The organism is Variovorax sp. LARHSF232 (assembly GCF_052871435.1).
This window is the reverse complement of sequence record NZ_JBIXJS010000005.1, coordinates 280,862-336,059: the sequence shown is the minus strand read 5'-3', so window position 1 is coordinate 336,059 and position 55,198 is coordinate 280,862. Positions and strand designations below refer to the sequence as shown.

Annotated in this window: 52 protein-coding genes and 5 pseudogenes (2 of these 57 cut by a window edge); 13 read left to right on the top strand and 44 right to left on the bottom strand. The window is 66.8% G+C overall.

Annotated features, from left to right (window positions below):
* Nucleotides 1-392, top strand: partial view of a LysR family transcriptional regulator gene (locus ACIPRI_RS15795; RefSeq protein WP_446622393.1) — the end only. 505 nt of this gene lie to the left of the window's left edge; only the last 392 of its 897 coding nucleotides appear in the window; its start codon lies beyond the left edge, outside the window; the stop codon is at nt 390-392.
* Between the two features lie 59 nt (nt 393-451).
* Here the strand turns inward: ACIPRI_RS15795 and ACIPRI_RS15790 are convergent, their stop codons facing one another.
* The 12 genes from ACIPRI_RS15790 to ACIPRI_RS15735 form a co-directional block, all read right to left on the bottom strand.
* Nucleotides 452-1,345, bottom strand: a complete 894-nt coding sequence (locus ACIPRI_RS15790) for a pirin family protein (protein ID WP_446622392.1) — start codon at nt 1,343-1,345, stop codon at nt 452-454.
* An 815-nt stretch (nt 1,346-2,160) separates the two neighbouring features.
* A complete protein-coding gene (locus ACIPRI_RS15785; protein ID WP_446622391.1) occupies nt 2,161-2,967 on the bottom strand; it encodes an SDR family oxidoreductase in 807 nt (268 codons plus the stop codon).
* Nucleotides 2,968-3,007: 40 nt separating this feature from the next.
* Complete coding sequence (locus tag ACIPRI_RS15780) at nt 3,008-3,430, bottom strand: enoyl-CoA hydratase/isomerase family protein (RefSeq protein WP_446622390.1); 423 nt, start codon at nt 3,428-3,430, stop codon at nt 3,008-3,010.
* A 39-nt stretch (nt 3,431-3,469) separates the two neighbouring features.
* Nucleotides 3,470-4,666: a thiolase C-terminal domain-containing protein gene (locus ACIPRI_RS15775; RefSeq protein WP_446622389.1), complete on the bottom strand. Its 1,197-nt coding sequence runs from the start codon at nt 4,664-4,666 to the stop codon at nt 3,470-3,472.
* Between the two features lie 27 nt (nt 4,667-4,693).
* Nucleotides 4,694-6,250, bottom strand: coding sequence for a class I adenylate-forming enzyme family protein (locus tag ACIPRI_RS15770; protein ID WP_446622388.1), 1,557 nt, complete (start codon nt 6,248-6,250; stop codon nt 4,694-4,696).
* 162 nt (nt 6,251-6,412) lie between these two features.
* Nucleotides 6,413-8,086, bottom strand: coding sequence for an AMP-binding protein (locus ACIPRI_RS15765; RefSeq protein ID WP_446622387.1), 1,674 nt, complete (start codon nt 8,084-8,086; stop codon nt 6,413-6,415).
* A gap of 49 nt (nt 8,087-8,135) precedes the next feature.
* Nucleotides 8,136-8,603, bottom strand: coding sequence for a Zn-ribbon domain-containing OB-fold protein (locus ACIPRI_RS15760; protein ID WP_446622386.1), 468 nt, complete (start codon nt 8,601-8,603; stop codon nt 8,136-8,138).
* Between the two features lie 2 nt (nt 8,604-8,605).
* A complete protein-coding gene (locus ACIPRI_RS15755; protein ID WP_446622385.1) occupies nt 8,606-9,103 on the bottom strand; it encodes a Zn-ribbon domain-containing OB-fold protein in 498 nt (165 codons plus the stop codon).
* The gene (locus ACIPRI_RS15750; protein ID WP_446622384.1) at nt 9,100-10,302 is read right to left on the bottom strand and encodes a thiolase C-terminal domain-containing protein; all 1,203 of its coding nucleotides are present in this window, start codon (nt 10,300-10,302) and stop codon (nt 9,100-9,102) included. The genes ACIPRI_RS15755 and ACIPRI_RS15750 overlap by 4 nt, the downstream gene beginning before the upstream one ends.
* On the bottom strand, nt 10,299-11,468 hold the full coding sequence (locus ACIPRI_RS15745) for a thiolase family protein (RefSeq protein WP_446622383.1): 1,170 nt from the start codon (nt 11,466-11,468) through the stop codon (nt 10,299-10,301). The genes ACIPRI_RS15750 and ACIPRI_RS15745 overlap by 4 nt, the downstream gene beginning before the upstream one ends.
* Before the next feature lie 46 nt (nt 11,469-11,514).
* On the bottom strand, nt 11,515-12,756 hold the full coding sequence (locus ACIPRI_RS15740) for a lipase family protein (protein WP_446622382.1): 1,242 nt from the start codon (nt 12,754-12,756) through the stop codon (nt 11,515-11,517).
* Nucleotides 12,757-12,804: 48 nt separating this feature from the next.
* Complete coding sequence (locus ACIPRI_RS15735; protein WP_446622381.1) at nt 12,805-13,590, bottom strand: enoyl-CoA hydratase/isomerase family protein; 786 nt, start codon at nt 13,588-13,590, stop codon at nt 12,805-12,807.
* On the opposite strand from ACIPRI_RS15735, the gene ACIPRI_RS15730 reads away from it, so the two are divergent.
* Together ACIPRI_RS15730 and ACIPRI_RS15725 are read left to right on the top strand one after the other, a co-directional pair.
* Nucleotides 13,498-16,419 carry a LuxR C-terminal-related transcriptional regulator gene (locus ACIPRI_RS15730; protein ID WP_446622380.1) on the top strand — a complete coding sequence of 974 codons (2,922 nt, stop codon included), beginning with the start codon at nt 13,498-13,500 and terminating at the stop codon, nt 16,417-16,419. The two genes, ACIPRI_RS15735 and ACIPRI_RS15730, sit on opposite strands and share 93 nt — an antisense overlap.
* Before the next feature lie 108 nt (nt 16,420-16,527).
* On the top strand, nt 16,528-18,807 hold the full coding sequence (locus ACIPRI_RS15725) for an acyl-CoA dehydrogenase (protein WP_446622379.1): 2,280 nt from the start codon (nt 16,528-16,530) through the stop codon (nt 18,805-18,807).
* A 228-nt stretch (nt 18,808-19,035) separates the two neighbouring features.
* Here the strand turns inward: ACIPRI_RS15725 and ACIPRI_RS15720 are convergent.
* A pseudogene (locus ACIPRI_RS15720) lies at nt 19,036-19,220 on the bottom strand (DUF3363 domain-containing protein); the annotation flags it as partial.
* 36 nt (nt 19,221-19,256) lie between these two features.
* Nucleotides 19,257-19,793, bottom strand: a complete 537-nt coding sequence (locus tag ACIPRI_RS15715) for an ATP-binding protein (protein ID WP_446622378.1) — start codon at nt 19,791-19,793, stop codon at nt 19,257-19,259.
* Nucleotides 19,794-20,181: 388 nt separating this feature from the next.
* Here ACIPRI_RS15715 and ACIPRI_RS15710 point away from each other — a divergent pair, with 388 nt between their 5' ends.
* On the top strand, nt 20,182-20,658 hold the full coding sequence (locus tag ACIPRI_RS15710; RefSeq protein ID WP_446622377.1) for a hypothetical protein: 477 nt from the start codon (nt 20,182-20,184) through the stop codon (nt 20,656-20,658).
* 437 nt (nt 20,659-21,095) lie between these two features.
* Here ACIPRI_RS15710 and ACIPRI_RS15705 read toward each other — a convergent pair whose 3' ends face one another.
* Genes ACIPRI_RS15705 through ACIPRI_RS15695 form a run of 3 tightly spaced genes read right to left on the bottom strand, consistent with a single transcriptional unit; the run spans nt 21,096 to nt 23,762 of the window.
* Complete coding sequence (locus tag ACIPRI_RS15705; RefSeq protein ID WP_446622376.1) at nt 21,096-21,815, bottom strand: LuxR family transcriptional regulator; 720 nt, start codon at nt 21,813-21,815, stop codon at nt 21,096-21,098.
* A gap of 13 nt (nt 21,816-21,828) precedes the next feature.
* Nucleotides 21,829-23,070, bottom strand: coding sequence for a benzoate/H(+) symporter BenE family transporter (locus tag ACIPRI_RS15700; protein WP_446622375.1), 1,242 nt, complete (start codon nt 23,068-23,070; stop codon nt 21,829-21,831).
* Between the two features lie 14 nt (nt 23,071-23,084).
* Nucleotides 23,085-23,762 carry an iron-containing redox enzyme family protein gene (locus tag ACIPRI_RS15695; RefSeq protein WP_446622374.1) on the bottom strand — a complete coding sequence of 226 codons (678 nt, stop codon included), beginning with the start codon at nt 23,760-23,762 and terminating at the stop codon, nt 23,085-23,087.
* 238 nt (nt 23,763-24,000) lie between these two features.
* On the opposite strand from ACIPRI_RS15695, the gene ACIPRI_RS15690 reads away from it, so the two are divergent.
* Entirely contained in the window at nt 24,001-24,948 is a 948-nt protein-coding gene (locus ACIPRI_RS15690; protein ID WP_446622373.1) for a LysR substrate-binding domain-containing protein, read from the top strand.
* A 25-nt stretch (nt 24,949-24,973) separates the two neighbouring features.
* On the opposite strand, the gene ACIPRI_RS15685 is transcribed toward ACIPRI_RS15690, so the two are convergent.
* From ACIPRI_RS15685 to ACIPRI_RS15630, 12 genes and pseudogenes are all read right to left on the bottom strand, one after another.
* Entirely contained in the window at nt 24,974-26,539 is a 1,566-nt protein-coding gene (locus ACIPRI_RS15685) for a DUF3363 domain-containing protein (protein ID WP_446622372.1), read from the bottom strand.
* A gap of 943 nt (nt 26,540-27,482) precedes the next feature.
* A pseudogene (locus tag ACIPRI_RS15680) lies at nt 27,483-28,550 on the bottom strand (IS110 family transposase); the annotation flags it as partial.
* A 273-nt stretch (nt 28,551-28,823) separates the two neighbouring features.
* Nucleotides 28,824-29,348: a S26 family signal peptidase gene (locus ACIPRI_RS15675; RefSeq protein WP_446622371.1), complete on the bottom strand. Its 525-nt coding sequence runs from the start codon at nt 29,346-29,348 to the stop codon at nt 28,824-28,826.
* Nucleotides 29,349-29,616: 268 nt separating this feature from the next.
* On the bottom strand, nt 29,617-30,300 hold the full coding sequence (gene parA / locus ACIPRI_RS15670; RefSeq protein ID WP_446622462.1) for a ParA family partition ATPase: 684 nt from the start codon (nt 30,298-30,300) through the stop codon (nt 29,617-29,619).
* 64 nt (nt 30,301-30,364) lie between these two features.
* Complete coding sequence (locus ACIPRI_RS15665; protein ID WP_446622370.1) at nt 30,365-30,643, bottom strand: helix-turn-helix transcriptional regulator; 279 nt, start codon at nt 30,641-30,643, stop codon at nt 30,365-30,367.
* A gap of 92 nt (nt 30,644-30,735) precedes the next feature.
* Complete coding sequence (locus ACIPRI_RS15660; protein WP_446622369.1) at nt 30,736-31,317, bottom strand: DUF2285 domain-containing protein; 582 nt, start codon at nt 31,315-31,317, stop codon at nt 30,736-30,738.
* Nucleotides 31,301-31,705: a transcriptional regulator domain-containing protein gene (locus ACIPRI_RS15655; protein ID WP_446622461.1), complete on the bottom strand. Its 405-nt coding sequence runs from the start codon at nt 31,703-31,705 to the stop codon at nt 31,301-31,303. Before ACIPRI_RS15655 ends, ACIPRI_RS15660 begins: the two co-directional genes overlap by 17 nt.
* A 26-nt stretch (nt 31,706-31,731) precedes the next feature.
* Nucleotides 31,732-31,855: pseudogene (locus tag ACIPRI_RS15650) on the bottom strand (DUF2958 domain-containing protein); the annotation flags it as partial.
* A 409-nt stretch (nt 31,856-32,264) separates the two neighbouring features.
* Nucleotides 32,265-32,372: pseudogene (locus tag ACIPRI_RS15645) on the bottom strand (DUF736 family protein); the annotation flags it as partial.
* 13 nt (nt 32,373-32,385) lie between these two features.
* Nucleotides 32,386-32,637 (bottom strand): hypothetical protein, encoded by a 252-nt coding sequence (locus ACIPRI_RS15640; protein WP_446622368.1) that lies wholly within the window; start codon nt 32,635-32,637, stop codon nt 32,386-32,388.
* A 348-nt stretch (nt 32,638-32,985) separates the two neighbouring features.
* A complete protein-coding gene (locus ACIPRI_RS15635) occupies nt 32,986-34,407 on the bottom strand; it encodes an FAD-binding oxidoreductase (RefSeq protein WP_446622367.1) in 1,422 nt (473 codons plus the stop codon).
* 125 nt (nt 34,408-34,532) lie between these two features.
* On the bottom strand, nt 34,533-35,474 hold the full coding sequence (locus ACIPRI_RS15630) for a carbon-nitrogen hydrolase family protein (protein WP_446622366.1): 942 nt from the start codon (nt 35,472-35,474) through the stop codon (nt 34,533-34,535).
* Between the two features lie 104 nt (nt 35,475-35,578).
* Between ACIPRI_RS15630 and ACIPRI_RS15625 the strand changes: the two genes are divergently transcribed.
* Complete coding sequence (locus tag ACIPRI_RS15625) at nt 35,579-36,295, top strand: winged helix-turn-helix transcriptional regulator (protein WP_446622365.1); 717 nt, start codon at nt 35,579-35,581, stop codon at nt 36,293-36,295.
* 151 nt (nt 36,296-36,446) lie between these two features.
* On the opposite strand, the gene ACIPRI_RS15620 is transcribed toward ACIPRI_RS15625, so the two are convergent.
* From ACIPRI_RS15620 to radC, 4 genes are all read right to left on the bottom strand, one after another.
* On the bottom strand, nt 36,447-37,514 hold the full coding sequence (locus tag ACIPRI_RS15620) for a DODA-type extradiol aromatic ring-opening family dioxygenase (RefSeq protein WP_446622364.1): 1,068 nt from the start codon (nt 37,512-37,514) through the stop codon (nt 36,447-36,449).
* Nucleotides 37,515-38,109: 595 nt separating this feature from the next.
* Nucleotides 38,110-38,418, bottom strand: coding sequence for a DUF736 domain-containing protein (locus ACIPRI_RS15615; protein ID WP_446622363.1), 309 nt, complete (start codon nt 38,416-38,418; stop codon nt 38,110-38,112).
* 1,176 nt (nt 38,419-39,594) lie between these two features.
* Entirely contained in the window at nt 39,595-39,990 is a 396-nt protein-coding gene (locus tag ACIPRI_RS15610; RefSeq protein ID WP_446622362.1) for an ATPase, read from the bottom strand.
* A gap of 226 nt (nt 39,991-40,216) precedes the next feature.
* A complete protein-coding gene (radC, locus tag ACIPRI_RS15605; protein ID WP_446622361.1) occupies nt 40,217-40,747 on the bottom strand; it encodes a RadC family protein in 531 nt (176 codons plus the stop codon).
* Between the two features lie 265 nt (nt 40,748-41,012).
* Between radC and ACIPRI_RS15600 the strand changes: the two are divergent.
* A pseudogene (locus ACIPRI_RS15600) lies at nt 41,013-41,225 on the top strand (DUF2274 domain-containing protein); the annotation flags it as partial.
* A gap of 111 nt (nt 41,226-41,336) precedes the next feature.
* Nucleotides 41,337-41,708, top strand: a complete 372-nt coding sequence (locus ACIPRI_RS15595) for a helix-turn-helix transcriptional regulator (protein WP_446622360.1) — start codon at nt 41,337-41,339, stop codon at nt 41,706-41,708.
* Nucleotides 41,709-41,888: 180 nt separating this feature from the next.
* Here ACIPRI_RS15595 and ACIPRI_RS15590 read toward each other — a convergent pair whose 3' ends face one another.
* The 4 genes from ACIPRI_RS15590 to guaB all read right to left on the bottom strand — a co-directional run bounded on the left by ACIPRI_RS15590 (nt 41,889) and on the right by guaB (nt 47,279).
* A complete protein-coding gene (locus ACIPRI_RS15590; RefSeq protein ID WP_446622359.1) occupies nt 41,889-43,145 on the bottom strand; it encodes a tyrosine-type recombinase/integrase in 1,257 nt (418 codons plus the stop codon).
* A 300-nt stretch (nt 43,146-43,445) separates the two neighbouring features.
* Nucleotides 43,446-45,059, bottom strand: a complete 1,614-nt coding sequence (guaA, locus tag ACIPRI_RS15585) for a glutamine-hydrolyzing GMP synthase (RefSeq protein ID WP_446622358.1) — start codon at nt 45,057-45,059, stop codon at nt 43,446-43,448.
* Entirely contained in the window at nt 45,059-45,793 is a 735-nt protein-coding gene (locus ACIPRI_RS15580; RefSeq protein WP_446622357.1) for an STING domain-containing protein, read from the bottom strand. The genes guaA and ACIPRI_RS15580 overlap by 1 nt, the downstream gene beginning before the upstream one ends.
* 16 nt (nt 45,794-45,809) lie before the next feature.
* Nucleotides 45,810-47,279: an IMP dehydrogenase gene (guaB, locus tag ACIPRI_RS15575; RefSeq protein WP_446622356.1), complete on the bottom strand. Its 1,470-nt coding sequence runs from the start codon at nt 47,277-47,279 to the stop codon at nt 45,810-45,812.
* A gap of 175 nt (nt 47,280-47,454) precedes the next feature.
* On the opposite strand from guaB, the gene ACIPRI_RS15570 reads away from it, so the two are divergent.
* Entirely contained in the window at nt 47,455-48,018 is a 564-nt protein-coding gene (locus ACIPRI_RS15570; protein ID WP_446622355.1) for a DUF4124 domain-containing protein, read from the top strand.
* Between the two features lie 9 nt (nt 48,019-48,027).
* Here ACIPRI_RS15570 and ACIPRI_RS15565 read toward each other — a convergent pair whose 3' ends face one another.
* The gene (locus ACIPRI_RS15565; RefSeq protein WP_446622354.1) at nt 48,028-48,366 is read right to left on the bottom strand and encodes an RnfH family protein; all 339 of its coding nucleotides are present in this window, start codon (nt 48,364-48,366) and stop codon (nt 48,028-48,030) included.
* On the bottom strand, nt 48,363-48,812 hold the full coding sequence (locus ACIPRI_RS15560; RefSeq protein ID WP_446622353.1) for a type II toxin-antitoxin system RatA family toxin: 450 nt from the start codon (nt 48,810-48,812) through the stop codon (nt 48,363-48,365). Before ACIPRI_RS15560 ends, ACIPRI_RS15565 begins: the two co-directional genes overlap by 4 nt.
* Before the next feature lie 64 nt (nt 48,813-48,876).
* On the opposite strand from ACIPRI_RS15560, the gene smpB reads away from it, so the two are divergent.
* The 4 genes from smpB (at nt 48,877) to ACIPRI_RS15540 (ending at nt 51,139) form a co-directional block, all read left to right on the top strand.
* Nucleotides 48,877-49,356, top strand: a complete 480-nt coding sequence (smpB, locus tag ACIPRI_RS15555) for an SsrA-binding protein SmpB (protein WP_446622352.1) — start codon at nt 48,877-48,879, stop codon at nt 49,354-49,356.
* A 90-nt stretch (nt 49,357-49,446) separates the two neighbouring features.
* Nucleotides 49,447-49,959 (top strand): RNA polymerase sigma factor, encoded by a 513-nt coding sequence (locus ACIPRI_RS15550; RefSeq protein ID WP_446622351.1) that lies wholly within the window; start codon nt 49,447-49,449, stop codon nt 49,957-49,959.
* A gap of 10 nt (nt 49,960-49,969) precedes the next feature.
* Nucleotides 49,970-50,686, top strand: a complete 717-nt coding sequence (locus ACIPRI_RS15545; protein ID WP_446622350.1) for an anti-sigma factor family protein — start codon at nt 49,970-49,972, stop codon at nt 50,684-50,686.
* 69 nt (nt 50,687-50,755) lie between these two features.
* Nucleotides 50,756-51,139, top strand: coding sequence for a COG4315 family predicted lipoprotein (locus ACIPRI_RS15540; RefSeq protein WP_446622349.1), 384 nt, complete (start codon nt 50,756-50,758; stop codon nt 51,137-51,139).
* Between the two features lie 53 nt (nt 51,140-51,192).
* Here ACIPRI_RS15540 and ACIPRI_RS15535 read toward each other — a convergent pair whose 3' ends face one another.
* From ACIPRI_RS15535 to truB, 5 genes are all read right to left on the bottom strand, one after another.
* Nucleotides 51,193-51,570, bottom strand: coding sequence for a YXWGXW repeat-containing protein (locus ACIPRI_RS15535; protein ID WP_446622348.1), 378 nt, complete (start codon nt 51,568-51,570; stop codon nt 51,193-51,195).
* 45 nt (nt 51,571-51,615) lie between these two features.
* Nucleotides 51,616-52,035 carry a hypothetical protein gene (locus tag ACIPRI_RS15530; protein ID WP_446622347.1) on the bottom strand — a complete coding sequence of 140 codons (420 nt, stop codon included), beginning with the start codon at nt 52,033-52,035 and terminating at the stop codon, nt 51,616-51,618.
* Nucleotides 52,036-52,121: 86 nt separating this feature from the next.
* The gene (locus ACIPRI_RS15525) at nt 52,122-53,006 is read right to left on the bottom strand and encodes a DMT family transporter (RefSeq protein WP_446622346.1); all 885 of its coding nucleotides are present in this window, start codon (nt 53,004-53,006) and stop codon (nt 52,122-52,124) included.
* Nucleotides 53,007-53,011: 5 nt separating this feature from the next.
* Complete coding sequence (gene typA, locus ACIPRI_RS15520; RefSeq protein WP_446622345.1) at nt 53,012-54,847, bottom strand: translational GTPase TypA; 1,836 nt, start codon at nt 54,845-54,847, stop codon at nt 53,012-53,014.
* A protein-coding gene (gene truB / locus ACIPRI_RS15515) for a tRNA pseudouridine(55) synthase TruB (protein WP_446622344.1) crosses the window boundary here: on the bottom strand, nt 54,844-55,198 show its 3' portion. The gene runs 623 nt beyond the window's last position; 355 of the gene's 978 nt are visible here — the last part of the coding sequence; its start codon lies beyond the right edge, outside the window; the stop codon is at nt 54,844-54,846. Before truB ends, typA begins: the two co-directional genes overlap by 4 nt.

Below are 55,198 nucleotides of genomic sequence, written 5' to 3'. Positions count from 1 at the left end.
ATGTCAGCGCACACGGGGCGCCGGAGACGCCGGAAGAATTGGTGGCCCACGAAGCCCTGATGCAGGGAACCGAGGCCTGGAAGTTGATGGATGGCGACCGGATCGTCACCGTGCGACCGCAGGGGCGGTTCAAGGCCGACAACGGCATCGCACTGGTCGCTGCGGCGGTCGCAGGACTCGGTATCGCGTATGTGCCCGATTGGCTCACGGACGAGCATGTGGCCGCCGGCGCACTGGTGCCCGTCATGACCCGGTATCCACCGCCGCCGGCCGGCGCCTTCGTCGTCCGGCCACCGGGCCAGCACCCCGCCCGGAAGATACGTGTCCTGACCGAGCTCCTGATCGACTACTGCGATCCGCTTTACAAATCAGGCTGGACTGCCAATGCTTGAAGAGTGTCTCGGGGGCGTGCTGCGGGGCTGGGCTCTGCCCAGAAGATGCGGGCGGACTGTCAGCGAAACACTGGAACGTTCCCGGTGGGTGTTCGCCGGTTTCCGGCCGCAACCATCTGCTCGCGCAGCGCCTCGATGCGACGCTCGCCGGTTTCGAGCGCCTGCGCGGAGGTGTGTACCGAATAGCTGCCCAAATGCAGTTCATGCGGGTGCGGGATGGCAGATGCCAGCACGAACACCGCATCGCCACCCATACCGGCCTGCACGGTGATCGCATCCTCTGCGTCCTCGAAGACCACCATGTCGCCCGTGGGCACGGACGTACTGGCCTCCAGGGTTCCGCGTGCCACCGCCAGCCAGCCGACCGCATGGCCAGCGGGTGGCTGGTAAGTCCAGGATTCGCCGGCCTTGAGGGTCACGAGCAGGTAGTTGATGCCCGCGGGCGCAGGCGTTGGGCTGCGCACGCCGGCATGCTCTCCGAGGATGACGCGGGCAGGGCCAGCCGACGGAATGCTTTGCGGCTCAAGATAGCGGCTTTCCGGCTGACCGTTTTCCAGCTCCGGCGGCAGTGCGATCCACAGCTGGAAGCCCTGCACCAGCGGCACGTCGTCCGGCGTGAGTTCCTTCCCGTGCCACACGCCGCTGCCCGCGCGCAACCATTCGACTCCCCCGTACGACAGCATGCCAGTGCCGGAAGAGGGGTCGTCGAACTTCATCCGGCCTTCGGTGAGCACGGTCACAGTGGCGATCCCCGAATGCGGATGAATCGACATGCCGGCGCCGGCGCGCATCGCTTCGAGCAGCGGGCGCTCCATGTTGAAAATGTCCAGAAACACAAACGGCTTCAAACTTTCGCCGAGGTCGGACGGGCTCATCAGGCGAGTGATCCCGCCGTGGCCGTGTCCGCGGGTGCGATAGACGATGCTCCTGTTCCGGGTTGCGATGGCTTGCATGATTTCACTCCTTGTGTGGTGCAAATCTAAGATTGCGAAGCGTGCCGCACTAGCCCCGCAACACGGACATCAGTGTCGCGAAAGACGGAACGCTGCGCTAAGTGCTTTCGGCCCTAAGCTGCCTCTGATCTGCGCTGCCAGTTGTGAGGAAGCAACTCGTCGATACGGCTGTCCAGTTGCGTCGGCAGCGCCTCCGCCTTTGCTCACCCACGTAACAGTTACGGCTATTGAGAAACCATGCTGACCGTCAACGCCGACGGCCACCCGGTGATGCAGCGCTTTCACAAAGCCGAGGACGAGAAGCGCATGGTGTGGAAATCGGGATAGATGGCGTCAGAGAGTTCGAACCCGGGGCTTTTCGTATTCGATCCCCACGAGTGCGCGCGGACAGGTAATTGTTGCGCACCGCTCTGTCATAGCGTCCATATCGACGTGGCCTTCGGCGTCGCAAGAAAACGCCCAGCTCCCCCCGGGGCGCTGCAATGACAGGAAGTGCAGTTCGTAGGAGACGACCGGTTGCGAGTTGCTCGTCGAATTCATATCACGCTCTTTTGACGCAGCTCGCTAGCCATGCTGGCGAGCCCTTCCACATCGCCGGAAAGCAGGTCCAGCCTGCCCCCAGTCGAAACGCTCTCGACCTTCGCGCAAGGTGAGGCGACCCGGACGCATACGGCGCTTTCCCAAAGCTGGTCGACATCCTCGCCCAGCATCAGGCGCACAGGCGTCTGATCGCTTTAGTTGCGGCGCTCGCGTCCCCCGATCTGAAGACATTGAGAGTCCCGCTGCGGTGGACGTGCCGTGCCAAGGCTTACTGCCTACAGGCCGGCTTGGCTCGCGGCCTCGAGCGCAGGCTTGACGCTTTCAATGGCCCCACCCCCATCGCAGGGGATCAGCGCACCCGAGATATAGCTTGCATAGGGCGAAGCTAGGAATAGCGCGAGGTTGGCAATGTCGTCGAGCGAGCCGAAGCGTTGCAGCGGTACATGGCCCAGCGCAGCGGTATGGTCCTCCGGCGTCGGCGCCATCAATTTCCTGAAACCTACCGTGCCTTCGATCGGGCCGGGCGATATGGAGTTGACGCGGATGCCTTCGCCGCCCCATTCCAGCGCCAGCACTCGCGTCAACTGGTCCACGCCGGCCTTGGCCGCGCAGGCATGAGCCTGGTAGCGCATTGGCACGAAGGATTGCGGCGCGGTGATGTTGATCACCGCCGCGCCGGGCTTGCGCAGATGCGCATGTGCTTGTCGCAGTACGTGGAAGGTGCCGACGAGGTCGATGTCGACCACTGCGCGAAAGCCGTTCGACGACATGTCGCGCGCCGCGCACAGGAAGTTGCCGGCCGCGCCCGAGACGAGCACGTCGACCGGCCCGAATCGCCCGACCGCCCCCTCGAATGCGCGGCCGACGGCGTCGAAGTCGCGCACGTCGGCGCACGTGCCATGCACCGGGCCACCGGCGTCGGAAAGCGTCCGGCAGGCGCTGTCGACGTTCTCCTGCTTGCGGCTCGCGACCGTCACGGCGGCACCTTGCCGCGCGAACGCCAGCGCGATGCCGAAGTTGATGCCGGTGGTGCCGCCGAACACGAAGACATGGCGGCCGTGGTAATCGAGGTTCATTTGCATGGGGTGTCTTTCAGCGATTGCGGGAGAGCCGGGCGGGCCGTCAGGTAAAGCACGGGGCGCGCTTCCCCCGGAAAGCGGCAATGCCCTCGGCCGCCAGCACGATGTCCGCGCACAGCGCAAGGCCGATGCCGCCGCCGACCGGCCCGTTGACGGCACTGATCACCGGCACCGGCAGCGTCGCCAGCTTGTGGATGGCGGCGTGGAGCGGACCGATGAATTGCTCCAGCAGCGCAGGCAGCGCCGCGCCGGCCTGGTCGAAGAACGCGATGCTGCCGCCGGCACAGAAGTGCCTGCCGGCGGCGCGCAGCATCATGGCGCGGACCGACGCATCGGCCGCCACGGTATCGATGCACACGTTCAAAGCCTGCGCCGCGTCCGGGTCGATGGCGTTGGATTGTTCGGGGCGGCTTAGCACGATGGCGGCCACATGGCCGTCGCGTTCGAGCACGACAGGTGCGGTCATTCGGGTTCTCTTTCTCTTCTCTTTCGGTTCGATCTCGGGTCAATCGCGCCGCCGCAGGATGGCCACCGACACCGCCGTGCCCAACCCGCCGTTGTGCTGCAGGGCCAGGCGTGCGCCCTCAACCTGCCGCATGCCGGCCTGGCCGCGCAATTGCGTGGTGAGTTCGGTGATCTGCGCCAGCCCGGTCGCGCCGAGCGGATGGCCCTTGGACAGCAGCCCGCCCGAGGGGCAGACCACCACTTGCCCGCCGTAGGTGTTGCGCCCTTCGAGGACGAAGCCGGCCAGGTCTTCCTCGGCGCAGAAGCCCAGGCTCGCGCAACTGAGCAGTTCGTTGCTGACGAAGCAATCGTGTACTTCCGCAACGTCGATGTCCGCCGGTGCCACGCCGGCGCGCGCGTACGCACGCGCCGCGACGCGGCGCGTGGCGGCCCGGCTCAGCGCATCGGGCACGTTGGGCGGATCGAGGTCGGTGGCGATGTCGCTGCCCATCTCGTGGGCGAGGATCACTACATCGGTGCGCAGGCCATGGCGCCTTGCGAAATCGGGACTGCACACGATCACTGCGGCGGCGCCACAGCTCGGCGCGCAGGCATACAGCTTTCGCAGGCGCCCCCAAACGGTGGGCGCGGCCAGCACCCCTTCCACGGTCAGCGGATCGCGGAAGATCGCGAAGGGATTGTGCCTCGCGTGTGCGCGCGCCTTCACGGCCACGCGCGCGAACACCTCGTCGGTCAGCTGCAGTTCGCGCGCGGCCCATTCGAGCTGGGAGCCGAACATCAGCAGCGCGGGCGGCAGCGCCTGCTCCTGCGCACTGAGGCCCATCGCGGCGATCACGCTGGCGCGGTGGTGCTCGAGCGGGTCCGCATGCGTGGGAAAGATGCGGTCCAGCGCGCCGGGCCGCATCTCCTCGAAGCCGACCGCCAGCGCGCACTCCGAGACACCCGACAAGACGGCCTGCCGTGCCAGGAACAGCGCCGACGATCCCGAGGCGCAGTTGTTGTTCACGTTGGTGATCGGGATGCCGGTGATGCCCACGCGGTAGAGAGCGCGCTCGCCCGAGCACGAGTCGCCATAGACGAAGCTCGCGAAAGCCTGCTCGACCAGGCCGTAGTCGATGCCGGCATCGACCAGTGCCGCCTGCACGGCCTTCTGCGCCATCACGTCATAGCGTTCGCTGCGGCCGGGGCGCACAAAAGGCACCATGCCGACGCCGGCGATGAGGATTTCCTGGGTCATCGGTTGCTCGCTTCCCGCCACGGCGGATCAGATGTTGCGGTCCTGCGCCGTCCAGTAGAGTGCGCGCAGATCCTTTTTCAGGACCTTGCCGTTGGCACTGCGCGGCAGCGATGCCACGAAGTCCACCGACTTGGGTGCCTTCACGCTGCCCAGCTTCTGCTTGCACAGGGCGATCAGCTCGTCGTCCGAGACCTGCATGCCGGGCGTCAGCTCGACGACGGCCTTCACCGCCTCGCCCCATGCGGCATCGGGCACGCCGATCACGGCGCAGTCCTGCACGGCGGGGTGAGCCCAGATCACCTGCTCGACCTCGCTCGGGTAGACGTTGAAGCCGCCGCTGATCACCATGTCCTTCTTGCGGTCGGTGATGCGCAGGTAGCCATCGCGGTCCAGGTGCCCCACGTCGCCGGTGTGCAGCCAGCCATCGACGATGGTTTCGGCCGTCTTCTCGGGCGCCTTGTAGTAGCCCTTCATGACGAGGTCTCCGCGCACGCAGATCTCGCCGGTCTCGCCGACGCCGAGCGGCTCGTTGTTCTCTCCCATGATCGCCACGCGGGTCAGCGGGCTGGCACGGCCGCAGGACAGCAGCCGCGCATCGCCGGCAAGCTGCCCGCCGACGAAGTTCTCCTCCGGCCGCTTCATCGCGATCGCGCCGGGCGCCTCGGTCTGGCCGTAGGCCTCCATCATCACGGGTCCGAACAGCGCGATGGCGCGGCGCAGCTTCTCGGCCGACATCGGCGCAGCGCCGCACAGGAAGTACTTCAGCGAAGAAAAATCGCGCGCCTCGATGCCCGGCATGTCCAGCAGCCGGTAGATGACCGTCGGCGGCAGGAAGAACTCGGTCACGCGGTGCGCCTCGATGGCATCGAGCAAGGCGGAAGGGTCGGGCTTGGTCAGCACCACCACCGTGCCGCCGCGCGCCGTGCAGGGCAGCGACAGCACGCCCGCGGTGTGCGTCATCGGGGCCGCGGCGAGGTTGACGATCTTCTCGTCGGCCTGATAGCTGCACGCGATCATGAACTGGGCGCAGAAGGCCTGGAAGCTGCGGTGCGTGTTCATCACGCCCTTGGGCAGACCCGTGGTGCCCCCGGTCGGCATCACGGCCACCGTGTCGTCGGGCTGGTAGGCCACCTGTGGCCTGCTCACCGGCTGGCCTTCGATCCAGTCGGCCAGCCCGACCGCCCCCGGCACAGGGCCTTCGATGCAGACGAACAACTTGATCTTCGGCAGGCTGGCGCGCAGTGCCTCCACGGCCGGCGCGAAGGCCTGCTGGAAGAACAATACCTCGCAGTCGAACGCGTCGAGCAACTGCCGGTTTTCTTCCAGCGCGCCGCGCGGATTGACGGGCATCCACGCCATGCCGGCGCGCCACAGCCCCAGCGTGCAGGTCCAGGGCACCGGATGGTTCGCGGCCCAGACGGCACCGACCTTCTCGCGCCCCAGGCCCATCGCCAGCAAGGCGTTCGCGATGCGGCACGAGAGCGTGCCGACGTCATCGAAGCTGTAGACCGTGTCGTCCATCACGTAGGCGGGCGCTTGCGGATCGATCTCCCATCCGCGGTCAAAGAAGTCGATGATGGCCATGTGGGTCTCCTGTGGGCGTCTGGCTTGTCTCGGTGGTATGCAGTCTGCCGAGGCGCACGGTTTTTTTCGCCCCTCGAATGGAGTGGCGCGAAGGCGCCGGGATGCGCGAAGGCCCCTCTTTCGCGGTGGGGAAGGCAGCGCCAGGCACTGTCCCCCGTGCACTCATTCGGCCCAGACGACGGGCTCGCCAAGGCTTGCCCAGCGCTCGAAATGCGGTCCATAGCGTGTTTCGAACACGTTGCGGCGCAGCTTGAGCGTCGGGGTCATGAGTCCGTTCTCGACGGTCCACGGCTGCGCGGCGACGACCAGGAAATCGAGTCGCTCGTGCGGGTCCAGGGTCTCGTTGACAGCCTGCCGCAGCGCATCGAGCGTTTGCGTGAGTTCGGGGCTTCGCGTGGCGCCCGGCGCCAGCAGCACGACGGCAAACGGCTGCGGAAAGCCGACGCCCGTCACGCAGCAGGCCTCGACCAGCGGATTGCCGCACAAAGCATTCTCGATGGGCGCAGGCGCCACGTACTTGCCCTTGCTGGTCTTGAAGATCTCCTTGGCACGGCCAGTGAGCTTCAGGTAGCCCTCGGCATCGATGTCGCCGACGTCGCCGGTGCGCAGGAAGCCGTCCTCGGTCATGACCTCGGCGGTGCGCTGCGGATCGTTGAAGTAGCCGCGCATGTTGCCCGGGAAGCGGACCAGAATCTCGCCGTCGTCGGTACGCCGCACTTCGGCGCCGGGTCGCGGCTGGCCCACGTAACCCACTCGTCCCTTTCCAGGGCGGCTCGCATGCGTGCCCATGTTCTCCGTCATGCCGTAGACCTCGAGCAGCTCCAGGCCGAGGTCGAGGTACCACTGATGCAGTTCTTGCGACAGCGGCGCCGCACCCGACAGCGCATAGCGGGTCTCGGCCAGGCCCAGCTGTGCCAGCACCTGCCGGCGCACGGCCGGCCCTTTCTCGGGGTCGGCCAGCATCGCCGCCAACTGCGGCGGTGGAATGCGCGCCAGCACGGCCTGGCGGAACTTGGACCACAGCCGCGGCACTGCGATGAAGAAAGTGGGCCGGGTCTTCTGGAGATCGGTGGCGAAGGTCTCGACACTTTCGTTGAAGGTCACGCTGCAGCCGCTTGCCAGCGATACCATCTCGGAAAACATCCGGTCGGCGCTGTGCGCCAATGGCAGGTAGGACAGCATGCGGTCCTGCGGGCCGAAGCCATAGTCGTCCATCAGGATGCCCAGCGATGCCCCCAGCGTGCCGAAGGTGTGCATCACGCCCTTGGGCACGCCGGTGGTGCCCGAGGTGTAGACGATGGTGGCCAGCTCGTCGACCCCGCGCGAGCGCTCGCCGGTCAGCGGCGGGGTGCGGGCGATCACGGTGTCCCAGTCGGCCACGAGCTGGTCGGGCAGCTCCCCGTCCGCGCACAGCGGAAACCGCACCACCGGCATCCCCTCGGGGATACCGGCGCGCATGGCGCCCCAGTCCTCGGAATCGAGTTTGCCCAGGAACAGTGCCTTGGCGCCCGAGTGCTCGAGGATGTGGCGTACCGATGCCCCGGTGAGCGAGGGATAGATCGGCACCGAGACATGCCCGGCCAGCAGGATCGCGAAATCGGCGAGGAACCACCAGGCGCAGTTCTTCGACATGATCGCGACCCGCGAACCGGGCTCCCAGCCGAAGGACGCGAGATGTGCGGCCATGCGCCGCGCCTCTTCCGAAGCCTGCGCCCAGGTGAAGTGGCGCTCCTGTCCGCCGCCCAGGGGCTGGGTGAGGTAGCGCTGGTCGGGCCGTTCCTGCACGTGGCGTTGCAGCCACGCAATGGGGTCGAGAGGGGCGTGGATGTGCGGCATGTCATGTCTCCTTTTGCTGTAAGTGCCGAGTGGCTTTCGCCCTCTTGCCTCAGGCCATCGGCCTGAAATAACGGATATCCCAAATATTGCCGTGCCGCTCTTCAGCCAGCACGGCGCGCACGCGCATGCCGACCTTCACGGCCTCGGGCGCGACTTCGCCGAGGTAGTGAACAAGTGCGGTGTCCGCGCCGTCGAGCTTGACCAGACCGACCACATAGGGAAGGGGCATCTGCTGGAGCATGCCGGGCTCGCGCACGATGGTGAACGCCGTGAGCGTGCCGGTATCGCCCGCATCCACCCATTCGTCCAGCTCGGCGAAGCATTCGGGGCAGCTGATGCGCGGTGGCAGGTAGCTGCGGTCGCAGGCCGCGCAGCGGGTGGCCGTGATGCGGCCCTCGTCGCGCAGCGCGGCGAAGAACCGGCCATTGATCCGGCCCACGTCGTAGTTGATGTCGCAGTACAGCACCGGCTGGCGCAGGACCAGTGGCTCGGCGGCTTCGAGTTCGGCTGGATACATCGTCATTCTCCTGTTGGCACCCAGTTCAGGATGTCGGTCATCAGGCCCTTGCGTTCGTTGCGGGGGCGGTAGATCGCACGCACGCGCATGCCGTTGCGCAGCTGGCTGGCATCGGCCTCGCCGATGAAATGCCAGAGGAAACCGCTGGTGCGGCCCGGTGAGTCGACCATCAGCTGGCCGACCGTGTAGTGGCCCTTTTGCACCGAGAGGTCGTTGGTGTCGATGAAGGGCATGTTGAAGGTCATGAAGCCGGCGACCGTCGCTTCCGGCCCCATCTCCACCCAGTTGGGGTCCTTGATGTTCTCGCCGTGGCAGACCGTGCACACCGCCTGGGGCGGCAGCATGCTGAAACCGCAGTGGCGGCAGACGATGCCGATCAGCCGGCCGTTGTCGCGCATCTCGCGCGCGAAGCGGCCATTGAACAGGCCCACCGGGTAGTCCATCGAGAAGTACGTGCGCAACCGCGTCGGCGGCACGGGCTTGTGCGTGGTATCGCTCATGGCTTGTCCTTGGAGAGAAGTAGCAGCGGGGTCCATCCGGTACCGCCGAACCCGGTGGCGATGCCCAGCCGGGGCTCGCGCGGCACCTGGTGCGCGCCGGCGTCGCCGCGGATCTGCAGCGCCAGTTCGCCGAAGCGCTGGGTCGTGGAGGGCACGCCACCGTTGGTGCAGGTGACGCCGCCGGAGGGATTGATCGGCAGCGCGCCGTCGATGGCGGTGGCGCCGCTGGCGGCCATCCGCCAGGCCTGGTTGGGCTCCGCCAGACCCATGGTTTCCATCCACACCAGCTCGGCCCAGGTGCAGGGCTCGTACATCTCGACCACGTCCAGTTGCTGAGCGGGGCGGGTGATGCCATTGCGCTTGTAGAGAATCTCGCAGGCCTTTTGCAGGCTGGGCAGCACGCATCGCTCCTTGGGTGCGATGAAGTCCTGCAGGGCAGACCAGTGCTGCGCGGAATGGATGCTCACGATGTCCTGCACCCAGACCGGCTTGTCGGTGATCTGGTCCACCACATCCTCGCTGGCGAAGATGATCGAGGCAGAGCCTTCGGTGATCGGACACATGTGCAGCTGGCGCATGGGCGCCGTCAGCATCGGCGATTGCATCACCTGTTCGACGCTGAGGCGCTCGCGCAGATGGGCATAGGGGTTCCGAGCGGCGTTCTCGGAGGCCTTGACGCGCGCGATGGCCACCGCTTCCTCGGGGCAGCCCGAGAGCTTGGCGTAGGCCGCGGCCATCAACGACAGCGTGCCGACCGCGCCGATGGCGCACCATTTTTCGGTGAGCGCATGCACGCCGGAGGAGATGCCAGCCTGCAGGAACGGACCGCGCGGCATCACGTCGCCCGGCGGGCCGACGAACTTCGAGGTGGTGGAGATCATGGCCACGTCGCAAGCGCCCGCGGCCACGTGGTGGATGGCCGACATTGCGGCCGAGCCGCCGACGGTGCCGCCGGTTTCGATCTTGACCAGGGGTTTGCGGTAGTGGCCGACGAAATCGGCCAGCTCCATTTCCGATTCGGCGGTGCCGGAAACCCAGTCGATGTCGCCGAGGACAATCTCCTCGACCTGCTTCATCGTGATCCGGGCATCCGCGAGCGCGCGGCGCACGGCCTGGTTGGCCAGCTCCGCCTTTGTCAGCGGGCTGTGGGCGGTCATTTCGGTCTGGCCGAAACCGACGATGGCGACGCGGCGCTTCATGGATTGACTCCCAGAATCATCACTTGCTGGAATTGCCCGGCGGGGCCGGAGGCGAGGTGCGCAAGGCCGGTGTGGGCACAGTCCACCTGCCGCGCGCCGGCTTCGCCGCGCAGCTGCAGCACGATTTCAGCGACCCGCGACATGCCGATGGTGGTGTGGCTGGTGCCGCAGAGGGCGCCGCCGGAGAGATTGACCGGCTGCCGCCCATCGGGGCCGCTGACGCCGGACTCCAGCCAGCGAGCGCCTTCGCCCGCTGCGCAGAGTCCCAGCCCCTCGTAGGCCATCAGTTCCTGGTAGGCGAACTCGTCGGTGACCTCCAGCAGGTCGATGTCGGTGCGCGGGTTCTCGATGCCGGCCATGCGGTAGGCCTTCTTGGCCGCCATGGCCAGCACCTCCGACTCGGCGAGATCGCGGTCGCCCAGGAAATAACCGTCGCAGCAGTTGGCCAGGCCCTTGATCCAGACTGGCTTGTCCGTCAGTTGTGGAGCGCGCTGCTCATTGGCCAGCAGCATCACGATGGCGCTGTCGCCTTGCGGACGCGACTGCAGCGTGGTGATCGGGTCGGCCAGCATCTTCGCGCCGAGCACATCGGCGATGCTGAAGTCGCCCTCGCGCAAGGCCTGGGGATTGTTGCGGGCGTTGCCGAGATTCTTGACCGACACCGCGGCGAGCTGTTCCGGCGTGATGCCGTACTTGTGCGCGTAGCGCTGTGCCTGGAGCGCAGCGGCCTGCACGTTGTCCAGGCCCAGCGGCCGGCAGAAGAAGGGGTCGAACACCTTGTTCTCGATGGCATTGCCGCCACTGGCCGCCGTGGAATCCTGGCCGACCGCGACCACGAGCACGGTCTCGAATTCGCCCGAGGCGATTTGCCAGAAGGCTTCAAGTACGCCGACGGCACCGTCCTGGTCCACCTTCTCGTCGGGCCGCAGATTGGCGCCCGCCACATCGACGATCAGCGAAGCCGAGAACGGGCGCGCAATGCGCGAGTGCTCATGGCAGATCAGGCTCGCGTCGATGCCACCCTTCTCGTAGGCCGGCAGGAAGCGCAGGCCGGTTTCCTGCAGCACCGGCCGGATTGCCCGGTAGGCCAGCTCTTCGGGTGAGTACGCCCGCTTCTCGCTGTAGTTGACTTGCGCCATCGATACGATGGCCACACGGTTGGACATATTCATCCTCTCTGGGTTGATCGGGCCCGGCCCTCGGCGGGACGGCTCATGGACAGTCAGACGGTGCGGGCACGCCGGAGAAGCGGTCCCCCAGCCAGTCCAGGGCGAGCGGGTAGCCCAGCAGCATCCCGGTCGCGTGCTCGGTGATGCCGATGGTGCGGAAACTCACCTTCGCGCCGCCGGCGCACCACGCGGTGAAGGTCTTCTTCGTGTTCTCGTAGGGCACGATCTCGTCGAGCAGGCCGGCGTAGACGAGCGCGGGCACGGCCGGCGTGGCGGTGCCGGTGCGCTGCTGCTGGAAGCGCGCCTTCCAGTCGGGCCGATCCAGCAGGCCCGGGCCATCGATCAGCACCGCATCGCCGAGTCCCGGATAGCTGGCGGCCATGGCGAGCAGGCACTTGTTGTTGCGCGCATCCGCGATGACGGCGCGGCCATAGGCGCTCAGGATGGCGTCGAGGCCCAGCTCGGGATAGGCCGCGTTCAGCCCCACCAGCAGGTACGGGATCGCGCCGCCGAAGAGGCCGCCGTTGTTGGCCGCGTACAGGCCGTCGATGCTCGACGGCCCGGCGCCCGAAGCCACGCCCTTGACCTTCAACGCCGGTGCATAGCTCGGCTGCAGTTCGGCAGCGATGGCCGAGGCGTGCCCGCCCTGCGAGTAGCCGGCGAGGCCGACCGGCGCCTGGGCCGACAGGTTCGCCCCGCCCAGTTGCTGAGCCGCGATCACGGCATCGAGCATGGCCCGGCCCGTGGGCGCCGCGACGCCGTAGGTGTGGTCGCCCGGCGTGCCCAGGCCCTGGTAGTCGGTCATGGCGATGGCCCAGCCGCGCGCCAGCGTCCAGCCGATGGGCCCGGCGATCGCTTCATACTCTGTGCCGATGGCGAGCTGGTGCGAGGGAGCACAGCGGTCCGCGACGCCCTGCGTGCCCGATGCCCATCCGATGATCGGCCGCGGCGAGGGCTGGAACCAGGGCAGCCACGGCACCATCACGTTGCCGGTGACGGCGATGGCGTTGCCATTGACGTCGGTCGACTTGTACATGATCTGCCAGCCCCAGGCGGGCTGCCCCACCGGCACATAGGCGCGCGAACGGATGAGCGTGCCGTGCGGTCCCTCGGGCAGCGGCGACGGCGGTGCGTAGAAGGCATCGCCCGCCGGGTCCTGCAGCGGGCCAGTCAGCGCTGCGGCCGATGCGCCGAGGCAGAGCACCAGCGCTGCCATCCAGCGGGCCAGCACCTGGCCCCAGGACCGGGCGCGGCGAGCAACCGGCAGATTCATCGAGCGATTCATTCGTTGCCTCGTGTTGTTCAGCGCCATGGACCGGCGTGCCGGCGCCCGTTAGACGCCCCGGAAGACGGGCGCGCGCTTCTCGCCGTAGGCGGCGAGCCCCTCGTGGAAGTCGTGGGAGCGCGTGTGCTGCAGGCATTCGAGCAGCTCGTCGCGCAGCGCCAGGTCGAGCGGCTGGTCCAGGGCACGGTCGGCGACGGTCTTCATGCGGCGCAGCACCAGAGGGCTCTTGCCGGCCATGCGTGCCGCCAGGGCGGCGACCCTCGGCTGCAGTTCGGTATCGGCGACCACCTCGTTCAGCAGGCCCCAGGCCTGCATCTGCGCGGCGCTCATCAGGTCGCCGCTGAACAGCAGCTGCTTCGCGCGCTGCAGGCCGATCCGGCGCGGCAGCACCGCCGCGCCGCCGCCGCCGGGGAAGACGCCGAAGTTGGCGTGGCCGTCGCCGATCTTCGCGCTCGCCGCGCCTACAAGGAAGTCGCAGCACATCGCCAGTTCGAGGCCGCCGGCAATCGTCAAGCCGTTCACCGCACCGATGACCGGCTTGGGCATGCCGCGCAATTGCGAGAGCGTGAACAGGGTCAGGTCGGAGAAGTTCGGCTCGCCCGGGGCGGCGTCGATGGCGCCGCGCAGGGCCTTGAGGTCGGCACCGGCACAGAAGGCCCTGCCTGACCCGGTCAGCACCAGCACTTTTTGAGAAGCGTCGGCCGCAACCTCCGCCAGCGCCGCCGACAGCTCCTGCAGCATGTGCAGATTCACCGCATTGAGTTCGGCGGGGCGGTCGAGCGTGATCCATGCGACGGACTCCCGCTGCTCGTGGATGATGGTTTGGTAGGGCATGGCGGTCTGTCTCCTGGCATGGACGCGTCGCCATGGTGCGGCGGCGCCCCGGCCGGCGCACCCCTCGTGTCGAGGGGGCGGGTTGTGGCGGAGAGCGTTCGGTGGGGGTCGCTCCTAGAATTTCGTGCGCAAGGAGCCCTCTGTTTGCCGCTCGACCACCTTCTCATTCCGACCAAGTTCGCGCCACCGCGCATCAGCCCCAAGTCGACGGCGCGGACCCGGCTGCTGTCGCGTCTTCGCGAAGCGCGTGACTGCCGGCTGGCGCTGGTGTGCGGCAGCGCGGGCTTCGGCAAGACGACGCTGCTGGCGCAGTGGCGCCAGGAACTGCTGAAGGCCGGCGAGCAGGTGTCATGGCTTTCGCTTTCGCAGGATGAGCAGCAGTTCCCCCAGTTCCGCGCCTACCTCCTGGGCGCGCTGCAGCGGGCGGGCCTGGCCGTCGATGACAGCACCGCCCTGCCCTCCGAGGCGCGCGCCGAGCTGCCGGTGGCGCAGACCGTCGCCACCATCGTCGATGCGGCCTGTCAGTCGAGCAAGGCGCTCTACCTCTTCATCGACGACTACCACCATGTCGACGACGCACTGACACATGCGCTGATCCAGGGCCTTTTGGATCACTGCCCAGACGAAGTGCACCTGATCCTCGCGTCGCGCACCTCCCCGCCGCTTGCCGTGAGCCGCATGCGCCTGACCGGCGAGCTGACCGAGATCGGTCTGGCGGAGCTGCCCTTCGATTTCCAGGAGACGCAGGACTTCCTGGCCAAGCAGCTCGGCGAAGTCACGCCCGACGACGCGCGCCTGATCCACGACATCACCGACGGCTGGCCGCTGTGCGTGCAGATGATCTGCATCCGGCTCAAGCGCGCGCCAGGCAATCGCGCGCTGCTGTCCCAACTGGTGCACCACCGCAGCGACCTGCAGCGCTACCTGTCGGAGGACGTGGTGCGCGGCCTGGCGCCCGAACTCGTCGACTTCATCGAGAAGATCTCGATCTGCCGGCGCTTCAATGCCGACCTGGTCCGCCACGTCACGGAGAACCCGCAAGCGCGAACCCTGCTCGACCATCTGGAGCGCGACAACTTGCTGGTGTTGCCGGTCGAGATCGACAGTCCCACGCCGTGGTATCGCCTGCATCCGCTGTTCGCCAGCTTTCTGCAAGATCGCCTGTCGGCGCGCGATCCGCAGCAGGTGCGCGCGGTCCATGCGCGCGCGAGCCACTGGTTCGAGGCACATGGCTCGCTGATCGAGGCCCTGCGACACGCCTACCACGCGGACGATCTCGAGACCGCAGCACGTCTAGTGGAGCGCGCTGACCTGTCGATGCGCAGCATGAGCTTTATCAGCACGCTGCAGCGCTGGATGAACCAGCTCTCGGCCGAGGTGCTGATGGCCCATCCCCGGCTACTCGTGCTCGGTTGCTGGGCGCTGGTCGCCACCTGTCGATGGCGCGATGCACAGGCCTGGCTCAATCGGCTGCAACAAAGCCCCGCGGCGCCAGCCCCCGAGTTCGCGCTCCATGCGCGCTACCTGCGTGCCAGCATCGCGCTGCAGCGCGACGACACCGATGCCGCGCTGGCCCTGGTCGCACCGTCGGACTTCGATGGCTTGGGGGACCGTTTCCTGCGCCAGGCCCATCTGGCCGTGCTAAGCCTGGCCTACTGCGCTGCGGGCCGCCATGCTGACGCACGCACGCTACACCGCAGCCTCGCTCGCCTGTCGCGCGCCGAATTACTGGACGACATGGCGCTGGTGGCCGAGTCCACCCTCTTGCTGAGCCATCTTCTGGAAGGCACCAATGACGAAGCCTTGCGGATCGCCGGCCCGCTGCTCGTGCGCGCCGAGAACGCGCACGGCCGCCGCTCGGTGTCGGCGGTGAACTGCGCGGCCTTCGCCGCCGACGCGTACTACGAGGCTGATCGCCTCGCCGAGGCGCGCGAGGTACTGGCCCACCGTCTCGATCTGCTGCGCTTCTCGTCGCCGGAACCGATGATTCGTGCGCTGATCGTGCGCAACCGGCTGGCGGCCGCGCAGCTGTCGCTCGAGGATGCGCTGCAAGGCTTGGCCGAAGACGAATCCCAGTGCCGCGAACAAGCGCTCGATCGCCCGCTTGCGCATGTCCTGGCCGAGCAGGCGCGCCTGCACCTGCTGCACGGTCGCAAGGAGCGCGCGCAGGCGCTGCAGGTCGAGCTTGATGCACTGGCCGAGCGCCATCGCGCCGCCGCAGGCTTTCTGGCCGAGATTGCCGCCATCGCGGCGCTGGCGTCGGCACGCCTCGCGCTGGCCGAGGGTCGGGTGGAGGCGGCCTTGCCGGCGCTCCAGCATCTGCGACAGCACGGCGTCGCATTCGCACGCCAGAAGAGCGTGGTGCTGGCCGACCTGTTGTCAGGCTGCGCCTTCGACCAGATGGGGCGCGGCGCGGAATCGAGGCACGGGCTGACGGTCGGCATCGAGGCGGCGCTGCGCCTGGGCCTCGTGCGCACGATTCTGGACGAGGGCGAAGCCTTGCAGGCCCTGCTCAAGAAGCTGGTGCCAACGCTGGAGTCCGGCGACACCCGGGATTACCTCGCCGACCTGCTGCAACGCGCCGATACCGCGCGCACGGCCCGGCTGCCATCGCGAGAGGCCGCGGCGCAGGACCAGAAAATGAAGCCGCGCGAGATCGAAATCCTGCAGCTGCTCGGTCAATCGATGTCCAACAAGCGCATCGCCCTCACCTTGAACATCACGCTCGAAACCGTGAAGTGGAACCTGAAGAACATCTTCGGCAAGCTCGGCGTCCCGAGCCGGTACGACGCGGTGATGGTGGCACGCAAGCGCGGGCTGATCGACTGAGGCGCTTGCCGCGGGTTCCCCTCGAAAAGAGGGGTGATCGCTTTTCGGGGGCACACCAGAATCTTCGTCACGGTCCAGAAGTCGGACTGCCACACACGAGAGAGACACATGGCTGGAGAAGAACGCACTGCGCCTGCCCCCGAAATGCTGCCGAGCGACGAAGAGCGGGAGATGCTGCGCGAAAGCCTGCGCCGTCTGCTCGAACGGCTCTGGCCCGCCGAGCGCGCCGTAGCGCTGGCCACCGACACGCAGGCGGTTGCGTCGATCTGGCACGCACTGGCGGAACAGGGCGTGGCAAGCCTGGGCCGCGATCCGCTCGAAGGCGGTCTGCGCGAGACTACTGTGGTGCTGGAAGAACTGGGGCGTGCGGGCTGTCCCGCGCCGCTGGTCGGCGCCGTGCTTGCGAACTTGGCGCTTTCGCCCCTGCGAAACAGCTCGCAGGAAGCTGATGCTTTGCTGGACGCACTCCATCGGGGCGACGCCGCCGTCGCCTTCGCGCTGGGCAGCTTTGATGGCGACCCGCGCGCGGGAGGACTTCGTTGGGTCGATGGTCGTCTGCAGGGACGCGTGGCCTTTGCCGAGGGCGTCGCGACAGCCACCCATCTGCTCGTGTTGGTCGATCAGGAGCCCTTGCTGGCGATCGTGCCGCGAAGCGCGCCAGGCCTGGGGATTGAGGAAACGCCGGGCCTGGTGGCCCCGGCCCTGGGGCTGCTGACCTTCGACAGCGTGGCTGCAGCTCCGCTGGCCATCTCGCAACGGCTGGCCGAGGACCTCCACCAGATCGCAGGGCTGGCCTTGCTGGCGCGCGCGCTGGGCGCCGCGCGGCGCGGCTTCGACATGGCCGTGGAGTACGCCAAGGAACGCCGGCAGTTCGGTCAGCCCATCGGCCGTTTCCAGGCACTCCAGCACAAGCTCGCGAATGGCCTGATGAGCCTGGACGCAGCGCAGCTCCTGCTGAACAACGCGGCTCGCAGCCACGACCTTGGCATGGACAACTGGCGCGTGCTCGGTGCGAGCGCGCGCGCCTTTTCCGGTCCTGGTCTGCGCCAAGTGGCGCTCGAGGTGCACCACACCTTCGGTGCCATCGGCTACTCGGAAGAACATGAGGCACCCCGGCATTTCCGGCGCATCCACGCCGACCTGGCGCGCCTGGGCGGGGTGCGCCAGGCTCGGGAGCAATTGGCCGAGGCATTGATCGACCAGGGGCAGGCACTTCCCGAGCAGGACCTGGGCGCCGCGGGCAATGCCTTTCGCATGGAAGTGCGCGATTGGCTGAAGGACAACTGGCGGCCGGAGAACCAGACGAATGACGTCGACCGGCCGTACGAGGAATGGGGTTACGACACCCGGTTCACTGCGTTGCTGGGACGCAAGGGGTGGAACAACCTGAGCTGGCCCAGTGCCTACGGCGGCGAAGGGCGCTCGCCTCGCGAGCAGCTGGCTTTCATGGAAGAGATCCAGCGCGCCGGTGCGCCGATGGGTGGCCGCGGGGACATCCAGGCCCATGCCCTGATGTCATTCGGCACACCTGCGCAGAAGGCCGAATTCCTTCCCAAGCTCGCTCGCGGCGAAATCACCTTCTGCCTCGGCTACAGCGAACCCGGCTCCGGCTCCGACCTCGCCTCGATGCAGACCACGGCCGAGCGCGACGGCGACGAATGGGTGATCAACGGCCAGAAGATCTGGACCACGGCCGCAGAGAAGGCCGACTACATGTGGCTCGCGGCGCGCACCGACCGGACAGCGCAGCGTCCGCACGCCGGCATCAGCCTCTTCATCGTGCCCATGAAGACCCCGGGTCTCACGGTGCGTCCGTCGATGGCCATGTACGGCCACACCTTCTGCCAGGAATTCCTCGACAACGTGCGGGTACCTGCGCATGCGCTGGTCGGTGAGATCAACCAAGGTTGGAAGATCCTCACCTCCGCGCTGGCCACCGAGCGAATGATGATGGGCAGCTTCATCGCCAACGCGCGCGCCGAATTCGAGTGCCTGGTCCGATGCGTGCGCGAGGTCGACGACAGCCTGCAATCGGGCCGTACCGATGGTGCCGTGCGCGATCGTATCGGAGCGCTCGCCGCCCAGGTTGAGGCCGGGCGGCAGTTGTTCATGCACAGTATTGAGATGGCGGAGAAAGGCAAGGCCCCGATCCATGAAGCCGCCATGAGCAAGGCCTATACCGGCGAACTGATGGAACAGTTGGGGCAGGCCTCGCTCGATATTCTGGGCGCTGCGGCGACGCTGTCCAAGGGGGCGCATGGCGCGGTCGCCGCGGGCCGGTTCGAGCAACTGCTGCGCTTTTCAATCGTCACCGTGATCGGTGGAGGCACGGCGGAGATTCAGCGCAACTTGATAGCTCAGCACGGGCTGGGACTGCCACGCTCCTGATCGAAGCTGGCTACTCATGGCGAAAAGGACGAATACGGATCTACGCGCCCTCCCTTGAACTGATCGGCAGCACAGCAGCAGCCCGATACATGTTGGAAATTCTTTCCGAGGTTGGGCATGTGCCGCACCGGGAGCGGCCGCGAACAATATAGAAGCTGGTGTCAGAACTGATTCGATAGGCCCGTATTTCAGCGACTGGCTGAATCACTTTAGAGCTTGTATGCCAGTCTAGATAGTCAGCCTAGGCTGACGTCCAATCTCCCAGGACACTCCACTACCGCGCACCGTCGCGGCAAGCTGCTGCCCCAGCCGTTGTTCGATCACCGGCGTCCACGGCACCAGGCAGAACCCCATGCCGTCATCGAGCATCAGCGCCCGCTTGCGAGAATGACACTGCGCCGGCAGATGGAAGCTCAGCTCGCCCTCGCCGTCCTCGGGCTTGAAGATGGTCAGGTCCGGCCAGAAGCGGATCGTGGTGCCGTGACCCGAGGCGGAGCCGATACGCTTGAGCTTCTCGGGGTTGCCGCCATGCTGAAGGCCAGGAAGAACTGGCCACCATTGCGCTCGATGGTCATCTCGAAGCGGGTCGACAGGGCATTGACCACCGAGGCGCCGACGCCGTGCAGGCCGCCGCTGGTCTTGTAGGCACTCTCGCCGGTCTCGTTCTCGAACTTCCCGCCGGCATGCAGCACAGTCATGACGACGGTGGCGGTTGCGACCTTTTCCTCAGGGTGAATGTCCACCGGAATGCCCCGCCCGTTGTCCTTCACTGAGACCGAGCCATCGGCGTGCACGCGGACCTCGATGCGATCGCAGTGGCCGCCCAGGTGCTCGTCGATGCTGTTGTCCAGGATTTCCCAGACACAGTGGTGGAAGCCCTTCCTGCCGGTGTCACCGATGTACATGCCGGGGCGCCTGCGCACGGCCTCCAGTCCGCGTAGGACCTTGATCTGGGAGTCGTCATAGGCGGCGGGGGTGCTCGACATCGAAACTTGTGGCGTGTGCTGGGTGTCGTCGTTGACCCCCAAGAATAAAGTCAGTCGAAGCAGATACTGCTAAATTGTTGAACGCAAGGATCCTTTTCGCGCGAGGCCAGCTGGTTGGTTGCAAACCGAAGCAGAACGGGCAGTTGGCCATTGTTCGCGCCGACCAGTTTGTGTGCACGCGCTTCAGGAGACCCGCCCTCAATCTTGAGCTCAATCGTTGTGCGGGCGCTGCGAATGACCGTTATGTCGCGAGTTTTGCGGCGCCCGCCGACCGGCTGCCCTTGGCCCCGCATCCTGCCTAGTCGACCGTCTGCCAACTTCTTCCCACGCCGTTGGTTGCCACCTCGGCAAAGACTGTGAACTCACGGTTCGCGATTCGGATGTCGCCATGGCCGACCTGGCTTCGGAGGTAAGGGACGACCTCGTCAATCGGCAACAGATTCCCGACCTTCCGATGAACCTCTATCAGCACCTCTTCGACGCCTCGTTCCACGAACTGGTTCAGGAGCACGACTTTCGCCCGGTCTTCCATGAGAAGGCCTCGTTCGTCAACGAGGTTGGTCCACTCCATTTTCTCGACGCCCGTCTTCGCAAAGTGAGCTCGCATGAGTTCGTGGACGCGACGTGGGTTCATCTTGGTAACTGGGAATTGGAAGGCGCGGGTGAAGGTCTACTGTTGGCCGGGGGCCGCCTATCGCAGCACTGCCCATCCCAGCCAGCAAACAACAGCAATTCCAGAGGTCATGTTTCCGAGTCGGCACAGCCGACGGCCTTCCTGGTTGTAGCCTTCTCGGTCCAGCGACCAAAGGAGCGTCGCGCCAATGAACTTGTCGCTCGGGCTGGCTGTGCGGTCGTTCCGGTGTGAGGACGCGCTAAGGCCAAGGCCGAAGTAGACAAGCCCAGCCACTGTCCCGAAGCCTGCCAGCAAGAGGGCCATGAAGTTCATCAAGTACAAGCGTGTTTGAAGGATGGAGAGCTATGGCTCATGGCCGACTGTAGCCAACGCGGTCTGGAGGTCGTGACGACCTTCCGTTTCTGGCCGAACCCGGAAGTCTAGCTTCGGCTAACGACAGTCCGCTTCCGCTGCAGACGCGACCTTGCATCGATCAGCTTGAGTCAACTGTCTGGCTAATGAGCTCAGCCGCCGCTCAAGTGCCTGAGCCTGGCTCGGCCTGTCGCGCCACGGGACCTTCGCACGGTGCGCCACTGAACATTCGCCAAGCCCATGTATCGTGTCAGCGGAGACACTTTAAAGATCTGAGATCGGTGCGCCAGCCTTCGCTTGTGCACTGCTTGCATGGCTCAGTGCGTCGACGGCCCGTGCGGGAAGCGCGCGATCAGGCAGGCCACTGCGGACGCCTTGGTCGCGGCGCCGAGCTTGGCCAGTGCATGCTTGACATGGAAGTTTACGGTGTTGACCGACAACTGCAGAATCTGCGCGATCTCCGGCGATGTCTTACCGTCGGCGGTCCAGCGCAGGATCTCGTCCTCGCGCCCGGTCAGGAGCGAACGGGGTTGTTCCTCACGCAGCAACGCCGCCGACAGCGCCAAGTGCGCGACGTTGACCAGCCAGCGCAGGGCCGGCTCCTTCTCGCGCAGTTCGATGGCGCTCAGCGCCTCGTGCGAACGCGCCACCGACACCAGACCGCCATTGCCCTGCGCGTCGAAGCAGGACTGTGACCAACCGACGGCCAGGCCGAAGCCGCGCGCCTCCTCCCACATCTGCGGGCTTCGCCTGAACAGGGCATCGCTCCAGATCACCGGCTCGGCGTGTCGGCCGCCATGCGCCACCACCGGATCGATCGCCAGGTAGCCAGCCGCCACGTAGCGATGCTGCCAACGGGAGTCGTAGCTGTTGAGCAGCAACGTGCGGGGCCGCGCCATCGGTAGCGGCCGGCGCGCGCCGTAGGCGCAGTGCTCGAAACCCAAGGCTGCGGCGGCCCGCACCACGCACCCGAATATGTCCTCGGCATCGCTGGCGCTATCCAGGCCGTGACAGAAGTGTTCCATCCAGATATCCATGCGGACCTCCTCGTCAGTCACCCTCGCCCGTCAGCCCTGCACGGCAACCGCGCCGACGCAGATACCGCTGCGCGTGATGGCATGTCAGACCCGCGAGCACCGCGCAGGCAGTACTGCCCGCGCCCAGCCACGCCGCGCCGCAGCAGACGACGAGGAAGGTCGATGCCGGGGCCAGCGAAGCGTCCCACCCCGCCCAAGCAGCTCGCGCGGTGGTCCGGATCGCCGTCAGGAAGGTGGACAGCAGCGCCAGCGCCGCCACGGTACCGACCACCTCCCCGGGCAAGGCCAACAGACTTGGCGCAATGAGGCCGGCCGCCAATCCCAGCACGACCTGGCACAGGCCCGCCACCCCTGCCGCCGCCCATCGGCGCCCCCGGTGGGCGCCGGAGTCGGGGCCGGCACACATCGCTGCCGTGACGGTGGCGAGCCCCACCCCCAGGCAGCCGAAGAACGCGCCCGCCATCGAGGCGGCGCCAGTGCAAAGCAGCACCGGGCGCGGTCGAGCCCGATAGCCGTGCGCGCGCAGCAAGCCCAGCGCGGGCGCGTTCTGTGACAGCATGGTCACCACGAACAGCGGCAGCGCCAGCGACACGGCGCCATGCAGGTCCAGCCGGGGCTGCAACATACCGGGCGAAGGCGGCGCCCAGGAGGTGATCGTCGACAGCCCGGCCGACGGTGTCACCCACACGGCCACCGCGAGCGCGACCGGCACCGCCCAGGGACGCGAAATGCAGCGCACCACAATCCAGGCCAGAGCGATCGGCAGCCCAGGGTCGGGCCTGCCAATGAGGGCCCACAAGGGTGCGAGGCAGGGCTGCACCAGCACCCCCGCCAGCATCGCGCTGCACACGCCCGCCGGCACCGTCCGCAGTGCCCTCACCAGGGGCCGGCACAGGCCCGACAGCGCGGTGAGCAGGCCCGCGAGCAAAAAGGCCCCCGCGGCTGAGCGCAGCCCACCCTGCACCGGCCCGTGCGCCACGAGCAAGGCCGCAGCGCCGGTGGACCAGCCCACGCTGAGGGGACTGCGGTAGCAAATGCTCAGCACCATCGCGGGCAGCCCCATGCACAGCCCGAGCACGGCGAGCGCCGCGATCATTTCCTGCGGCTGCGCGCCAGCGGCCACCAAGGCGGCAATCACCAGCGGCACCGTGCTCACATAGCCCGTGATCCCTACCAGCAGGCCATTGGTCACAGGCCGGCACCACGCGCGCAGCGCCCCGGCGCCCACGCGCGAGACAGTGCGCGCGCCCGCCATGTGTACCTCCAGGGTCAGGCGGCGCGCACTTGCGCCTCGTGCGCACCGAAGTGCGCCCAGAACCGGATCCAGGCCTGTTGCATGCGTTCGACCTGGTGCTTGAAGCCCAGCGCATCCTGCGCGGAGCGCACCAGCCGACCGGCCATCTGGAAGGCGCCCTGTTCATGCCCGGCCTCCTGCACCACATGTGTCGAAAAGAAGATCAGTTCCTCGGGCGTGAAGCCCAAGGCCTGCAGACGCTCGAGCATCAACGGATAGGACAGCACGGCCGAGCGCTCGAGGAAGCAATAGGTGGCCAGCATCACGCCCGGCTCCGTGCTGCGGTATCCCGTCTCGATCGCCTGCAGGTAGCCGAGCACACCGGGAAGCACGTCGCGCGAAGGCAACGGCAACTGCGCCGTGTCCAACCCGAGCGCCGCGCAGAAGCGGGCGAACAGGCGGCTGTGCACGGCATCGCGTTCGCCGCTGCCGTACTCCTCGAAAAGCGCCTTGGTGACTTCCACCAGCGAGTCGTGGTCGCGCATGTCGAGCGCGCCCACCACCAGCGCCAGCAGGCGAGCCTGCGACACCGAGAAGAAGTGGTAGTGGCGGGCCCAACGCGCGAGCGCCGGATCGTCGCGCCCTTGCAGCCCGGCGAAGAAGGCCTCCTCGGGCGCGGGCACGTCGAGGGCCTGCAGGGTGTTCAGCGGCATGTCTTCTCTCCAATTCGTTGTGGGTGATGCGCTTGGGCATCGAAGGGCCGCGGTACGCGTTCGCACGGCCTCCTGCGACCGCGCATGCGACGTCCCACGGCGTCCTGCGACCGGCTTGGATCGGCCGAGATCGCCGATCGAAGATATCGACGCGCATGCCATCGAGGCAAACCAGATTTGCTGCGGCCTCCCGCAGAAAATCTGTTCGCCCAACCGCCCGCGCAACAATTGGAGACGCATGAAGTCTCTGCAAGAATGGGCAGCCCGATTCGAGGTAGCCGACGCGAGGTTCTATGCGCCCATGACGATCGACCGCATCAGCCTTCCGCCCCTGAAGGCGGTGCGCATGTTCGAAGCTGCGGCTCGCCATCTCAACTTCGCCCGTGCCGCCGAGGAGTTGTTCGTGACCGCGAACGCTGTGGGCCAGCAGGTGCGGCAGCTCGAATCGCATCTGGGCCTGAAACTGTTCGTGCGCCGTGCCGGCGCCCTGGCCCTGACCTCGGCGGGCGAGTCCTATGCCCGCGCGGTGCGCCCGGCGTTGCACCAGATCTCGCGGGCCACCGCGGAGCTCACCGGCACCAAGCGCACGCTGACCATCTGGGCACCGCCGACGCTGGCCAGCCGCTGGCTGCTGCCGCGCCTAGGCATCTTTCAGTCGGTGCGCGGCGACATCGACATCCGCATCTGCGCCGACATCGCACAGGCCGACCTCGCGCGGCCGGACATCGACCTGGTGGTCGAGCACACCGACCGCCCCAGCACGCCTGGCACGCTGACCCTGTTCGAGGAGGAGGTCTATCCCGTGTGCAGCCCGGCGCTGCTCGCGCACCTGCCGCGCCCGCTCGATCCCCACGCACTGCGCTCGCTGACCCTCCTTCACACCTCGCTTCACGACTTCTGGGAAACCTGGCTGCAAGCCGAGGGCGTGGCCACCCACGGGATGCGGCGCGGTCCGTTCTTCAACCAGGCCACCCTGGCGCTGGAAGCGGCCGCCGCGGGCCAAGGCGTCGCGCTCGCCTGCGATCCGCTGGTCGCGCGCGACCTGCAGGAAGGCCGGCTGGTGCAGCCTTTCGAACGGCGATTGCGCACGGGATGGTCCTATCGCCTGGTGGCGCCCCAAGGCCGGTTGTCGGCGCAGGAACTGGAGGCCATGCGCGCCCTGCTGCTGTCCACACCCGGCCACTGAGTGCGATGGGCTGCGGCCGCTCGCTTTACAAGGCGAGGCCGCGCCGACGGCCCAGCCGCCATGACACCGCCTCGCCCTCCACCAGGGCCTGCACGCGGGCGCCCCGATGCCGCTCCAGCGCCGGCCGCCAGGGCAGCAGCGAAAAGCCACGCTCCTGCTCGATCAGCGCGAAGCGACCGCTGATCAGTTGCAGGCTGCGGCGGTAGACGCCGGCCACTCGTGCGCGCGGCACCAGCGGCCGGTACACACGCCCGCTGCGCGCCTGCAGCGACCGACCGACCACGTTCAGCTCGCGCTCGCGCAGCGCCCTGAGCAGATCGCGCGCCAGCACCACGCGGGCGGCACGCCGCACCGCCAGGCCTTGCGCAATCAGGAAGTCCTCCCGCAGGCGCAGCGCATTCCGCACCTGCGCGCCGAAGCCGCGCGTGGACAGGCCGGCATCGCCGGCGAGCAGCTGCCGGTCGAGCCAGGTCGCGCCCAAGGCACGCCGCTGCCGCTCCAGCCCCAGGTGTGAACAGATCTCGAGGGTGTGCGCGCCACTGGCGCGTGCTGCCGCCTCGTGGCCGCGAAGTACGGGCCGGGCCTGCACGATGGCGTCGATCGGCAGTGCCTCGACCTGCGCAGGATCGACCGAGGCGGCCAGCCGCAGGTAGTGGACACGCCCATCCAGGCCGTCGACCACCGCGTAGCCGCGCCCCAGCAGTTCGTCGGCCATCCCCTTGCCCGCCAGACGTCCGGTCACCGCCCCCTCCAGCGGCACGCCGAGCGCCATCTCGCGCGCCTCGCCCCGCAGCGCGCGGTGCATGGCCCGCACGATGTCCTCGCGCTCGCCCATCTGCCGCAGTGTCTGCTCCATGGCGGGCGCCAATTGCCAGCGCTGCTGCGCCGCCGGCTGCGCCAAACCGAGCGTCTGCAGGCGCGCCAGCCGGCCGCGCAGCAGCGCGCGGCGCGGCTCGCTCACGCGCGCCGCGTGCAGGTCGATGTCACCGTCCACCGCCAGTTGCCGCAAGGCCCGGTCCAGGCTGGTGAGCCGCGCCGGGTCCACCTCGCGCCACTGCGCCTGGCGGATCTCCAGCGTGGAGCGTGGCCCCAGCCATTCGGTCGCGAGCTCGCTGGCGCGTCCACGCATGCCATGCGCCATGTAGTCGGGCGCGATCACGAGGTCGCGCGCCGCCGCACCTGCCCCCACCCGGCCGCGCAGTACGACATGGGTGTGCGGGTTGTCGGTGTCCCAGTGATCGACCGCCACCCAGTCCAGCGGCGTCTGCAAGTCCACGCCGAGGCGGCGCATCCATTCCCGCGTGAAGTCGCGCAGCGTCTCGAGCTGCCCCGCGTCCTCGAGCGAAACGATCAGGCGAAACTGGTGCCGATCCTCTCGCCCCCGCGCCTGAAAGGCGCGCAGGTCGACCTGCTCGGTGTCGGGACCGTAGGCCTGCCCACGCCGGCCATCCCGTGTGGTTCCATCGCGCTCGATGTAGCGCAGGTGCGCCGCTGCGGCGGCGCCGCCGCCGGCGCGCCCCAGCAGCGCGTAGCGCGACTTGACGACCACCCGGCGCAGCCGCGGATCGGGCCGGCCTGGCGTCAGCCCCACCGCTCGGCCTCGCCCGAAAGTGGAGGCCGGGCGACCCTCCATCCAACGCGTGGCGCGCGCCCCCGCACGCGAGGCCGAGCGCAGCGCACGGGACACGAAACGCGGTGCATCGGGCCCACGCCGATCGCGCGGCGGTCCCGGGCGGACACGCAAGCGCCCATCGTCCCTGTCGTCCCTGTCTTTCCTGTCTTTCGGCGGCGCGGCCATCTCAGCGATCTCCGGGGCGAAGGCTGCCGAATGCGCCCGATCGCGCCGGCGCCAGCGCCAACGGGCCTGTCGCCGGCACGCGCGGCGCCGGGCGCCGTGCCGCCGCCAGGGCGCATCGCGCCTGGCGCTGGGCAGGGGCACGTGCCTGCCCTTTTATCTTGCCCACCTAATCGGGGCTCCCTGGTTCGCGGCTTTCTTCATGGAATTCTCCTTCAGGACATCGTCGTTTGCACGTGGTCAAGATGCACGCACGGCAGCACGGACGTGCGCGTGTGTGCGCCATGGATCGCTTGGCCGGCAGCGCCGCCCGTGTCGCGGGATCGTGCGTTCGCGTGGTGGTCGAGCTTCGGTGCGCCGTGCACACCTCCGCGCTCATCGCGAGCCGTTGAATGTCGCTGCGCAAGCCGCGAGGCTGGCAGCGCGAGTGGCTCATGAGGCGCATGTCGCCATCGGATGGACGGAGCCTTATCACAAGCACTCGAGCGTGGTCCGCTTGCGCGGCCACAGGCAAGATATCGAGCTTTCCGTCTTCCAGGATCTGCACCGATGCTCTCCAGTTCGCGTGGGAACGCCTTGACCCTCGCGGGTGTTCAGGGGGTGTCGACAGCGCGGCAGCCCGGCTGCAGCGCTGATGTGTTGTAGGTGGTCATGTGCCGGCTCATGTCGGTGTGCCGGTCACGACCGCTTCGGTGGGATGTGCCGGCGTCGCTGGCGTCTTGGCATGGCGCCCGAGATGCTTGCGCTCCTTGTCGCGGGCGCACTGCGCCTGCTGCGCCGGTGATGCATCGGCATCGCCGCAGTAGCACGTGCCATCGCTCCACATCGCGTGCATGATCACCGCCAGCTTGCGCGCCACCGCGACGGCGGCCTTGTGGTGGCAACTGCGCTTGGCGATCAGCAGCCCCCAGGTCTTGACCTTGTCGCGGCCGCGGAAGCGCTTGAGCAGCACGGTGGCCGCTTCATACAGCGAGCGCCGTACATCCGGATCGCCGGCTTTGCTGATGCGGCCCTGAATGTCGATAGACGTGCCCGACTGCCAGCGTTTGGAGGTCAATCCGAAGTACGCGGCAACGTCGCGCGAGCGCTTGAAGCGCGTCGGGTCTTCCACTGCGGTGCGGAAGGCCAGCGCCGTCACGGGGCCAACGCCAGGGATACCCATGAAGCGTCGGCACAGCTCGTCCTGCGCCACCTGGACGACCACCAACTGGTGCAGATGCAGGTACTCCTTCCACAACGCCGCGCGTGCAGTGAGCATGCTGTTCATCAGTTCGGCGGTGAACGCGTCGCCTTGCACCGCGGCGCGCACGGCTGCGTCGAAGCCGGCGCGGCCAACCTTGTGCAGGCGAATGCCGAACGTCTTGAGCGAATGGCGGATGGCGTTCTCCAGATCGAGGAACTTGCGCTTCAGATTGCGCCGGTGCGTGAGCAGCAGGCGCAAGCGGTAGCACGCCTCGCTCTTGACGTGCGCACTCTTGTACCAGCCGGTGCGCACGAGATGGGCGATGCCCAGCGCGTCGGACGCGTCGGTCTTGTTGCGCTGCGCATTCAGTGCCGAGCGCACGTGCAGCGCCTCCAGACAGACCACCGGCAGGCCCAACGCGAGCAGTTGCGGCTGCAGCCACGGCGACAGCGCGCCGGCTTCGTGTCCGACGCGGCGAAGCTGACGCACAAACGGCGCCAGCGCATCGCGGATCGCCATCGGGTCGGTTTCCACCGAAGTGCGCAGTAGCACCTGCCCGTCGCCGTCGATCACGCAGATCGCGGTCTCTGTCACCGAAACATCCAGTCCACTAAAGCATTGCATCGTCGCTCTCCTGGAAGGTTAAACAGGACGATCAGTATCCGCAGCAGGGCCTGTCCCCGCACGTTGTCTCGACGCACTCCGGCGCCGCCGCGGCGCTGGTTCTGGGGCGCTTGCCCCGATTACCGCAGCACTCGCCCTCCCCTTCATCGTCTGCCTTGCCGTTTCCGCTGTCGTTTTGCTCGCTTCCCGGCGCGCCGCGGGAATGCGGGCGATTGCCCGCACGCCATCGCGACTCGTACACGCGTTGCATGCCAGCGGCTTGCGGCGCGGATCTCATCGCGCCTCCCAGGTCCACAGCGGCCATGCGCGGGCGATCAAGGCAGACGCAGGGAGCGGGCCGAAATAGCGGCTGTCGAAGGACATCGCACGCGCATCGCCCAGCACGAAGACCTCGTCGTCGCGCAGGAGCCGGCAATGCGCCCAGGGACGCAGGGGCCGGTGCTGTGCGTCGTGCAGCCGCACGGCGCCCACCGGCACGCCGTCGATGCGCGCCCACGAGGCGCGCACGCACACCGGCTGCGGCGCGACGGCCGCCACGCGCTTGAGCAGCGGCACGTCCGCCGGCAGGTAGCCGCGCCGCGCAGCGCAGGCCGCCGCCTCGGCGGGAAGGCGCACCAGCACGATGCGGCCGACCGCCGCAGTACCGGGCGGCGCGGCGAGGTACCAGCCGCGCGGCATGCTGTCGCTGGCGTTGTAGACCAGGCGCGGCGTCAGCGGCGGCAGCAGCACTGGCAGGCCCAACGCCGCCAAGCCGAGCGCGGCGCACGCGGCGATCGCGCTGCGTTGCGGCAATTTCACGAGGCCTCCAGCGGGCACTGGCACGACCGCCCTTCGCGCCGCATCCGCGTCACGGCGAACACGCGCCTCCGGGGGATGCATCGGATGCGAGTCTGCGGCGCCAACCGAGGATCGACGGTGGGCCCGTCGGCGTGGATACGGCCCTTGGACCACGCCACGAGGCACTGCGAATGCCGCGTCCGGGACGCGGCTGGATCGGCGCCTCGCCGGCGTACGACCGGCACACGACGGCATTCATGGCCGCGCGCGATCGGTGCGGCCAGCGCCGTCATCGCAATGCCTCCCGGACCGCCTGCGCCAGTGCCGCGATCTCGCGCGCGGCGGTGCTCAGCGGCGCGGCTTCGCAGGCGAGCCGCCCCGCCGCAACGCTGGCGGCAAACACGATGCGCTGGCAGACATCGGCCCGCAGCGTGGGCAGCGGCTGCTCGGCGAGCGCCGCACGCACCTCCCGCCCGATCCGCGTGCGCACGACAAGCCGGTTGATGACGAAGGCCGCGCGCAGCATCGGCCGCAGCACCTGCACCTCGGCCACCAGCCGGACCATGTCCTGGATGGCCCAGACGTCGTAGGCGCTGGGCTGCACCGGAATGAGCACCAAGTCGGCGGCCAGCAGCGCCGAGCGCGCGAGCGCGGCAACGCGCGGCGGCCCGTCGATCAGCACCAGATCCGCCTGCTGCGCGAGCAACGGTGCTTCCTGATGCAGCGCGTCGCGCGCCAGGCCATAGATGCCGCACAGGCGCGGCAGGTCGCACTGCGCTCGGCGCTGCGCCCAATCCAGCGCCGAGCCCCGAGGATCGGCATCCAGCAAGATCACGCGCCGGCCCTGCATGGCGAACTCGCCCGCCAGGTGCGTAGCCAGCGTGGTCTTGCCGGCGCCGCCCTTCTGACTCAGCACTGCGACCACCCGGCCGCGATGCGCGTCCTGACGATGCGCTCGCGCCTGCTGCGGCATGGGTCGGCTTGTGTGCATGGGACTGGTCATCGCGCGCCCTCCGTTGGCTTGTGCGCCACGCCGCTCAGCGCACCGAGTCGCGCTGCACGTAGCCGGGGTCGGAGGTCATGCCGTAGGCACGACTGTCGGCCCAGGCGCGCAGGTCCTGCACGGCGTAGACCACGCGCGCGCCGAACTTCCGAAAGCGCGGTCCGCCGCCCAGAACACGCTGCTTCTCCAGCGTGCGCGGCGACAGGCGCAGGAAGCGACCGGCCTCCTCGGTGGTCAGGAACTGCGGCTGCCCCTCGGTCGGTGGTGCAGCGGCCGCAACGGCGTGCGAAGAAATCGAATGTCCTGCAGCCATGAAGGCCTCCATCGCATGGAATCGGCCGCGAACCGCTCGCAGCCCGGTGCAGGCAGTCTGCGCAAAGCCGGGCGAGCCGCGCAGGGAGAGATTCAAGAGGACACTTCGTCTCCCTGCACGGCCACCATGGCGCCCTGGATGCCGGCCAGGGCGAGGTAGCCTCCGTGCATCAGGCCGGCGGCCCGGGCCAGCAGGTGCCGCACCTGCGCCCGCAACTCACCGTCGGCATGCCAGCGCAGCGCCACCGCATCCGCGCCGAACAAGGTCTGGGCAATGTCGCGCTGGGACGCGCCGGCCTGGGCACCGTCGAGCGCCTGCAGGGCGCGCAGGTGCAGCAGCGCGGAGCGGGAGGCGGCACGCGTTTGGCCCTCGGCGGGCGGGCGCGCGTCCAGGGCGCGCGCCTGCGCATGGAAGTCGTCGAGGCGGGCGCGCAGGCCAGGGCCCAGCGGCACGGCGCAGGCATAGGCCGCGCCGTGGGCGAGCCCCTCGGCCAGCAGCGCACGCAGGCGCAGGGCCGGCATGGCCGCCAGCAGGATCAGGCCCGCATCGTCGGGCGCCAGGCGCTTGCGGCCGGGAACGCGCCAGAGGTCGAAGCGGGAGCAGGTGGTGGACGGCGCTGCAAGCCGGCGCGCATGCGCCGCACGCACATGCAGAAGCTCATCGGCGTGCGTCACCCACAGCGGTTGCGCCTCGCGCGCATCGAGTCGCGGGTCCTCGGCGCATTCGCAACCCCCATCGACCGGGGTTCATGGCGCGCCGCCGCGCCCAGTCGGCGCGGTAAAGCGGATGACGACGAAGGTACTCCCACGCGAGCTCGGGACCGTCCAGGTCCAGCGTGTAAAAGTAGGCGGCCGAAGGACGCCAGTGCGAATGCACCAGGTGGTCATCGATGCGATGGACGGCCATGAGGCGCCCCCTTCCGGTACTGAACCTCGACTGCACGGGGCAGCGCCCAGTAGCGGCGTGGCTCCGGGCGCGTGCGCAGCGACGATAGCCCGCGCGCCGCGTATGCGACATCACCAGTTTTGGTCGCGGATCCGTAGAAGAACACCGTGCCTTCATGACCGCCTCGGAGCGGTCACGGACCTTGCGCCACTCGGGGAAGCCCTGTCCCGGGTCGCACAGCCCGAACGCGCGATCTTCATCGTGCGGATCCAACTCGGTCAGCAGCCGGGTCGCGCCCGCATCGGGCGTGAACAGCTTGACCACGGGTGGCGCAAGCGAAGCGCGCAGCACGCAGGTGCGAAGGCGTCAGCGATGGAAGCCCGAACGGGACGAGACAGCATGGGTGGCTCGATGCGCAGCACGACAGCGCGATCCGGCAACGCCGGAGACGCATGGAACCGTGGAGCCTTGGGAACGCATCTGCTGACACGCGCAGAACACAAGATCCGGCTTGGCGCATCCCAGCAAAGCCGCAGACATACGAAACAGGAAACAGTTTTACGACGATGCGCGATCACGACATCACGCTCCTGCGCTGATCCATGCTTTCGCAAGGGATCACAGAACGCAACGACTCGAAGTCCAGCCACGGCAGGGCCTGCGAACACGCGCAGGCCCTCGAAGCGAACGTTGAAGACGGCGCCCCGCCGCAGCGGGGCGTCGAGGGCGACGAGGATCAGTCGCCCTTGCTGCGCGACCAGATCAGCTTGTGCGCACCGTCCTCGCCTTCGACCAGGCGGGCATAGATGGTCGCCGGGAACGACGGATCGTCCACCCAAAGGCTGTAGGCGCGTGGATCACGCCGCAGCGTCTATTGCTACTGGCCTTCTGTCGATGAGACTGGCCGCAAAGAACGTCTTCCACTGGCCGGGTGCGGCACCCCACAACTGCTGCTCCTGCTCAACATGGGCGCCGTCCTTTCGATAGCCACCCCATGCGGTCAGGGCACCACACGCTGAAATCTCAATCCGATCGGCATAGACGAAGACAGGTCCGCCATCGCCTGCAACACACCAGTAGTGCGTGCCATAGTCGTTTGCAGAGCTCATGATCAACTCCATTGCTGCCGCAGTACCGCCCAAACCAGCCTACTCCCCTCACCCCACGTGCCCGGACGAACGCGCCGCCGAACCATTCTGCGCGTTTTGGGTCGGGTCAGTGTCGAGCGCGTGGTCAACGTGCGTGAAGTGTAGAAAGATGCTCCTTTTGCGCAATCCATTCGAATTTCTTGACGCATCGTCTTCTCAGCTATCGGCCAGGGGCGGCGGATTGGCTCGCTGGATTTTTGTCGGCTGGCGCGCACCAGGACCGCCAGGTTTTGCTCCGCTCCCAGGTGGCGACGTGCCACGGGTTCGTCGCGAACCCGCGTGGAAACCTTCGCGCTCAAGTCGGTCGGTTCAACCAGAGACACTCTTTGTGTGGCGGAAGAAGTTTTCGGGGTCGTACTTGCGCTTGAGCGCCGCGAGTCTGTCCAGGTTGGATCGGCCGTACGCGGCCTCGATGCGATCCTGGCCCTCGTCCTCAGTAAGGAAATTGATGTATGCCCCGCCTGTCGAGCAGAAGCGCGTCGCTTCGAAGCAGTCCCGCGCCCACTTGACATTGATGTCGTCATCGCCTGGCTTCTCCCAGGAACCAGCGATGTTCAGCACATAGGCCGCGTCTCGATTGCCTGCCGGCGAGTACCCGGCAGTCAGCTCGCCCAGCGCACCCTGTATCTGGAACAGCAGGATGGCCGAATGGGGCGATCGAATTCGGCCCGCATGCTCCACGGCGACGTCAATGGTCTGACGATCGATGCCTGGCAGGTAGTGTGACTTCCAGTAGTAGCGCCGTCCTTTGGGCTGCGTGGCATCAAGCAGACTCTGCATCTGCGTATAGGGCCGACGCGTCACTGTGTCGGCCACTGGCCGACCCAGCCCGCGCAGCGGCGCGATCAGTGCTTCTCCGTCTTCGACCTTGCCGGAGTAGCAGACGAAGATGGCAACGATCGGCTTGCCGTGCACATCCTTCGGGAGCCAAGGTGCCGGCGGCGCAATCCGCAGAACAGCCACGCTGGCCAGTTCGCGCGGCGCCCCGGCGCTGAACTCACGGTAGGCGTCGAGAACTTGCTTGGCGTCGTCGCCGTGCCACGCAATCGCACCTCCCAGGATTTCGGGGCCGACGGGAAAGAGTCGGTACTCAAAGGATGTGACGATTCCGAAGTTGCCGCTGCCGCCACGCAGCGCCCAGAACAGGTCCTCGTTCTCGTCCGCAGACACACGCAAGACGTCGCCGCCGGCGGTTACCACTTCCATGGAGACCACGTTGTCGCAGGTCCAGCCGTGGCGACGCGTGAGGTAGCCGAAACCGCCGCCGACGGTGAGGCCTGCAATCCCGGTGGCAGAAACAAAACCGAGCACGGCTGCGAGCCCGTGCAGCTGTGTCTCGCGGTCGACCTCGGCCAGTGTGCAGCCGGCTTGCGCGCGAGCCGTGCGGCGCACTGGATCGACCCAAACGCCTCTCAGCAGCGACATGTCGATCATGAGGCCGCTCTCGCAGACCGCAAGCCCTGCGATGTTGTGGCCGCCGCCGCGCACGGAACTGAGAAGCCCGTGCTGACGCGCGAACCGAACGGCCTGCACGACATCGACCGTCCCGGTGCAACGAGCCACCAGGCCAGGGCGACGATCGATCATCGCGTTCCAGATCTTGCGCGATTCCTCGTATTCCGGGTCATCCGCAGTCAGCACCTGGCCTTTGAATGCGGCCTTGAACGACTGCAGGACCTCCGGCGAAAGGTCCACTGTCCCGCCGTCCATTCGTGTGAGCTTGATCGCCATGAGTCATCTCCGAGAAGAGTGATGAAATTCTTGGTCTTCCTGCCGGTTGCCGGCCGCCATCCTGGCAAGTGTTCGAGCGACGGAATGGGTCGGCTGGTCCTGCAATCCATCCGGGCGCGCGGCGCTTACCCGTCAACGTAGCGCACGGGTGTCGCCGGCGCGCGGCGCACCTGTAGCTCGAAGATGTCCGGGCGCGCGTAGTGCCCGGTGACGTCGAGCGTTCGGCGTGACGGCGCGACGCGCGCCGTATCGATCTCTGCATACAAGATGCCGGCCTCTCGGCGCAATGGGCCCGCGACGACCTTCCCCATGGGATCGACCACCACCGAATCGCCGTCGTTGATCCATTCCTCGGGATCGGGGAACAGCTCTGCGCGGGCCGGGAAGTCCTGCGGAATGTCACTGGCACGCAGCGCCGTGCCGCTACCGACCACCCAGCACCGACCTTCGAGCGCGATATGGCGCATCGTGCCGATCCAGGCGTCCCCACTGTCGTAGGTGGGCGCGACGTAGATCTCCACGCCCTGGGCGTAGAGCGCATAGCGCGCCAGCGGCATGTAGTTCTCCCAGCAGATGAGGCCGCCGACCCGGCCGGCAGGCGTGTCGACCACGCGCAACCCGGACGCGTCGCCCAAGCCATGAACCATGCGTTCAGGGTTGGTTGGCATCAACTTGCGGTGCCGGTTCTGCACCCTGCCGTCGGTGCCAACGATAACGACGGTGTTGTAGAGCGTCCCGCCGCCATGCTCCCGATCCCGTTCATTGATGCCGCACACGATCGTCACGTTGCGGGCGCGGGCGGCCTCACACAGTTCGGCCAAGTCGCCGCCACCGAGGTCAACCGCGTTGGCGAGCAAGCGGGCGTGCAATTGGCCCATGACGGCGCCATTCCTTCCTGCCGCGAGCCGCCATACCCAGGACGGGTAGCCCGGTATGAACGACTCGGGAAAAACGATCAGCGATGCCCCTGCCGCTGCGGCTTCGGCGACCCATTGCACTGCCCTTGTGATGGTGGCGCCGCGATCGAGCAAGACCGGCGGGCGCTGAATGATGGCGATCATCGTCATGGCGTCTTTCCTGGGCAAGCATTGCCCGACATGGACAGCTTGCGCGTGACTGGGCGCCCAGACCAGTCCAGAATCTGAAGCGTTTACGCTCTGGAGACGATGCAATGGAAAAAACCTACGGTCAGTTCTGCACCGTTGCAAGGGGTGCCGAGGTGTTGTGCGAGCGATGGACGCCGCTGGTTGTGCGCGAGTTGTTGTGCGGCAGCAAGCGCTTCAATGACCTGCATCGCGGCGTACCGCGTATGTCCACCAGCCTGCTGGCGCAGCGGCTTCAACGTCTCGAGGAATTCGGTGTCGTGCGCCGAGACGCCGTCGGCAAGGTTTGGGAATACAGCCTCACAGAGGCGGGCGAGGCACTTCGACCCATTGTCATGGCGCTTGGCCATTGGGGTGCGCAGTGGATTGGCAGCCGCCTGCGCGACGATGAACTGGATGCGGGCTTGCTCATGTGGGATATGCGCCGATTCGCGTGCATCCAGGAGTTCCCGTCCAGGCCCGTGGTCATCCACTTCCAGCTCCGCGACGCACGGGCTCGCGAGCGTGCCTGGTGGCTCGTCGTGGAGGACGGCGTGGCCGACCTGTGTCGCGACGACCCAGGGCGCGAGCTGACGCTCGTGGTGGATGCGTCGGTCCGCGCTTTGACCGAAGTGTGGGCGGGTGACCGCACGCCTCAGCAGGCCCTCCAGTCGCGCGAGATCCGTGTTGATGGGGCGAAGCGCGACGCGAAAGACCTATGGCGGTGGCTGGGCACGAGCGCGTTCGCCTCGACGCGACGCGCCGCTGGACGGATGTCCCCGGGCGGCCAATCTCTGACACCATAGCTGGCTGGCCGCAGACCCGAAGCGCACCTGTGCGTCGAGGAGGACGCGCAGGCCAGGTCGGCCGTGGCCGCACTGGGTGGTCGCCCGAAAGTCGCCGGTCGCCACCGGCAGCAACTGGCCGTTCACGAGGACTTCCCATCTCTCCGAACGTCTATTGCGCCTCGAAGACCGCGAACACCTTGTTCGAGTTGAAAATGTGCGTCTCGACGAACTCGCTCCATTCGAGCTTCGCCCCGAGCGCCTCCATTGCGCCGACGAGCGTCCACCAGTTGAGCACCTCCTGCTGGCCCGCTTCCTCGACCTGCTGAAGCGACGTCGATCGCCAGAAGTCGTAGTCGCCGGCGACCATTGAGTCGTAGAGGTGGCGATCGCTCTCCGTGTCCGGTCTCAGGCGCCACGTCTTGTCGACAAGAAACGCGTGCGACCATGACGATGAGGCGATCAGGGCGACCCGGTAGGGACTATGCCTCAAGATCCGCGCGGTCGCTGCCCCGAGAGCCATGAAGCGCCTGGGCGACGGAGACGGCGGATCGAAATCCACAGGCTGGTCCATTCGCGTCATAAAGCCGCGGCACGAGACAACACGGCGCCCATAGCAATTCAAGGGAAAACAGATCGTCGGGTGGTCATAGCCCTTCCGGTGGTAGTCGAGAAAGAGAACCGAATTCGTGAAGGCGTGCGGCACGCTGCCATGGTGAAGCGGCTTGTACGCGTAGGAGACGTCGAAATCCCGTTCGATGAGCGTGGTGACGAGTTGCTTCGCAATGTCGGGCCGCCCGCGCAAGCGGTAGCCGAACAACTCGTCCTCGTTCCACACATTGGCCTTGCCCTTCATCATTGACGAAGTCTTTGTCTCCGCCCAGGGCCGCAGGTCCAAATCCTCATAGGCGAGGACCGCGAAAGGCGGAATCAGGTCTTCTTGGAAGTTCTCGTATTGGTCGTCACCCCAAATGACGACCACATCCGGCTTGAACTCGTCGAGACGAGCGCGCACGCGATCAAGGCCGGCAACGAGTGCGCCGCGATGCCTGGTAGCTGCACCCGCGCCCTGGTCGTCCGCCCACTCCTTGCGCATCGCCGCTGGCCAATTGCCCGGATCCTTGGCGCCGGCGGGGATCGCGGGGTCGTCGAGCGTCCAGCGCAGGATGCCCGACATCGCGGCGTCCGGAAGGCAAAGCGGCGGATAGTGAGTGATGCCCAGTCCAAGGATTTCAGCCATGAATGTGCCTCCTCGATTGGTTGCGCGACGGGTAATCGACTGCGTGCGTATCGCCGCGACTTCTAGGATATGCCGAATGCGCCTCAAGGGCTCCAGCGCTTCCTCAAGCTGGATCCGAAGCGTCTTCCTACGAAGGCGCCAGGGCGCCTGTGAAAAAGTGTGACCCGGTTCAGTCCAAGTCGTAGATCGGCCATCAGCAAGCCAGCCCCCTCCCTTTGCCTGCCCCGGGGTTTCCGCAAGCGAAGCGCGCAGCGCCGCAGGCGCGAAGGCGTCAGCGATAGGCGCCCGGATGGGTCGAGACGCCCGGCGGCTCGATGCGCAGCACAAGAGCGCGGTCCGGCACTGCCGGAGACGCACGGAATCGCCAAACCTCCAAGCCACTTCTCACCCAACCCGACGAAGAACAAGACCTTCTGTACTTCTCTGCGACGATCCGTCAAAGCACGAAACAACAGAATCGGCTTTACGACGAATGCGCGAAGTCCAGCAGACGCACATGGCACGGCCCCAGGATCAGCCGACCATCGAATCAGATAGACGGTCGGTTCCGGACACCGCAAAGCGCCCCGCCGAAGCGGGGCGCCGAGGGCGGCGCTCAGTCGCCCTTGCTGCGCGACCAGATCAGGTTGTGCGCGCCGTCCTCGCCTTCGACCAGACGGGCATAGATGGTCGCCGGGAACGACGGATCGTCCAGTGTCACCGACAGGTAGGGCCGCTCCGCCTTGCTGACCTTCTTCCATGCCGCGCCGATCTCAAGCCCGTTGCCGGCGATGACGCGATAGTCCGGGGCGTTCTCGCTCGCCTTGTCGCTGGCGGTGATCCTGACCTTGACGTTCAAGGTCAGGGTGCGAACCGAGCCGGTGTAGCCGTTGCCCGAAGGGGTGAAATTGCCGATGGTGCTCATGATGAAGTCCTTTCGAGGTGATTCCCAAGTCCGCGCCCATCGCGGCCTTGGCGTGATCCGATCGGCGCGGGTCCGGGCGCGCCGCACCCCAAAGCAAAGCGGAGGGGCCGCAGCGCAGCGAAGGACCGGCAGGCACGAGAAATTTGCCTCGCGAGGAATCTGCACAGCAGAGGGGAAATTTGTCGGGCCGGACGGTTGCGGCGATGAAGCCCGAGGTCAGCGAAACGCAGTGCAGTGCCGCCGTGCCCGCGCCAGGATTCACGACCAATACAAGGCCGTGGGCGTGGACCTGTGCTCGCAAGGGACGCATGAGCCCGGCACTCGCCCGAGGCGACAGCCTTCCGACATGGATTCGGGCCCTGCCGAATGCCAAGCCGGCCCAACAGCGAAGACGAAGGAGAACGCTCCGCCGCATCCAAGCCGTGGGCGTGGTTGGCGGCGGTGGCATTGAAGGGAGGCATGGTGGATGGCCCTATCGGGCAAGCGACCGTCGTTCCCGATCACCCGTCCGCCAGCATCGACCAGGACGGCGCGCCGAACAACCGTGCGCAGCAAGGTCCGTCGCAGCCCCGCGCACCGCCTGCCGGCGGGGCGCCATGCCGAGGGAAATCGGGCAACGCCCGCTGGAAATCAAATGAAACGCGCGCGGCACCCCGGCCGCGCGCGAGCGCCGATGACATCGACCGAATAGGAAAGGAAACGCCCCGGCCAAGGCCGGGGCATCATGCTCACGCCGTGGCATGCGTATCGATAGCTCCTTGTCCCGCTCGGGGACGTTGAACAGGAAGATGGAACAGGCGAAAGGGATGGATTCATTCGGTGCTCTGCGTGGGTGCGCTCCTTGAGGGTTTTGGCTCCGCAGGGGCCGCGAAGCCCTTTCGCGGCCATGCGGGGCCGGCTAGGGCCGGCGCGGGTGCGCCGTCGAGGGACGAAGCGAAGGCGCTGGCGCGGCCCGCAGGCGAAGCCGAGCCCACGAGAGCAGTAGCGGCCCTTGACGGAAGGAGCGCCTATAGAGGCCAGGCAAGCCGCCGAAGGCGGCGCGCAGGTGGCAGGCACTGCCACCGGGGAGAACACGGTCGACCCGCAGGGGGGCACCGAGACCCGATGAGTAGCAAGAGAAACGGTGCGCCGCACCCGCGATCCGCGGCACGACGCACGGAGCGTTTCAGCGCACGCTCAATCCGCCACCGGCGACACCATCGCGTGCAATTGCTCAATCACGCCGGGTTCGACGAATACGCACGGCTGATCGGCTGCGATCGGCACGTTGAACACCCTGGCGAACACCTCGCGCTTCAGATGGGCCAGACGCCCCGTCCGATAGGCCTGCTCCGGCTTCATGCGGCCGTTGCCCGACGGCGAACCGCTGCGCTTCGGGTCGCACTCGACCAGCGCGACAAAGCCGTCATCGGACAGTTTCTGGTGTTCGGCGCACAGCCCCCAGCCCGTTACCGTGTGGCGCTTCATGCTCGCGCGCAGGCGCCTGTCGAGCAGGATGCTGCCGGTATCGAAGCTGGCGCCGCATACCAGGCAGACGCGCTGCTCCAGCGAAACGTGCGATTTCTCGTTCATGATGATCTCCGGTTGCTCGGGCGGAATTGCCCGGAACCGTGGCCAGCACGACGCAGCGCAGCAGTCAGGGGTCAACGACGGCCGAACGGCCGCAAGCGCTATGGCGCGCAGCCCTTGACGGCGAGCACGTCGTGCTACGGTGTAGGAGCCAGCAAGACCGCCCCTGACCTCCAGCGAATGCACGGACCGGCGAGCGCAGCAAAATGTGGGGCCGAAGCCCCTGGGTTCACAGCAGCCCGCGCTCGGCAAAGCTGAGCACGTCGGCCCCGGCCACGATCAAGTGGTCCAACACCTGTACGTCCACCAGCGCAGCCGCCTGCTTGAGCATCTGGGTCAGATGCTCATCGGCCCGCGACGGTTCGACGCAGCCGCTCGGGTGGCAGTGCACCAGCAGCAGCGTCGAGCTGTTGAGCCTCAGCGCATCCTTGACCACCTCGCGCGGATAGACCGAGGTCTGCGTCACTGTGCCGCGGAACATCTCCACGTAGTCGATCACCCGGTGCTGAGCGTCCAAGTGAACCACCGCAAAGATCTCATGCGGAAGTGCCCCGAGCCGCGCCCGCAGGAAGTCCCTGACCACCGCCGGCGAGTTCAGCACATCGCTCCCACGCACCCGGCCTGCCAGCACCCGCTGCGCCGCGGCCAGCACCTCATCGGCCTCGGCCGGCCGGCACGCGCCCGCGACGTCACGGACCAGCAGCGAGAACGAAGCGACGGAAACGAAGGAATCGAGGGAAGACAACAGATCGTGCGCCATGGCCAACTCCAGTGATCGGGCGGGATTGCCCGAGGCCGGAGACGGCACGCCGCAGCGCAGCGGTCACAGGTTCGAAGACGGCCGGCAGGACGCCAGCGTGCGCAGCACGCGCAGACCTTGACCGCGAGACCGGTGTGCGAGGATGAAGGGAACAGCAAGCCGCCTAACCACAGCAAAAAGCGCAAGCAAGCGCAGCGCGCAGGCCCGCGGGAAGCGAAGGCCGAAGACGTCAGCGATGGAAGCCGAAAGGTCGAGACGCATCTTGCGGCTCGATGCGAAGCACGCACAGCGCGGCCGGGCCGGGCCGGGGATCGTTACCACGTTGATTCCACACATGCTGGAGGCGTTCGTGGCTAGGGACCGGGGATTCCGATCCCGTTCGCCGAGCTCTCCAACACGAGCGGTTCCGAGGAGCACGCCCTCAACCTGGCGCCGGCGTCGATCGCGGCGCGAAGCGGCGCGCATTTCAAATGCGTGACTTGGATGGCGCCCTTTCCGCTTGGCCCCAGCGGGTTGTTCCGATCGCTGTCGATAGCCACCATGGCTTCTATGGACAGAGAACTATTTGGCCCCATCGATGGATGCTCGCATGGAACACAGCGCTGAAAACAAAGTGCCGACTCAGCCCAGGCAAACACCGCTCCCGGGCACTGATGGCTATGACAACTTGCCGCAGTTTCCCGCCAGGTTCCCCCTGCCCTTTCGTCGAACCATCCGACGCCATGAACTCCACCAGATCGTCCCCTTGGCGCAGACGACTGTCTACGAAATGGAGCAACGCGGCGAGTTTCCGCGTCGGTTCAATCTCACCGCCCGCTGCGTCGTCTGGGACTTGGAGGAAGTCCAGGCCTGGATCGACACGCGCAAGCAGGCATCGCGATCGGGACAGGAGGGTAAGACCTTCGGCCCGGACGTCTCGCAACGAAAGCACCGCCCCGTGCGCAGCGCCGGTTTCTGCTGATGATCGTTTCAGCGACTCAATCCCCAATGGTTTAAGAAGTCCTTGAATTGATCATCTGGAGTGCTCTTTCCATGAGTTTCATGAACTCCTGAGCAGGGCCAGCGCAAAGACCTGCCCGGCGCGGCGGCCAGGATCGGCCTTCGCCAATCCCTCCCTCAAGGTGCGACCAAAAAGCGGCGCTCATACTGACGCCCTCAGCACCGGCACCGCCACGTTGTCCGGCATCAGCGTCGGCACATAGGTCTGGCCATCGACCCACGCATCGATGAGGTTGGCCCACTCTTGCAGCATGTGGCGCCGTTGCTCGGCGTATTCGGCCTTGTTGTAGACCGAGCGTGACGAACGGCCGTCCTCATGCGCCAGGCACTTCTCGATCCAGTCGCCGTTGAAGCCGATTTCGTTGAGCAGCGTCGAGCCGGTACGACGAAGATCGTGCACCGTGAACGGTTCCAGCGGCAGGCCAGCCGCCCTCGCCCGCTCGGACACGATCTGGGTGACCCGGTTGAGCGTTGCCTTCGACATGCAGCGGTCCGCGTCGTAGCGCGACGGCAGAACGTACTTCGACCCCGCCGCGCAGGTGTGCAGCGCGACGAAGATGTCCACGGCCTGGGAGGACAGGTAGACGACGTGGGGGTTGCGCCCCTTCATCCGTGACTTCGGGATCGTCCAGGTCGCGTTCTCGAAATCGACCTCCGACCAGGTCGCCTCGATGAGTTCGCTCTTGCGTACCAGCGTCAGCAGGATCAGCCGCAGCGCCAGGCGAATGGTCGGGTACGTGGCCACCGACTCCATCTGCCTGCACATCAGGCGGATCTCCATCGGCGACAACGACCGATCCTTCGGCACGAAGGTCGCGATCGAGGCCGCGCCGACGTCGTCGGCTGGATTGGCCACCTTCTCCCCGTGCAGGATGGCGAAGGCGTAGACCTGCTTGACGATGTCGCGAACATGGACGGCCGTGGCCGGCGCTCCGCGGGCCTTGACCTTGTTGCACAAGGCTCGCAGGTCATCGGCGCTGATCTCGGTGAGCAGCCGGTTCTTGAAGGCCGGCAGGATGTCGCGATCGACGATGCTCTTGCGCATCGCCCGGGTGCTGTCGGCCATGCGGGCATCGACCAGCCAGCGGCCGGTCATGTCGCCGAAGGTCTTGGCGGCCGTGAGACGCCGCTTCTCACGCTGTTTTTCATGGGCCGGGGACTCGCCCCGGGCAACGGCCCGCTTGGCGTCCAGCAATTTCTCCCGAGCCAAGGCGAGCGAGATGCCGGCAGGACCGTACCTACCAAGGGTGAGCGTCTCCCGGCGGCCGTTGAGACGGTAGTCGTAACGGAAAGCGATGGTGCCTGCCGTCGATACCGTCACGTACATGCCGTCGCGGTCGAAAGCCTTGTACGGCGCGGCTTTTGGCTTGAGGTTGCGTAGCGCGGTGTCGGTCAACATCGAGGTTTTACCTCCTGGTTGTGACGGTTTTTACCGTCAGGGGTCAGGAGACCTGAAGATGCCTTGGAACCCGCATGAAACCTAGCTTTTCATCGAGCTTTTTACCGTCCAGACCGAAAAAAACTGGATAGTAAACAAGCGGGTCTGAATCCGGGCCTCAGTTCTTACCGTCAGCTTTACCGCCAAACCGTTCCGCTGGCCGGCGATAGCCAACGATAGTCGCCGTGACGTAAATCTTTTTAAATCAATGACTTACGGCGACTTTTCGATTGCTGGCGATAGTCCCTGAAGGACCCGATTTCACTCCCATTCGATCGTCGCCGGCGGCTTGCTCGAGACGTCGTAGGTCACGCGGTTGATGCCGCGCACTTCATTGATGATGCGGCCCGACACCTTCTTCAACAGCGCATAAGGAAGCTCGGCCCAGTCGGCGGTCATGAAGTCGCTGGTCTGCACCGCGCGCAGCGCCACGACGTAGTCGTAGGTGCGGCCGTCGCCCATCACGCCCACGCTCTTGACCGGCAGGAAGACGGTGAAGGCTTGGCTGGTGAGGTCGTACCAGGTCTTGCCGCTGGACGCATCCTTGAAGTTGCGCAGTTCCTCGATGAAGATCGCATCGGCACGGCGCAGCAGGTCGGCGTACTCCTTCTTCACTTCGCCCAGGATGCGCACACCCAGGCCGGGGCCCGGGAACGGGTGGCGATACACCATCTCGGGCGGCAGGCCCAGGGCCACGCCCAGCTCGCGCACCTCGTCCTTGAACAGGTCGCGCAGCGGCTCCAGCAGCTTCAGACCCAGTTGCTCCGGCAGGCCGCCCACGTTGTGGTGGCTCTTGATGGTGACGGCCTTCTTGCTTTTGGCGCCGCCCGACTCGATCACGTCCGGGTAGATGGTGCCTTGGGCCAGCCACTTGGCGCCCTTGGCGCCGGCACTGGTGAGCTTGGCCGCTTCCTGCTTGAACACGGTGACGAACTCGCCGCCGATGATCTTGCGCTTGGCTTCCGGGTCGCTCACGCCGGCCAGCTTGCCCAGGAACAGCTCGCTGGCATCCACGCGGATCACCTTGGCGTGCAGCTTGCCGACGAACATGTCCATCACCATGTCGCCTTCGTTCAGGCGCAACAGGCCATGGTCGACGAACACGCAGGTGAGCTGGTCGCCGATGGCGCGATGGATGAGGGCCGCCGCCACCGAGGAGTCGACGCCGCCCGACAGGCCGAGGATCACTTCCTCGTCGCCCACCTGCTCGCGGATCTTTTCCACCGCTTCGGCAATGTGGTCGCGCATCACCCAGTCGGGCTTGACCTTGCAGATGCCCAGCACGAAGCGCTCCAGCAGTGCCTTGCCCTGCACCGTGTGGGTGACTTCGGGGTGGAACTGCACGCCGTAGAAATGGCGCTCCTCGTCGGCCATGCCGGCGATCGGGCAGGACTCGGTGGAGGCCATCAGCTTGAAGCCGGGCGGCAGCTCGGTGACCTTGTCGCCGTGGCTCATCCACACGTTGAGCATGCCGTGGCCTTCGGGCGTGGTGAAGTCCGCGATGTCCTTCAAGAGCGCGGTATGGCCGCGCGCGCGCACCGCGGCAAAGCCGAACTCGCGCTTGTGGCCACCTTCGACCTTGCCGCCCAGCTGGTGCGCCATGGCCTGCATGCCATAGCAGATGCCCAGCACCGGCACGCCCAGTTCGAACACGGCGGCAGGCGCCTTGTCGGTGCTTTCTTCATAGACGCTGGCGTGGCTGCCCGAGAGGATCACGCCCTTGAGCGCGCCGTCTTTCGCGTATTCGCGGATCCATTCGTCGCTCACATCGCAGGGATGAACTTCAGAATAGACATGTGCTTCGCGCACGCGCCGCGCGATCAGCTGGGTGACTTGCGAGCCGAAGTCGAGGATGAGGATTTTCTGGTGTTGCATTAGAGGTGAACCATGCTTGAATCGGTGAATCGGACGCGGCCCGCGGTGATGTCGGTTGCGAGCAGCTTCACCAGCTCGTCGAAGAACATGTTGATCAGGTTGCGCGTGATGATCTCTTGCTCGTCATTGGAAAGTGCGATCTCGGACTTGCGCGTGCGCTCGGCACTGCGGTAGTCGACCAGGCTCTTCAAGGTGAGCAACGTGGACGGAAAATCCACGTAGCGCAGCCTGGCCTGCGTGCCACCCTCGAGGCTTTCGACCACCAGCACGTCGCGAACCCGCTTGCCCTCGCCCTCCAGGTGCCGCACCGATGAGCGATAGCCGCGCTCGACGATCTTCTGCTTGAAGCCTTTCACGGCGCCATCCTCCAGCTGGGCCAGCCCTTCGGGCCGGAACACGACGAAAGTGCCTTCGGGCGAAAGCGTCTTGAGGTCATCGATGGCCTGGCGGGCGAAGTTGCTGACGTAGCCGTGGGCCAGCGCAAACGCGAGCGAGTAGTTCTCGTCGAAGTTGGCCTTCATGCTCATGCGGATCACCGTGAGCGCGGCGAAGATGGCCGACAGCAGCGTGAAGAGGCTGGCCCAGGAACCCGGCTTGTCGGGCTCGGCCGCCACGCCCAACAAGATTGCGATGAAGGCCAGCAAGGCGAACGAAGCGGCGAGCAAGCCCCGCGTCCGGATGCTGGCGGCCACCAGCTTCAGATAGAGCCAATAGTCGTGAGCCAGCCGCAACAACGACACGCTCTTGGCCTCACTCTGCCCGATAGTTGGGCGCTTCCTTCGTGATCTGCACGTCGTGTACGTGGCTCTCACGGATGCCGGCGGCGGTGATCTCGACGAACTCCGCCTTGGCCTTCATGTCGTCGATGGTGGCGCAGCCGCAGTAGCCCATGCTGGCGCGCAGGCCGCCCGACATCTGGTAGACGATGGAGACCATCGAGCCCTTGTAGGGCACCCGGCCTTCGATGCCTTCGGGCACCAGCTTGTCGGCGTTCGGATTGCCGGTGGTGGCTTCCTGGAAGTAGCGGTCGGCGCTGCCCTGCTGCATGGCGCCGATGGAGCCCATGCCGCGGTAGCTCTTGTAGCTGCGGCCCTGGTACAGCACGATTTCGCCCGGCGCCTCTTCGGTGCCGGCGAACATGCCACCCATCATCACGGTGCTGGCGCCGGCGGCGATGGCCTTGGCGATGTCGCCCGAATAGCGGATGCCGCCGTCTGCGATCAGCGGCACGCCGCTGCCCTGCAGCGCGGTGGCCACGTTGTCGATGGCCATGATCTGCGGCACGCCCACGCCGGCCACGATGCGGGTGGTGCAGATCGAGCCGGGGCCGATGCCCACCTTGACCGCGTCGGCACCGGCATCGGCCAGGGCGCGCGCCGCGTCGCCGGTGGCGATGTTGCCGCCGATCACGTCGACCTGCGGATAGTTCTGCTTGACCCAGCGCACGCGTTCGATCACGCCGGCGCTGTGGCCGTGCGCGGTGTCGACCACGATGGCGTCGACGCCGGCCTTCACCAGGGCCTCCACGCGCTCCTCGGTGCCCGCGCCCACGCCGACCGCCGCCCCCACGCGCAGGCGCCCCGAGGGGTCGCGCGCGGCGTTCGGGAAGCTGGTCTGCTTGGTGATGTCCTTGACGGTGATGAGGCCCTTGAGCGCCCATTCCTTGTTGATGACCAGGAGGCGCTCCAGCTTGTGCTTGTTCAGCAGGGCCTTGGCCTCGGCCAGCGTGGTGCCGTCGGGCACCGTGATCAGCTTCTCGCGCGGCGTCATGATCTCGCTCACCGGTACGTCGTAGCGCGTTTCGAAGCGCAGGTCGCGGCCGGTGACGATGCCGACCACCTTGCCGCCATCCAGCACCGGGAAGCCCGAGATGCCGAGCTCTTCCGACAGCTGCATCACCTGCAGCACGGTGTGCGTGGGGGTGATCACCACCGGATCGCGCAGCACGCCCGATTCGTAGCGCTTGACCTTCGCCACTTCGCTCGCCTGCTGCGCCGGCGTGAGGTTCTTGTGGACGATGCCGATGCCGCCTTCTTGCGCGATCGCGATCGCAAGGCGCGCTTCGGTCACGGTGTCCATCGCCGCGGACACCAGCGGCAGGTTCAAGGTGATGTTGCGCGAGAGGCGGGTGGCGAGGGAGGTGTCCTTGGGCAGGACCTGGGAGAACGCTGGCACCAGCAACACGTCGTCGAAGGTGAGCGCTTTGCCGAGAAGGCGCATGGGTGAGGCTCCAAAAGACGGATTGTAACGATTGATCGGTACTTACCCGCTCGCGCCAAGAGAAGACCTGCGCCGCCCAAGTCATACAAATGTATGTGGCGAATTCACAGCGCCCGACGCTCGGCGCGCCGACCAAACACGTTGCAAAAGGTAAGCCGGCGCTAAACTTCCGAGCATGAAACTCGTCTTGCGTCAGCTCTTGTCCGGATGCCTTGGCTGCTGTCTGTTGCTGCCCCTGGCAGCCCAGGCCCAATGGCAATGGATCGACAAGAGCGGCAAGCCCGTGTTCAGCGACACGGCACCGCCGCCCGACATTCCAGAGAAGAACATCCAGCGCCGCGGCAACCTGCCGCCACCGCGCCCCAATCCGGCCATCGTGCTGCCGGATGGCGACGGCGCTAGCGCTGACAACAACGGCAACAAGACGCAGTCGGCCAAGGCGCCCTCCTCCTCGGCACCCGCACCCGAGGCCAAGCCGCGGGTCGACAAGGAACTGGACGAGAAGATCAAGAAGCAGGAAGAAGCCGAAAAGGCCAAGAAGGCCGCCGAAGCGCAGAAGCTCGCGCAGGCCAAGGCCGAAAACTGCGGCCGTGCCCGCCAAGCCAAGGCCACCTATGACAGCGGCATCCGCGTGGCGCGCCTGAACGCCCAGGGCGAGCGCGAGATCATCGACGACAACACGCGGGCGCAGGAGCAGAAGCGCCTGCAGTCGGTCATCGACAGCGACTGCGCCAAGTAGCGACAGCCTTCAGTAGCCTGCCTTGGCGCCGGCCCGGCGCTTGGCGAACAGGCCGGTGCCACGGGCACCCTGGCGCGCGAAGCGTTCGCGCCGCGCCACTTTCGGGTCGACCGTGAGATCGCGGCACAGTTCGATGCGGTCGCCGTCCTTGAGCCGCTGCTCCCAATCCACCGCCTTGCCCCAGACACCCGGCTGCAGCGCCTGCCAATCCAGCTGCGCGAACTCGGCGGCGGCCAGGCGGCTGGCCAGCACCGCATCGCGCGCGCTGGCGCCGTCTTTCAGCAGCAGCACTTCTTCGTACACCACGCGAGGCGCCGGAGAACATGCGAGGGTGATCTGAATGCTCATGGCACCTCAGCGTACACCTGCTCGGCCCGCTTGACGAAGGCATCGACCAGGGTGGAGGCCACCTTGTCGAACACCGGCCCGACCAGGGTCTGCAAGGTGACGCTGTCGAAGCCGTAGTGCAGCTCCAGCTCGACCCGGCAGGCGCGCTCGCCCTCGCCGCCCACCGGCGCGAACTTCCAGGTGCCGTCCAGGCGCGAGAACGGGCCGTCGACCAGCTTCAGGTGCACCTCGCGCCCCGGCACATGGGTGTTGCGGGTGGTGAAGGAATGGTGAAAGCCGCCGAAGGCGAGGCCCACTTGAGCCGTCATGCCGGCTTCGTCTTCCTCGATGACGCGCGCCTTGTCGCACCAGGGCAAAAACTCGGGATAGCGCGCCACATCGGTGACCAGTGCATACATCTCCTCTGCGCTGAACCAGATGAGAACGGACTTGTGAACGGTTTTCATAGAATCGAGAGGCAGGGCGCGAAGCATTGTATTGAAGCCATGCCGACCCCATCTCTCCCCTCACATGGCCACCAACAAGAAACCCGACCCCTCCACCCGCATCGCCGACAACAAGAAGGCGGCCTACAACTATTTCTTCGAAGAGCGCTTCGAGGCCGGCATGGTGCTGGAAGGCTGGGAAGTGAAGGCCTTGCGCGAAGGCAAGGTGCAACTGACCGACGGCTACGTGGTGATCCGCAACGGCGAGCTGTTCGTGCTGGGCTGCCAGATCAACCCGCTCAAGAGCGCCTCGACCCACGTCAATCCTGATTCGGTGCGCACCAAGAAGCTGCTGCTGCACAAGGAGCAGATCCGCCGCCTGATCGGAAAAATCGAGCAGAAGGGCTACACCCTGGTGCCGCTCAACCTTCACTGGAAGGCCGGCAAGGTCAAGTGCGAGATCGCGCTGGCCAAGGGCAAGGCCGAGCACGACAAGCGCGACACCATCAAGGACCGCGAAGGCAAGCGCGAGGTGGAGCGCGCGATGAAGAGCCGCAACCGCTGAGAAGCTGTGAAGTTTTTTTTTGCGGGGTGGCGGAATAATCCGCCGGCGCCAGGTGTTCATGCAGAAAGAACGCCCTAAGCACGCACCTGCATGAACACCGCCCCCATCGTCGCCTGCATTCCGGCCCTGCGCCGTTATGCGCGCGCGCTCACCGGCGATGCCTGGGCGGCGGACGACCTGGTGCAGGACACGCTCGAACGCGCCTGCGCCAAGTGGCGCTTGTGGCGCGTGGGCAGCGACCTGCGGGCCTGGCTCTTCACCATCATGCACAACGTCTGGCTCAATCAGGCGCGGCAGGCGCCGCCTCGTGGCACACGGGTCGACATCGATGACGCCGCCCAGACGCTGTGCGCGCCCGAAGCCGAGCCCGGCCTTCTGATCGACCTGCAGCGCTGCCTGCTGCAGCTCCCGCAGGAGCAGCGCGCGGTGCTGCTGCTGGCCGCACTGGAAGACTTCAGCTATGACGAGATCGCCAAGGTGCTGGCCATTCCGGCCGGCACGGTGATGTCCCGGCTGTCGCGCGCTCGCGCGCGCCTGGCTGAGCTCATGGATGGCGGCCAGACGCCGGCACCGGCGCGCCCGCAACTGCGCCGCTTGAAGTAGGAAGACTGGCATGAGCGCTCCCACCGCCCCCCAAGACGACGACGCCCGTGCCTGGGCCGCGCAGCGCGAGGCCCTGCGTGGCCTGCATCGCGAGGTGCTGGACGAGCCGGTGCCTGCGCATCTGCTCGATGCCGTGCAACGCAAGCATCCGGCGCCGCGACGCTGGCTGCAGGCCGCCGCCCTCGCCGCCTCCGTCCTGCTCGCTTTCGGGGCCGGCTGGATGGGTCATGGCCAGTGGGCGCAAAGCCAGGGCGGCGGCTTGGCCGCACGCCCTGCGACACCGCCCGCGGCCCTTGCCTTTGCGCATGACGCGGCACTGGCCCATGCCGTCTATTCGCCCGAGAAGCGCCATCCAGTCGAGGTGGCCGCGGCCGAGCAGCAACATCTGGTGCAATGGCTGTCGCGCCGGCTCGACAAGCCCTTGCAGGTGCCCGACCTGTCGGCACAGGGCTACACGCTGGTGGGCGGCAGGCTGCTGCCCGGCGAGGCCGGCGCGCGCGCCCAATTCATGTTCGAGGATGCCGCAGGCCAACGGGTCACGCTCTACATCGGCGCACTCGCGGCACGCGACGGCATCGCCGCCCAGGAAAGCGCTTTTCGTTTCGCAGCCGACGACCCGGTCTCCAGTTTCTACTGGGCCGACCAGGGTTTCGGCTACGCCCTGGCCGGCAAGCTGCCTCGCGAGGCGCTGCTGGCAATTGCCACCGCGGTGTACAAGCAGCTCTGATATCAAGATCAGGCCGCATACACTGCAGCGTCGACTTTCATTCGTCGTCAACCAAAGGAGAAAAACCTCATGAAACTGCTCAGTGCTTCGATCCTCGCTGCCGCCCTTCTGGCCGGCTGCGGCAGCATGTCCACGGCACCCGCCGACACGCCGACCAAGACGGTCGACAACGTGCTGATCGGCCCGAACGGCATGACGCTCTACACCTTTGCGCGCGATACCGAAGGCAGTGGCAAGTCGGCCTGCAATGGCCAATGCGCCGCCAACTGGCCGCCGCTGCTGGCCGCCGACAATGCCAAGCCCATGGGCGGCTACACCATCGTCACGCGCGACGACGGCAAGAAGCAGTGGGCCTACAAGGGCTCGCCGCTGTACTACTGGGCGAAGGACGCGAAGGCCGGCGACCGCACCGGCGACGGCGTCGCCGGCGCGTGGAAGATCGCGCGCCCCTGAAAGAAGCTGCGGGCGGTCGTCAGTAGACCGCCGTCATGCCAAGGCGCTGCTCTTCAGCAGCGCCCTTTTTTTGCCTGGCCGGGCGGGCAATGATCGGAGCCTTGGCCACCGCCCTTGCCCTTGGACTTCCAGTTGCCTTCGACCCAGCGGTAGCCGCCGTCGGCCTTCACCCAGCGGCCGGGTGCGTAGTCGTAGTCCGGTCGCGCCGGCTCCCAGCGGCCCGGCCGCCAGACGTAGTCGTTGTTGCCCCAATACCAGTTGCCCTGGATCCAGATCTGTCCGGAGCGTGGCGAGGGCATGACCTCGTAGCGCGGCGCCGGCGGCGCAACGGCAATGATGCCGGGCACGTTGATGTTCACCGAAACCTGGGCCGGTGCCACCAGCGGCGTGGCAGCCACGGCGCAAGCAAGCGCCAAGAAGATTTTGCGCATAGGTCAATTCGCTCCTGTTGTTGTCAACTTCAGTATCGCCTTCGATCAATCGTCGTCGCGATCGCGATGGCGGTGATGGTGGCGATGGCCGCGGCGATGATCGTCGTCATCGTCGTAGTCATGGCGGTCATGCCGTTGATGATGATGCTTGCCGTGCGGCCTCCAGCCGCCGTCGACCCAGCGGTAGCCGCCGCCCACGGGCACCCAGCGGCCGGCCGCCCAGGCATGGTCGGGACGGGCCCGCTGCCAGTACCCCGGCCGCCAGGCGTAGTCGCCCTGGTGCCAGTGCCAATTCCCTTGAACCCACAGATGACCCGGCCGCGGCGCCGGCATGTACTCGACGCGCGGTGCCGGCGGAGCCACCGAGATGATGCCCGGCACGTTGATGTTGACCGAGACCTGCGCCGAGGCCGCCATCGGCAACAGCGCCGCAGCGGTGGCCAGGCTCACAACCAAAGTTCGCATTCCTTGTCCTTTTTGTCTTTCAAGGCCCTGAATTGAACGCGGCAGCCGTGCATGGCGTTGTCAGCCAACGCCGCATCCGCGCGCTTTCAGGCGAGCTGCAGGCGTGCGCGCCAACCAAGAAATTCATTGATCACCAGCGCGCCGATCACGAGCGCACCGCCGGTCAGCACCTGCGGTGCCGGCACCTCGTTCGCGCCGATCCAGGCAAAGCCGATGCCGAAGATCACCTCGAGCAAGGCCAGGAGCGACACCTCCGGCGCCTTCAGAACGCGCGCGCAGATCACCGACAGCGAGCAGGGAATCGCCAGCTGCACCAGCCCCAGGAAGGCCAGCAGGCCGATGTCGTGAGCGCTGGCGCGCAACGGCCAGGCCAGCGGCAAGGTACTGGCCGCCGAGATGAGCGCGCCAACCAGCACCGCGGGCACCAGGTCGATCTTGTGGCCCTGGGCGCCGGCATGCTGCACCACCGTCCAGTTGCATGCGGCCGCCAGCGGCACGCACAGCGCCACGAAGGTGCCCAGCGCCTGGCCCTGCTCCAGCTTGGTGGCGTACATCCAGGCGATGCCGGCGCCGGCCACGAAAATCGCGCCCCAGGTGCGCGCCGGCAGCCGGTGGCCGATGAAAAAGCGCGACGCCAGTGCAGTGAACAGCGGCCCCAGGGCCATGGTCACCAGCACGTTCGCGGTGGAGGTGAGCGTGAGCGCCACCATGAAGGCGGTGAACATCACGCTCCAGCACAGGCCCGAGAGCCACAGCGCCCGGCCGCCTTCGCGCAGCTTGCGCGCAAGCACTGCACGGCCCTGCCAGAGCGTCAGGATGACCAGCAGCGAGATGGCGGTGAAGAGACTACGCCAGAAGGTCACCTCGAAGCTGCGCGCATGCTCCAGGTGGCGCGTGACGACGCCGGCCGTGGCCCACATGAGGGTCACAGCGACCATCATCCAGACCGCGCGGCCGTGCGACAGCGCCATGCTGTTTAGGCGGCGGTCTCGCGGCTGGCGCGCTTGCGCTCGTGCTCCTTGAGGAAGCGCTTGCGCAGGCGCACGCTCTTGGGCGTGATCTCGACCAGCTCGTCGTCCTCGATGAACTCGACGCCGTATTCCAGCGTGAGGTCGATCGGCGGCGTGATCTTGATCGCGTCTTCCTTGCCCGAGACACGGAAGTTGGTGAGCTGCTTGGTGCGGGTGGCGTTCACCACCAGGTCGTTGTCGCGGCTGTGGATGCCGACGATCATGCCTTCGTAGACGGGATCGTTGGCGCGCACGAACATGCGGCCGCGGTCGTCCAGCTTGCCCAGGGCGTAGGTGAAGATTTCACCGTCGTCCATCGAGATCAGCACGCCGTTCTTGCGGCTGCCGATGTCGCCCTTGTGCGGCTCGTAGCTGTCGAAGATGTTGGAGATGAGGCCCGAGCCGCGCGTCAGGTTCAGGAACTCGTTGGTGAAGCCGATCAGGCCACGCGCCGGAATGCGGTACTCCAGGCGCACGCGGCCACGGCCGTCCGGTTCCATGTTGACCAGTTCGCCCTTGCGCTCGCCCAGGGCCTGCATCACGCCGCCCTGGTGCTGGTCTTCGATGTCGGCAGTCACCATTTCGATCGGCTCGTGGCGCACGCCATCGACGTCGCGGAACACCACGCGCGGTTTCGACACGGCCATCTCGTAGCCTTCGCGGCGCATGTTTTCCAACAGGATGGTCAGGTGCAGTTCACCGCGGCCCATGACTTCGAAGACGCCTTCTTCGCCGGTTTCCTTCACGCGCAGCGCCACGTTGTGCTGCAGTTCCTTCTGCAGGCGGTCCCAGATCTGGCGGCTGGTGACGAACTTGCCTTCGCGGCCGGCCAGCGGGCTGGTGTTGACGCAGAAGTTCATGGTCAAAGTCGGCTCGTCGACCTTGAGCATGGGCAGCGGCGCCGGGTTGACCGGATCGGTGATGGTGCTGCCGATGTTGATGTCGGCCAAGCCGTTGATCAGCACGATCTCGCCCGGGCCGGCCTCGGCGGCCTGCACGCGGTCCAGACCCTGGAAGGTCAGCACCTGATTGACCCGACCTTTGACTTGCTTGCCGTCCGGGCCTTCCATCACCACCACGTCCATCATGGGGCGGACGGTGCCGGCGTTGACGCGGCCCACGCCGATGCGGCCCACGAAGGTCGAGAAGTCGAGCGCCGAGATCTGCAGCTGCAGCGGCGCGGCGGGGTCGCCTGCATGTGCCGGCACGTGCTTCAGGACGGTGTCGAACAGGGCCGACATGTCGGGGCCCCACTGCTCGCCCGGTGCGCCCTCTTCCAGCGAAGACCAGCCGTTGATGCCCGAGGCATAGACCACCGGGAAGTCGAGCTGCTCATCGGTCGCGCCCAGCTTGTCGAACAGGTCGAAGGCGGCGTTCACCACCTGGTCGGGGCGTGCGCCCGGCTTGTCGACCTTGTTGACCACCAGGATGGGCTTGAGGCCCAGGGCCAGCGCCTTCTTGGTCACGAAGCGCGTCTGCGGCATCGGGCCTTCCTGTGCGTCGATCAGCAGCACCACGCCGTCCACCATCGACAGTGCACGCTCCACCTCGCCGCCGAAGTCCGCGTGGCCGGGGGTGTCGACGATGTTGATGTGCATGCCCTTCCAGGTCACCGCGCAGTTCTTGGCCAGGATGGTGATGCCGCGCTCTTTTTCGATGGCGTTGTTGTCCATCACCGTGTCGACCACCTTCTCGTGCTCGGCGAAGGTGCCGGACTGGCGCAGCAGCTGGTCGACCATCGTGGTCTTGCCGTGGTCCACGTGGGCAATGATGGCGATATTGCGGATTTGGTTGGTGCTCATGATGTTGTTTCGCAGGTGGTGTGTGCGTTCTTGGAAAGAAGAATTTGCTGGATTTCGATGGGGCTCAGCAAGCGCCCCGGGATCAGTTCGCCGGCCTTTGCATGGGCCGTGCCGAGAAAGCTGGCGGGCTCTTCGCCGAACACCGCCACGGCCGGCGCATCCGGCCAGGCGCCGCGCCGGCGCAGGCCCGAAAGGAAGCGGCCCGCATCTTCCGTGCCCAGCGTGACGCGGCTGTGATCGGCCACCAGCGCCTCGGTGGGCAGCAGTTGCGCCAGGCGCTCGCCGGCGTCCATGGCTTCCAGTGCTTCGAGCGTGACGCATTGGACTTCGGTAAAACCGCCGGTCGCCACG

Excerpts from the sequence above, each read along its gene's own strand:
- ACIPRI_RS15590 (WP_446622359.1), bottom strand. The coding sequence starts at position 43,145 with ATGTTGACCGACACCGCGCTACGCAACCTCAAGCCAAAAGCCGCGCCG.
- ACIPRI_RS15735 (WP_446622381.1), bottom strand. The coding sequence starts at position 13,590 with ATGCCCTACCAAACCATCATCCACGAGCAGCGGGAGTCCGTCGCATGG.
- ACIPRI_RS15565 (WP_446622354.1), bottom strand. The coding sequence starts at position 48,366 with ATGAGCATTCAGATCACCCTCGCATGTTCTCCGGCGCCTCGCGTGGTG.
- smpB (WP_446622352.1), top strand. The coding sequence starts at position 48,877 with ATGGCCACCAACAAGAAACCCGACCCCTCCACCCGCATCGCCGACAAC.
- ACIPRI_RS15545 (WP_446622350.1), top strand. The coding sequence starts at position 49,970 with ATGAGCGCTCCCACCGCCCCCCAAGACGACGACGCCCGTGCCTGGGCC.
- ACIPRI_RS15665 (WP_446622370.1), bottom strand. The coding sequence starts at position 30,643 with ATGGCTGCAGGACATTCGATTTCTTCGCACGCCGTTGCGGCCGCTGCA.
- ACIPRI_RS15535 (WP_446622348.1), bottom strand. The coding sequence starts at position 51,570 with ATGCGCAAAATCTTCTTGGCGCTTGCTTGCGCCGTGGCTGCCACGCCG.
- ACIPRI_RS15755 (WP_446622385.1), bottom strand. The coding sequence starts at position 9,103 with ATGAGCGATACCACGCACAAGCCCGTGCCGCCGACGCGGTTGCGCACG.
- ACIPRI_RS15775 (WP_446622389.1), bottom strand. The coding sequence starts at position 4,666 with ATGACCCAGGAAATCCTCATCGCCGGCGTCGGCATGGTGCCTTTTGTG.
- ACIPRI_RS15715 (WP_446622378.1), bottom strand. The coding sequence starts at position 19,793 with ATGTCGAGCACCCCCGCCGCCTATGACGACTCCCAGATCAAGGTCCTA.
- ACIPRI_RS15630 (WP_446622366.1), bottom strand. The coding sequence starts at position 35,474 with ATGACGATGATCGCCATCATTCAGCGCCCGCCGGTCTTGCTCGATCGC.
- radC (WP_446622361.1), bottom strand. The coding sequence starts at position 40,747 with ATGGCGCACGATCTGTTGTCTTCCCTCGATTCCTTCGTTTCCGTCGCT.
- ACIPRI_RS15700 (WP_446622375.1), bottom strand. The coding sequence starts at position 23,070 with ATGGCGGGCGCGCGCACTGTCTCGCGCGTGGGCGCCGGGGCGCTGCGC.
- ACIPRI_RS15705 (WP_446622376.1), bottom strand. The coding sequence starts at position 21,815 with ATGGATATCTGGATGGAACACTTCTGTCACGGCCTGGATAGCGCCAGC.
- ACIPRI_RS15765 (WP_446622387.1), bottom strand. The coding sequence starts at position 8,086 with ATGCCGCACATCCACGCCCCTCTCGACCCCATTGCGTGGCTGCAACGC.
- ACIPRI_RS15750 (WP_446622384.1), bottom strand. The coding sequence starts at position 10,302 with ATGAAGCGCCGCGTCGCCATCGTCGGTTTCGGCCAGACCGAAATGACC.
- ACIPRI_RS15745 (WP_446622383.1), bottom strand. The coding sequence starts at position 11,468 with ATGTCCAACCGTGTGGCCATCGTATCGATGGCGCAAGTCAACTACAGC.
- ACIPRI_RS15530 (WP_446622347.1), bottom strand. The coding sequence starts at position 52,035 with ATGCGAACTTTGGTTGTGAGCCTGGCCACCGCTGCGGCGCTGTTGCCG.
- ACIPRI_RS15525 (WP_446622346.1), bottom strand. The coding sequence starts at position 53,006 with ATGGCGCTGTCGCACGGCCGCGCGGTCTGGATGATGGTCGCTGTGACC.
- ACIPRI_RS15760 (WP_446622386.1), bottom strand. The coding sequence starts at position 8,603 with ATGTATCCAGCCGAACTCGAAGCCGCCGAGCCACTGGTCCTGCGCCAG.
- ACIPRI_RS15770 (WP_446622388.1), bottom strand. The coding sequence starts at position 6,250 with ATGGCCATCATCGACTTCTTTGACCGCGGATGGGAGATCGATCCGCAA.
- ACIPRI_RS15610 (WP_446622362.1), bottom strand. The coding sequence starts at position 39,990 with ATGAACGAGAAATCGCACGTTTCGCTGGAGCAGCGCGTCTGCCTGGTA.
- ACIPRI_RS15690 (WP_446622373.1), top strand. The coding sequence starts at position 24,001 with ATGAAGTCTCTGCAAGAATGGGCAGCCCGATTCGAGGTAGCCGACGCG.
- ACIPRI_RS15655 (WP_446622461.1), bottom strand. The coding sequence starts at position 31,705 with ATGAAGGCACGGTGTTCTTCTACGGATCCGCGACCAAAACTGGTGATG.
- ACIPRI_RS15640 (WP_446622368.1), bottom strand. The coding sequence starts at position 32,637 with ATGAGCTCTGCAAACGACTATGGCACGCACTACTGGTGTGTTGCAGGC.
- guaB (WP_446622356.1), bottom strand. The coding sequence starts at position 47,279 with ATGCGCCTTCTCGGCAAAGCGCTCACCTTCGACGACGTGTTGCTGGTG.
- ACIPRI_RS15725 (WP_446622379.1), top strand. The coding sequence starts at position 16,528 with ATGGCTGGAGAAGAACGCACTGCGCCTGCCCCCGAAATGCTGCCGAGC.
- guaA (WP_446622358.1), bottom strand. The coding sequence starts at position 45,059 with ATGCAACACCAGAAAATCCTCATCCTCGACTTCGGCTCGCAAGTCACC.
- ACIPRI_RS15615 (WP_446622363.1), bottom strand. The coding sequence starts at position 38,418 with ATGAGCACCATCGGCAATTTCACCCCTTCGGGCAACGGCTACACCGGC.
- ACIPRI_RS15785 (WP_446622391.1), bottom strand. The coding sequence starts at position 2,967 with ATGCAAATGAACCTCGATTACCACGGCCGCCATGTCTTCGTGTTCGGC.
- typA (WP_446622345.1), bottom strand. The coding sequence starts at position 54,847 with ATGAGCACCAACCAAATCCGCAATATCGCCATCATTGCCCACGTGGAC.
- parA (WP_446622462.1), bottom strand. The coding sequence starts at position 30,300 with ATGCCGCAGCAGGCGCGAGCGCATCGTCAGGACGCGCATCGCGGCCGG.
- ACIPRI_RS15635 (WP_446622367.1), bottom strand. The coding sequence starts at position 34,407 with ATGGCGATCAAGCTCACACGAATGGACGGCGGGACAGTGGACCTTTCG.
- ACIPRI_RS15790 (WP_446622392.1), bottom strand. The coding sequence starts at position 1,345 with ATGCAAGCCATCGCAACCCGGAACAGGAGCATCGTCTATCGCACCCGC.
- ACIPRI_RS15625 (WP_446622365.1), top strand. The coding sequence starts at position 35,579 with ATGGAAAAAACCTACGGTCAGTTCTGCACCGTTGCAAGGGGTGCCGAG.
- ACIPRI_RS15540 (WP_446622349.1), top strand. The coding sequence starts at position 50,756 with ATGAAACTGCTCAGTGCTTCGATCCTCGCTGCCGCCCTTCTGGCCGGC.
- ACIPRI_RS15550 (WP_446622351.1), top strand. The coding sequence starts at position 49,447 with ATGAACACCGCCCCCATCGTCGCCTGCATTCCGGCCCTGCGCCGTTAT.
- ACIPRI_RS15710 (WP_446622377.1), top strand. The coding sequence starts at position 20,182 with ATGGCCGACCTGGCTTCGGAGGTAAGGGACGACCTCGTCAATCGGCAA.
- ACIPRI_RS15695 (WP_446622374.1), bottom strand. The coding sequence starts at position 23,762 with ATGCCGCTGAACACCCTGCAGGCCCTCGACGTGCCCGCGCCCGAGGAG.
- ACIPRI_RS15570 (WP_446622355.1), top strand. The coding sequence starts at position 47,455 with ATGAAACTCGTCTTGCGTCAGCTCTTGTCCGGATGCCTTGGCTGCTGT.
- ACIPRI_RS15740 (WP_446622382.1), bottom strand. The coding sequence starts at position 12,756 with ATGAATCGCTCGATGAATCTGCCGGTTGCTCGCCGCGCCCGGTCCTGG.
- ACIPRI_RS15595 (WP_446622360.1), top strand. The coding sequence starts at position 41,337 with ATGGAACACAGCGCTGAAAACAAAGTGCCGACTCAGCCCAGGCAAACA.
- ACIPRI_RS15780 (WP_446622390.1), bottom strand. The coding sequence starts at position 3,430 with ATGACCGCACCTGTCGTGCTCGAACGCGACGGCCATGTGGCCGCCATC.
- ACIPRI_RS15560 (WP_446622353.1), bottom strand. The coding sequence starts at position 48,812 with ATGAAAACCGTTCACAAGTCCGTTCTCATCTGGTTCAGCGCAGAGGAG.
- ACIPRI_RS15620 (WP_446622364.1), bottom strand. The coding sequence starts at position 37,514 with ATGGCTGAAATCCTTGGACTGGGCATCACTCACTATCCGCCGCTTTGC.